60 protein-coding genes and 2 tRNA genes (2 of these 62 running past the window's edge) are annotated in these 56,507 nt (G+C 53.5%); 34 read left to right on the plus strand and 28 right to left on the minus strand.

Features of this window, described 5'->3' with window-relative positions:
- The 11 genes from npr to AC07U6_RS13695 all read right to left on the minus strand — a co-directional run.
- Positions 1–9, minus strand: partial view of a PTS phosphocarrier protein NPr gene (gene npr, locus AC07U6_RS13645; protein WP_105592915.1) — the 5' end (the start) only. 264 nt of this gene lie to the left of the window's left edge; 9 of the gene's 273 nt are visible here — the first part of the coding sequence; it begins with the start codon at positions 7–9; its stop codon lies beyond the left edge, outside the window.
- The gene (rapZ, locus tag AC07U6_RS13650) at positions 6–860 is read right to left on the minus strand and encodes an RNase adapter RapZ (protein WP_105592916.1); all 855 of its coding nucleotides are present in this window, start codon (positions 858–860) and stop codon (positions 6–8) included. Before rapZ ends, npr begins: the two co-directional genes overlap by 4 nt.
- Positions 861–921: 61 nt before the next feature.
- Positions 922–1,398 carry a PTS IIA-like nitrogen regulatory protein PtsN gene (gene ptsN / locus AC07U6_RS13655; RefSeq protein ID WP_105592917.1) on the minus strand — a complete coding sequence of 159 codons (477 nt, stop codon included), beginning with the start codon at positions 1,396–1,398 and terminating at the stop codon, positions 922–924.
- 171 nt (positions 1,399–1,569) lie between these two features.
- Positions 1,570–1,857, minus strand: a complete 288-nt coding sequence (hpf, locus tag AC07U6_RS13660) for a ribosome hibernation promoting factor (RefSeq protein ID WP_494761367.1) — start codon at positions 1,855–1,857, stop codon at positions 1,570–1,572.
- A 22-nt stretch (positions 1,858–1,879) separates the two neighbouring features.
- The gene (gene rpoN, locus AC07U6_RS13665) at positions 1,880–3,313 is read right to left on the minus strand and encodes an RNA polymerase factor sigma-54 (RefSeq protein ID WP_494761368.1); all 1,434 of its coding nucleotides are present in this window, start codon (positions 3,311–3,313) and stop codon (positions 1,880–1,882) included.
- Between the two features lie 45 nt (positions 3,314–3,358).
- Positions 3,359–4,084 carry an LPS export ABC transporter ATP-binding protein gene (lptB, locus tag AC07U6_RS13670; RefSeq protein WP_494761369.1) on the minus strand — a complete coding sequence of 242 codons (726 nt, stop codon included), beginning with the start codon at positions 4,082–4,084 and terminating at the stop codon, positions 3,359–3,361.
- Between the two features lie 5 nt (positions 4,085–4,089).
- Positions 4,090–4,638, minus strand: a complete 549-nt coding sequence (lptA, locus tag AC07U6_RS13675; RefSeq protein ID WP_494761370.1) for a lipopolysaccharide ABC transporter substrate-binding protein LptA — start codon at positions 4,636–4,638, stop codon at positions 4,090–4,092.
- Positions 4,610–5,185, minus strand: a complete 576-nt coding sequence (gene lptC / locus AC07U6_RS13680) for an LPS export ABC transporter periplasmic protein LptC (RefSeq protein ID WP_105592922.1) — start codon at positions 5,183–5,185, stop codon at positions 4,610–4,612. Before lptC ends, lptA begins: the two co-directional genes overlap by 29 nt.
- The gene (kdsC, locus tag AC07U6_RS13685) at positions 5,182–5,751 is read right to left on the minus strand and encodes a 3-deoxy-manno-octulosonate-8-phosphatase KdsC (protein ID WP_494761371.1); all 570 of its coding nucleotides are present in this window, start codon (positions 5,749–5,751) and stop codon (positions 5,182–5,184) included. Before kdsC ends, lptC begins: the two co-directional genes overlap by 4 nt.
- Before the next feature lie 17 nt (positions 5,752–5,768).
- Entirely contained in the window at positions 5,769–6,755 is a 987-nt protein-coding gene (kdsD, locus tag AC07U6_RS13690; protein ID WP_494761372.1) for an arabinose-5-phosphate isomerase KdsD, read from the minus strand.
- A 15-nt stretch (positions 6,756–6,770) separates the two neighbouring features.
- Positions 6,771–7,751, minus strand: a complete 981-nt coding sequence (locus AC07U6_RS13695; RefSeq protein WP_494761373.1) for a calcium/sodium antiporter — start codon at positions 7,749–7,751, stop codon at positions 6,771–6,773.
- Between the two features lie 227 nt (positions 7,752–7,978).
- Here AC07U6_RS13695 and mlaF point away from each other — a divergent pair, with 227 nt between their 5' ends.
- The 7 genes from mlaF to murA all read left to right on the plus strand — a co-directional run bounded on the left by mlaF (position 7,979) and on the right by murA (position 12,909).
- Positions 7,979–8,791, plus strand: coding sequence for a phospholipid ABC transporter ATP-binding protein MlaF (mlaF, locus tag AC07U6_RS13700; protein ID WP_105592926.1), 813 nt, complete (start codon positions 7,979–7,981; stop codon positions 8,789–8,791).
- 7 nt (positions 8,792–8,798) lie between these two features.
- On the plus strand, positions 8,799–9,581 hold the full coding sequence (gene mlaE, locus AC07U6_RS13705; protein WP_105592927.1) for a lipid asymmetry maintenance ABC transporter permease subunit MlaE: 783 nt from the start codon (positions 8,799–8,801) through the stop codon (positions 9,579–9,581).
- 4 nt (positions 9,582–9,585) lie between these two features.
- The gene (gene mlaD / locus AC07U6_RS13710) at positions 9,586–10,143 is read left to right on the plus strand and encodes an outer membrane lipid asymmetry maintenance protein MlaD (RefSeq protein ID WP_494761374.1); all 558 of its coding nucleotides are present in this window, start codon (positions 9,586–9,588) and stop codon (positions 10,141–10,143) included.
- Positions 10,143–10,778 (plus strand): phospholipid-binding protein MlaC, encoded by a 636-nt coding sequence (gene mlaC, locus AC07U6_RS13715; protein WP_494761375.1) that lies wholly within the window; start codon positions 10,143–10,145, stop codon positions 10,776–10,778. The genes mlaD and mlaC overlap by 1 nt, the downstream gene beginning before the upstream one ends.
- 5 nt (positions 10,779–10,783) lie before the next feature.
- Positions 10,784–11,083, plus strand: coding sequence for a lipid asymmetry maintenance protein MlaB (gene mlaB / locus AC07U6_RS13720; RefSeq protein WP_494761376.1), 300 nt, complete (start codon positions 10,784–10,786; stop codon positions 11,081–11,083).
- A 229-nt stretch (positions 11,084–11,312) separates the two neighbouring features.
- Positions 11,313–11,567 (plus strand): BolA family iron metabolism protein IbaG, encoded by a 255-nt coding sequence (gene ibaG / locus AC07U6_RS13725; protein WP_105593107.1) that lies wholly within the window; start codon positions 11,313–11,315, stop codon positions 11,565–11,567.
- 79 nt (positions 11,568–11,646) lie between these two features.
- On the plus strand, positions 11,647–12,909 hold the full coding sequence (murA, locus tag AC07U6_RS13730; protein WP_494761377.1) for a UDP-N-acetylglucosamine 1-carboxyvinyltransferase: 1,263 nt from the start codon (positions 11,647–11,649) through the stop codon (positions 12,907–12,909).
- Positions 12,910–12,959: 50 nt separating this feature from the next.
- Here murA and AC07U6_RS13735 read toward each other — a convergent pair whose 3' ends face one another.
- Positions 12,960–13,220, minus strand: a complete 261-nt coding sequence (locus AC07U6_RS13735; protein WP_494761378.1) for a helix-turn-helix domain-containing protein — start codon at positions 13,218–13,220, stop codon at positions 12,960–12,962.
- Between the two features lie 303 nt (positions 13,221–13,523).
- Positions 13,524–14,498 carry an octaprenyl diphosphate synthase gene (gene ispB / locus AC07U6_RS13740; RefSeq protein ID WP_494761379.1) on the minus strand — a complete coding sequence of 325 codons (975 nt, stop codon included), beginning with the start codon at positions 14,496–14,498 and terminating at the stop codon, positions 13,524–13,526.
- Positions 14,499–14,760: 262 nt separating this feature from the next.
- Here ispB and rplU point away from each other — a divergent pair, with 262 nt between their 5' ends.
- From rplU to cgtA, 3 genes are all read left to right on the plus strand, one after another.
- Positions 14,761–15,072, plus strand: coding sequence for a 50S ribosomal protein L21 (gene rplU, locus AC07U6_RS13745; RefSeq protein ID WP_004155106.1), 312 nt, complete (start codon positions 14,761–14,763; stop codon positions 15,070–15,072).
- 15 nt (positions 15,073–15,087) lie between these two features.
- Positions 15,088–15,345, plus strand: coding sequence for a 50S ribosomal protein L27 (gene rpmA / locus AC07U6_RS13750; RefSeq protein WP_017349604.1), 258 nt, complete (start codon positions 15,088–15,090; stop codon positions 15,343–15,345).
- 445 nt (positions 15,346–15,790) lie between these two features.
- Positions 15,791–16,957, plus strand: coding sequence for an Obg family GTPase CgtA (cgtA, locus tag AC07U6_RS13755; RefSeq protein WP_494761380.1), 1,167 nt, complete (start codon positions 15,791–15,793; stop codon positions 16,955–16,957).
- Positions 16,958–17,003: 46 nt separating this feature from the next.
- Here cgtA and AC07U6_RS13760 read toward each other — a convergent pair whose 3' ends face one another.
- From AC07U6_RS13760 to dacB, 8 genes are all read right to left on the minus strand, one after another.
- Entirely contained in the window at positions 17,004–17,417 is a 414-nt protein-coding gene (locus AC07U6_RS13760; RefSeq protein ID WP_494764420.1) for a hotdog fold thioesterase, read from the minus strand.
- A 7-nt stretch (positions 17,418–17,424) separates the two neighbouring features.
- Positions 17,425–18,183, minus strand: coding sequence for a 2,3-dihydro-2,3-dihydroxybenzoate dehydrogenase (gene dhbA / locus AC07U6_RS13765; protein WP_494761381.1), 759 nt, complete (start codon positions 18,181–18,183; stop codon positions 17,425–17,427).
- A complete protein-coding gene (locus AC07U6_RS13770; RefSeq protein WP_494761382.1) occupies positions 18,183–19,043 on the minus strand; it encodes an isochorismatase family protein in 861 nt (286 codons plus the stop codon). The genes dhbA and AC07U6_RS13770 overlap by 1 nt, the downstream gene beginning before the upstream one ends.
- Positions 19,044–19,058: 15 nt before the next feature.
- The gene (locus tag AC07U6_RS13775; protein ID WP_494761383.1) at positions 19,059–20,672 is read right to left on the minus strand and encodes a (2,3-dihydroxybenzoyl)adenylate synthase; all 1,614 of its coding nucleotides are present in this window, start codon (positions 20,670–20,672) and stop codon (positions 19,059–19,061) included.
- 9 nt (positions 20,673–20,681) lie between these two features.
- The gene (locus AC07U6_RS13780; protein WP_494761384.1) at positions 20,682–21,857 is read right to left on the minus strand and encodes an isochorismate synthase; all 1,176 of its coding nucleotides are present in this window, start codon (positions 21,855–21,857) and stop codon (positions 20,682–20,684) included.
- Positions 21,858–22,114: 257 nt separating this feature from the next.
- The gene (gene pmrB / locus AC07U6_RS13785) at positions 22,115–23,173 is read right to left on the minus strand and encodes a two-component system sensor histidine kinase PmrB (protein WP_494761385.1); all 1,059 of its coding nucleotides are present in this window, start codon (positions 23,171–23,173) and stop codon (positions 22,115–22,117) included.
- Positions 23,170–23,832 (minus strand): two-component system response regulator PmrA, encoded by a 663-nt coding sequence (gene pmrA, locus AC07U6_RS13790; RefSeq protein ID WP_494761386.1) that lies wholly within the window; start codon positions 23,830–23,832, stop codon positions 23,170–23,172. The genes pmrB and pmrA overlap by 4 nt, the downstream gene beginning before the upstream one ends.
- Positions 23,833–23,835: 3 nt before the next feature.
- Positions 23,836–25,269: a serine-type D-Ala-D-Ala carboxypeptidase gene (dacB, locus tag AC07U6_RS13795; RefSeq protein WP_494764421.1), complete on the minus strand. Its 1,434-nt coding sequence runs from the start codon at positions 25,267–25,269 to the stop codon at positions 23,836–23,838.
- A gap of 249 nt (positions 25,270–25,518) precedes the next feature.
- Here dacB and greA point away from each other — a divergent pair, with 249 nt between their 5' ends.
- On the plus strand, positions 25,519–26,001 hold the full coding sequence (greA, locus tag AC07U6_RS13800) for a transcription elongation factor GreA (protein ID WP_494761387.1): 483 nt from the start codon (positions 25,519–25,521) through the stop codon (positions 25,999–26,001).
- 143 nt (positions 26,002–26,144) lie between these two features.
- Here greA and yhbY read toward each other — a convergent pair whose 3' ends face one another.
- On the minus strand, positions 26,145–26,438 hold the full coding sequence (yhbY, locus tag AC07U6_RS13805; RefSeq protein ID WP_105592942.1) for a ribosome assembly RNA-binding protein YhbY: 294 nt from the start codon (positions 26,436–26,438) through the stop codon (positions 26,145–26,147).
- Positions 26,439–26,565: 127 nt separating this feature from the next.
- Between yhbY and rlmE the strand changes: the two genes are divergently transcribed.
- The 17 genes from rlmE (at position 26,566) to AC07U6_RS13890 (ending at position 44,751) form a co-directional block, all read left to right on the plus strand.
- On the plus strand, positions 26,566–27,195 hold the full coding sequence (gene rlmE, locus AC07U6_RS13810; protein ID WP_264546849.1) for a 23S rRNA (uridine(2552)-2'-O)-methyltransferase RlmE: 630 nt from the start codon (positions 26,566–26,568) through the stop codon (positions 27,193–27,195).
- Between the two features lie 113 nt (positions 27,196–27,308).
- Positions 27,309–29,207 (plus strand): ATP-dependent zinc metalloprotease FtsH, encoded by a 1,899-nt coding sequence (ftsH, locus tag AC07U6_RS13815; RefSeq protein WP_494761388.1) that lies wholly within the window; start codon positions 27,309–27,311, stop codon positions 29,205–29,207.
- A gap of 119 nt (positions 29,208–29,326) precedes the next feature.
- Complete coding sequence (gene folP, locus AC07U6_RS13820) at positions 29,327–30,163, plus strand: dihydropteroate synthase (RefSeq protein WP_494761389.1); 837 nt, start codon at positions 29,327–29,329, stop codon at positions 30,161–30,163.
- A gap of 4 nt (positions 30,164–30,167) precedes the next feature.
- The gene (gene glmM / locus AC07U6_RS13825) at positions 30,168–31,502 is read left to right on the plus strand and encodes a phosphoglucosamine mutase (RefSeq protein ID WP_494761390.1); all 1,335 of its coding nucleotides are present in this window, start codon (positions 30,168–30,170) and stop codon (positions 31,500–31,502) included.
- Between the two features lie 313 nt (positions 31,503–31,815).
- Positions 31,816–32,148 (plus strand): preprotein translocase subunit SecG, encoded by a 333-nt coding sequence (secG, locus tag AC07U6_RS13830; protein WP_105592949.1) that lies wholly within the window; start codon positions 31,816–31,818, stop codon positions 32,146–32,148.
- Between the two features lie 51 nt (positions 32,149–32,199).
- Positions 32,200–32,286: transfer RNA gene (locus AC07U6_RS13835), tRNA-Leu, on the plus strand.
- A 48-nt stretch (positions 32,287–32,334) separates the two neighbouring features.
- Positions 32,335–32,411: transfer RNA gene (locus AC07U6_RS13840), tRNA-Met, on the plus strand.
- Positions 32,412–32,624: 213 nt separating this feature from the next.
- Positions 32,625–33,077 (plus strand): ribosome maturation factor RimP, encoded by a 453-nt coding sequence (gene rimP, locus AC07U6_RS13845; protein ID WP_494761391.1) that lies wholly within the window; start codon positions 32,625–32,627, stop codon positions 33,075–33,077.
- 24 nt (positions 33,078–33,101) lie between these two features.
- Entirely contained in the window at positions 33,102–34,607 is a 1,506-nt protein-coding gene (gene nusA, locus AC07U6_RS13850; RefSeq protein ID WP_494761392.1) for a transcription termination factor NusA, read from the plus strand.
- Between the two features lie 24 nt (positions 34,608–34,631).
- Positions 34,632–37,325, plus strand: coding sequence for a translation initiation factor IF-2 (gene infB / locus AC07U6_RS13855; protein WP_494761393.1), 2,694 nt, complete (start codon positions 34,632–34,634; stop codon positions 37,323–37,325).
- Between the two features lie 124 nt (positions 37,326–37,449).
- Positions 37,450–37,863 carry a 30S ribosome-binding factor RbfA gene (rbfA, locus tag AC07U6_RS13860; protein ID WP_105592952.1) on the plus strand — a complete coding sequence of 138 codons (414 nt, stop codon included), beginning with the start codon at positions 37,450–37,452 and terminating at the stop codon, positions 37,861–37,863.
- Positions 37,863–38,807, plus strand: coding sequence for a tRNA pseudouridine(55) synthase TruB (truB, locus tag AC07U6_RS13865; protein WP_494761394.1), 945 nt, complete (start codon positions 37,863–37,865; stop codon positions 38,805–38,807). Before rbfA ends, truB begins: the two co-directional genes overlap by 1 nt.
- 165 nt (positions 38,808–38,972) lie before the next feature.
- Positions 38,973–39,242 (plus strand): 30S ribosomal protein S15, encoded by a 270-nt coding sequence (rpsO, locus tag AC07U6_RS13870; protein WP_105592954.1) that lies wholly within the window; start codon positions 38,973–38,975, stop codon positions 39,240–39,242.
- Positions 39,243–39,543: 301 nt separating this feature from the next.
- Positions 39,544–41,673: a polyribonucleotide nucleotidyltransferase gene (gene pnp / locus AC07U6_RS13875; protein WP_494764422.1), complete on the plus strand. Its 2,130-nt coding sequence runs from the start codon at positions 39,544–39,546 to the stop codon at positions 41,671–41,673.
- Positions 41,674–41,794: 121 nt separating this feature from the next.
- Positions 41,795–42,679, plus strand: a complete 885-nt coding sequence (nlpI, locus tag AC07U6_RS13880) for a lipoprotein NlpI (RefSeq protein WP_494761395.1) — start codon at positions 41,795–41,797, stop codon at positions 42,677–42,679.
- A 109-nt stretch (positions 42,680–42,788) separates the two neighbouring features.
- On the plus strand, positions 42,789–42,863 hold the full coding sequence (gene yrbN / locus AC07U6_RS13885) for a protein YrbN (RefSeq protein ID WP_370348261.1): 75 nt from the start codon (positions 42,789–42,791) through the stop codon (positions 42,861–42,863).
- Positions 42,856–44,751, plus strand: a complete 1,896-nt coding sequence (locus tag AC07U6_RS13890) for a DEAD/DEAH family ATP-dependent RNA helicase (protein ID WP_494761396.1) — start codon at positions 42,856–42,858, stop codon at positions 44,749–44,751. The genes yrbN and AC07U6_RS13890 overlap by 8 nt, the downstream gene beginning before the upstream one ends.
- Before the next feature lie 65 nt (positions 44,752–44,816).
- On the opposite strand, the gene AC07U6_RS13895 is transcribed toward AC07U6_RS13890, so the two are convergent.
- Complete coding sequence (locus AC07U6_RS13895; protein WP_494761397.1) at positions 44,817–45,824, minus strand: luciferase-like monooxygenase; 1,008 nt, start codon at positions 45,822–45,824, stop codon at positions 44,817–44,819.
- 282 nt (positions 45,825–46,106) lie between these two features.
- On the opposite strand from AC07U6_RS13895, the gene AC07U6_RS13900 reads away from it, so the two are divergent.
- From AC07U6_RS13900 to AC07U6_RS13910, 3 genes are read left to right on the plus strand one after another with little or no spacing between them, the layout of a single operon-like run.
- Positions 46,107–47,078, plus strand: coding sequence for an HlyD family secretion protein (locus AC07U6_RS13900; RefSeq protein ID WP_494761398.1), 972 nt, complete (start codon positions 46,107–46,109; stop codon positions 47,076–47,078).
- Positions 47,060–48,214 carry an ABC transporter permease gene (locus AC07U6_RS13905; protein WP_494761399.1) on the plus strand — a complete coding sequence of 385 codons (1,155 nt, stop codon included), beginning with the start codon at positions 47,060–47,062 and terminating at the stop codon, positions 48,212–48,214. The genes AC07U6_RS13900 and AC07U6_RS13905 overlap by 19 nt, the downstream gene beginning before the upstream one ends.
- Positions 48,211–49,332, plus strand: coding sequence for an ABC transporter permease (locus AC07U6_RS13910; RefSeq protein WP_494761400.1), 1,122 nt, complete (start codon positions 48,211–48,213; stop codon positions 49,330–49,332). The genes AC07U6_RS13905 and AC07U6_RS13910 overlap by 4 nt, the downstream gene beginning before the upstream one ends.
- Before the next feature lie 9 nt (positions 49,333–49,341).
- Here AC07U6_RS13910 and AC07U6_RS13915 read toward each other — a convergent pair whose 3' ends face one another.
- On the minus strand, positions 49,342–50,220 hold the full coding sequence (locus AC07U6_RS13915) for a U32 family peptidase (RefSeq protein ID WP_494761401.1): 879 nt from the start codon (positions 50,218–50,220) through the stop codon (positions 49,342–49,344).
- Positions 50,221–50,231: 11 nt separating this feature from the next.
- Entirely contained in the window at positions 50,232–51,227 is a 996-nt protein-coding gene (gene ubiU / locus AC07U6_RS13920) for a ubiquinone anaerobic biosynthesis protein UbiU (protein ID WP_494761402.1), read from the minus strand.
- 207 nt (positions 51,228–51,434) lie between these two features.
- Between ubiU and ubiT the strand changes: the two genes are divergently transcribed.
- Positions 51,435–51,959, plus strand: coding sequence for a ubiquinone anaerobic biosynthesis accessory factor UbiT (gene ubiT / locus AC07U6_RS13925; RefSeq protein WP_494764423.1), 525 nt, complete (start codon positions 51,435–51,437; stop codon positions 51,957–51,959).
- Complete coding sequence (locus AC07U6_RS13930; protein WP_494761403.1) at positions 51,953–52,456, plus strand: GNAT family N-acetyltransferase; 504 nt, start codon at positions 51,953–51,955, stop codon at positions 52,454–52,456. Before ubiT ends, AC07U6_RS13930 begins: the two co-directional genes overlap by 7 nt.
- Here AC07U6_RS13930 and AC07U6_RS13935 read toward each other — a convergent pair.
- From AC07U6_RS13935 to nrdD, 3 genes are all read right to left on the minus strand, one after another.
- Positions 52,443–52,745, minus strand: a complete 303-nt coding sequence (locus AC07U6_RS13935) for a GIY-YIG nuclease family protein (protein ID WP_494761404.1) — start codon at positions 52,743–52,745, stop codon at positions 52,443–52,445. The two genes, AC07U6_RS13930 and AC07U6_RS13935, sit on opposite strands and share 14 nt — an antisense overlap.
- 220 nt (positions 52,746–52,965) lie before the next feature.
- The gene (nrdG, locus tag AC07U6_RS13940; RefSeq protein WP_494761405.1) at positions 52,966–53,430 is read right to left on the minus strand and encodes an anaerobic ribonucleoside-triphosphate reductase-activating protein; all 465 of its coding nucleotides are present in this window, start codon (positions 53,428–53,430) and stop codon (positions 52,966–52,968) included.
- Positions 53,427–55,565, minus strand: coding sequence for an anaerobic ribonucleoside-triphosphate reductase (nrdD, locus tag AC07U6_RS13945; RefSeq protein ID WP_494761406.1), 2,139 nt, complete (start codon positions 55,563–55,565; stop codon positions 53,427–53,429). Before nrdD ends, nrdG begins: the two co-directional genes overlap by 4 nt.
- Before the next feature lie 364 nt (positions 55,566–55,929).
- On the opposite strand from nrdD, the gene AC07U6_RS13950 reads away from it, so the two are divergent.
- Positions 55,930–56,507: the start of a DEAD/DEAH box helicase gene (locus AC07U6_RS13950; protein ID WP_494761407.1), read on the plus strand. It continues 1,981 nt past the right edge of the window; the window shows 578 of its 2,559 coding nt (coding positions 1–578); its start codon is at positions 55,930–55,932; its stop codon lies beyond the right edge, outside the window.

A 56,507-nucleotide genomic window follows, 5' to 3' on the forward strand; every position in this document is an offset into this window, starting at 1 on the left:
AACGGTCATGATTTACGTTTTTCCAGCGTACGGTGACGGGACTGCACGTTTTTACCACGTGAACGGAAGTAGTCGGCTAATTGCTCAGCGATATATACCGAACGATGTTTTCCGCCGGTACAGCCAATAGCCACGGTCAGATAGCTGCGATTGTTGGTTTCCAGCATCGGCAGCCAGAGTTCAAGATAGCTGCGCGTCTGATAGATAAAATTATGCACTTCAGTATGGCGGTCGAGGAAGGCCGCTACCGGGCGATCGAGACCGGTCATCGGACGCAGTTTGGGGTCCCAGTGCGGGTTCGGTAAAAAGCGGACATCGAAGACATAATCAGCATCAATAGGAATGCCGTGCTTAAAACCGAATGACTCAAACACCATCGTCAGCTCGCGCTCGCGCTTGCCCAGCAGCCGTGTTCTCAGCATCTCGGCCAGCTCATGAACTGACATTTCCGAGGTGTCGATAATCAAGTCGGCACGGGAACGTAGCGGCTCCAGCAGGTCGCTTTCTTCATCGATGGCGCTTTCCAGTGACAGATTTTTGCTGGAAAGGGGGTGCAGGCGGCGGGTGTCGCTGTAGCGACGGATTAGCGTGTTGCGATCGGCATCCAGGAACAGAAGCTGCGGCGAAAAGCAGTCGGGCAGATTGTTAAGCGCAGTTTCGAAAACTTCGGGGGATTCCGGCATATTACGAACGTCAATACTGACCGCCGCAGACATATTGCGTTCAGAGAGCGAATTAGCAAGATCGGGAAGCAGTACCACGGGAAGGTTATCCACGCAGTAGAAGCCCATATCCTCCAGTGCGCGTAATGCCACGGATTTACCTGAACCGGAACGACCGCTGACGATCATCAGCACCATTAACTCTTCCCCCAATTTAACCTGTTACCACGGATGTCGTGGTGAATATACAACGGCTGGCTTAATCGTGATCTTCCGTGATGATCTCGTACAGCTCTTCATCGCTCTGGGCCGCGCGCAGACGCCGGCAAACTGTTTTATCTGCCAGACGTTTTGCTACCAGCGAAAGCGTATGCAGGTGAGTTTTACACTGGTCTGCCGGGACCAGCAGGGCGAACAACAGATCCACTGGCTGATTATCAATGGCGTCAAAGGCAATCGGCTGATCCAGGTGGATAAATACACCAACCGCACGCAGCGTATCTTCAAGTAATTTACCGTGCGGAATAGCGATTCCGTTACCGATACCCGTACTGCCCATTCTTTCACGCGTCAGAATTGCTTCGAAAATAGTCTGATGCGGAAGGTTTAGCTGTTTGGCCGCCAGTTCGCTGATAATTTCCAGCGCCCGTTTTTTACTCTGGCAATGTACACCATTACGGGTGCAGGACAGGTTCAGGACCGAGCCCAGTTCCAGTTTCAGATCGTTGTTCATCATAGTTTCACTTACGTGTTCACATCCGCATGGCGATAAACTTAGGCCGTTTTACTGGCCGTCGTTGCCCCCTGATTGATTAGCGGCCCGTACTCTTATAAAGATACGAGCCGCCGCTGACTTTAGCTTAACCCGATGTGGGATGCCGCAGAGACAATCAGCGCATGGTGAAATTTAGTGTTGTTTAAGCTTGTCTTTGTGTTTATTTAACTGGCGAGCCAGCTTATCTACCAGGCCGTCAATCGCCGCGTACATATCTTTTTCTTCTGCGGTTGCATGCAACTCCCCGCCGTTCACATGCAGCGTCGCATCTGCAATTTGAGTCACTTTTTCCACCTTCAAAACAATATAGACCTGGTTAATCCGGTCAAAATATTGTTCCAGTTTACCGAATTTCACTGTCACAAATTCGCGCATGGCTTCAGTAATTTCAACGTTTAGACCAGTGATATTGAGTTGCATGATGTCTTCCTTCTCAGTTCTTTCAGACCAGCTGTTTGCGCTGGTTTGATGGTGGGATGGATAAAGACTCTCGATATTTTGCCACAGTACGGCGCGCGACCATAATCCCCTGCTCAGAAAGCAGAGAGGTCAGCTTGCTATCGCTCAGCGGCTTGGCGGGATTTTCCGCCGAAATTAATTTTTTCACCAACGCACGAATAGCGGTAGAGGAGGCTTCACCTCCGCCTTCAGTACTCACGTGGCTTGAGAAAAAGTACTTCAGTTCAAATATACCGCGCGGACTGTGCAGATACTTCTGCGTTGTTACGCGCGATATCGTTGATTCATGCATATCGACTGCGCTGGCTATGTCTGCCAGTACCATCGGCCGCATATATTCCTCACCCTGTTCAAAAAATGCCTGCTGTTGATCGACAATACAGCGGGTCACTTTTAGCAGCGTGTCGTTACGGCTCTCAAGGCTTTTAATCAGCCATTTTGCTTCCTGCAAATTACTACGAATAAATTGTGAATCGCTGTCGTTGCGGGTTGAACCACCCAGTGCAGCATAGTGCTGATTGATTTTTAAACGCGGAACGCTATCGGCGTTCAGTTCAACCGTCCAGCGCGCACCGACTTTGCGTACCAGTACGTCAGGAATGACATATTCAGGTTCCTGTGTATTGATCGACTGTCCGGGACGCGGGTCGAGTGACTGAATCAGCTGTACGGCACCCTTCAGAACGTCTTCTTTTAGCTTAGTCAGACGCATCAGGCTGCGGAAATCATGATTTGCTAACAGATCGAGATGATCGCTGACGATCAGCCGCGCTTCTTTCAACAGGGTAAGATCGTCAGGGAACTGAGAAAGCTGAACCAGCAGGCAGTCGCGCAGATCGCGAGCACACACGCCCACCGGATCGAATCGCTGCACGCGCTTCAGCACCGCTTCTACCTCATCCAGGCTCAGATCTTCATTCCCCATACTATCGAGGATGTCGTCCAGCGAGATGGTTAGATAGCCGGTTTCATCCACGGCATCGACGATTGAGGTGGCGATCGCCCGATCGGAGTCGGTAAAAGGCGTTAACTCTACCTGCCACATCAGATAATCCTGAAGTGACTGGGTGGTTTCCCCCTGATAAACCGGCAGTTCGTCGTCGTGGTAGTCAGTGCCGGTGCCGGAAGGGGTACCCGCGGTGTAAATTTCATCCCAGGTGGCATCCAGCGGCAGCTCTTCAGGCATATCCTTCTGTTCAAGCGCTTCTCGAGTGTCCAGCGCTTCGGTTTCCTGATATTCGCGAGAGTCGATTTCCTCGTGAACATCGCTCTGCTCGAGCAACGGGTTGCTTTCCAGCGCCAGCTGAATTTCCTGCTGTAGTTCAAGCGTAGAGAGTTGCAGCAGTCGAATGGCCTGCTGTAACTGTGGCGTCATGGCAAGCTGTTGGCTCAGCCTGAGTTGTAAACCTTGCTTCATATTCAGGATAATAATTCCCTAAAAACAAACCTTATGGCCACCTTATCAGAGTCTGAACTCTTCGCCCAGGTAGACGCGTTTCACCTGCTCGTCGGCAAGGATTTCTTCTGGCGTACCGTGTGCGATAAGGTGCCCCTGGCTGACGATATAAGCGCGCTCACAAACCGCCAGCGTTTCACGAACGTTGTGGTCGGTAATCAGCACGCCAAGTCCGCTATCACGAAGATGCTCGATAATCTTTTTAATATCAATAACGGAAATAGGGTCAACCCCGGCAAAAGGTTCATCCAGCAGGATAAATTTGGGATTTGCAGCCAGGGCACGGGCAATTTCCACCCTGCGGCGTTCGCCACCGGAGAGTGCCTGACCGGGGCTGTCGCGTAGATGTTCGATGTGGAACTCGGCCATCAGCTCGTTGGCGCGATCTTCCCGTTGCTCGCTGGTCAGATCTTCACGAATTTGCAGGACCGCCATCAGATTATCGTAAACGCTCAGACGGCGGAAAATGGAGGCTTCCTGAGGGAGATAACCAATCCCCCGGCGCGCGCGCGCGTGCAGGGGCAGGATACTGATATCTTCATCATCAATCACAATTCGGCCAGCATCGCGCGGAACGATACCCACCACCATGTAAAAGGTGGTAGTTTTGCCGGCCCCGTTTGGTCCCAGTAGTCCGACAATCTCACCGGATTTTACTTCCAGACTGACGTCTTCAACCACGCGGCGGCCTTTGTAGGCCTTCGCCAGATTTTCCGCAATTAACGTTGCCATGTTAGTTAGTTACTCTTCTTCTGACCGTTAGACGGTGTGCTTTTATCCTGCAGCTGTGACGGTACAAGAACGGTCGTCACGCGTTTTCCGGTGCTGCCATAAGCCTGCATTTTCTGCTCTTTGACCAGATAAGTAATGCGATCGCCTTTGACATTACTGTCGAGCTGCTCCAGATAGGCATTACCGGTCAACTCAACAAAATCTTTCGCCAGTTCATAGCGCATTTTCTGTGCGTGCCCCTGAACCGGTTTGCCATTGTCCTGCATCTGATAGAAAGTTGCGGGATTGCCATAGGCATCAACGATAGTTTTATTGCTGTCGCCACCGGGACGAGTCACGACCACTTTATCGGCGGTGATCTTGATCGATCCCTGGGTGACGACCACTTTACCGGTAAACGTAGCCACGTTCCCCTGCATATCCAGAGCCTGATTCTCCGAGTCTACATTGACAGGTTTGTCAGAATCCCCGGTCAAGGCCAAAGCCGGAACGCTGGCAGCCAGAAGCAGAGATGCCGTCAGTAACTTAAGGTTGTTTTTCATTTTGAATTTCATAAGATGTTTTGACCTTTTCAATCAACTCGGCAGTTTTCTTCCGTAAATTTCCGCGCATCTTCATTCCCGTGGAGTTAAAGCTGCGGCCATATAGCGTAACTTGATCGTTTGAAGTGACATCCTGAGTTGTCAGGTTCACCAGCGCATTGTCGGTTGTAATTTTCTCCAACTGCGCATCTTTCGTCAGGCTTTTTACGACGACATTACCGTACAGAAACAGCATACGATCGTTAGTCAGTTTGGCTTTATCGGCGCTTACTGACCAGGTGGCCACTTTGTTTTCATCGTAAGTCGTCATCTTCGGGTTGTCGAACCAGCTGACGGCGTCTGTTGAAAAGTAAGTCACCTTGTCTGAAATCAGTCTGTAGCTCAGGCCACCCTCGGGGTTATAAACGACGGTATGTGAATTATCGCTCAGATAGGTGGGTTCGCTATCATTGTTGCTGACTGCTCCGTCACCGTTATCAGAATCCGCCAGATTCCAGCCAATCAAGATGATGGCAATCAGCGTCAGTAAAAGTGTAATCCAGCGTCTTGTTTTACTCATACAGACTGCCCTATGGCCTTATCAAACGTACCCTGAGAAATTAAGATCAGGTCACAAAGTTCCCGAACGGCTCCGCGTCCCCCCGCAATATGGGTCACGTAGTCAGCTTTAGGCAGCAGAACCGGATGCGCATCGGCGACGGCCACGCTCAGGCCAACCTGGGCCATAACCGGCCAGTCAATCAGGTCATCACCAATGTAGGCAACCTGGCTGGCATTCAGCGCTAGTTTATCCAGAAGTTCGCGGAAGGCCAAAGTCTTATCAGACTGCCCCTGGTAAAGATGGGTAATTCCCAGCGTGGTACAGCGATCTTCCAGCAGTTTTGCTTTGCGCCCGGTAATAATCGCCACCTCCACATCTGAAGTCAGCAGGCAGCGGATGCCGTAACCGTCTCGAACGTTAAATGCTTTCAGCTCTTCACCGTTGTTACCCTGATAGATCACGCCATCAGACATCACCCCATCCACATCGCAAATCAGCAGCTTAATTTGCTGTGCCTGCGCCATGACTTGCTGACTTACCGGGCCATAACAGGTGTCAACGAATGTGGCTGCTGGATTACTCATTCTCGTTTTATTCCTTATCAAACAACGCCGGCACGCAGCATGTCGTGCATATGTACCACGCCCAACAGATGGTCGCCGTCGGCCACCATCACGGAGGTAATGTTCTTGTTCTGCATCAGATTCAACGCATCTACCGCTAATGTATTGGGCCGGACGCGAATGCCACCACGGGTCATCACGCTGGCTATGCTGGCGTGCTGTATGTCGATGCCCATATCAAACACACGACGCAAGTCACCATCGGTAAAGATACCTTCGATTTTCATCAGATCGTCACAGATGACCGTCATGCCCATATTTTTGCGGGTAATTTCCAGTAGTGCATCGCGCAGCGAAGCATCACTGCGGATATGCGGCATCTCGTTACCAGAATGCATAATATCATCAACCCGCAGCAGCAACTTACGCCCTAACGCTCCGCCAGGATGTGACAGTGCGAAATCTTCTGCGGTAAAACCGCGTGCTTTAAGAAGAGCAACCGCTAAGGCATCACCCATTACCAGTGTAGCCGTGGTGCTGGTCGTTGGCGCGAGGCCCAGCGGGCAGGCTTCCTGCGGCACTTTAACACACAGATGAATATCGGCGGCACGCCCCATTGCGCTGTCAGGGCGGCTGGTCATGCAAATCAGGGAGACGTGCAGGCGTTTCAGCACCGGTATCAGGGCCAAAATTTCGGAGGATTCTCCAGAATTAGAGATGGCGATAACCACATCGTTGGGGCTGACCATCCCAAGGTCGCCATGGCTGGCTTCACCCGGATGGACAAAAAATGCAGGCGTCCCGGTGCTGGCAAGAGTGGCGGCGATTTTTTTGCCAATATGGCCTGATTTACCCATGCCCATGACGACCACTTTACCCAGGCAGCGAGAGATTAACGCGCAGGCCTGGCTAAAATCGCCGTTGATGTACTGATCGAGCTGTTCCAGTCCTTCGCGTTCGATCTGTAAAACCTCTTTTCCGGCTTTTATAAAGTCAAAATCAGTATCGGTAATGATATGCGCCATAGCTTTTTAGTCCTTTTACCAGAAAGTCACTGAGGGGAAACCATACAGCATGACCACCCAGAGGATAAATCCGCACAGCAGCAACGCGCCTGCAACCCGACCAATCCGGCGGTTGCGTTGCAAACAGATCAACGTAAACAGAGCGCTGACGCCCAGCATGACCCAGTAGTCTCGGGCAAACGCGCTGGCATCAAAACTGCCGGGATGAATCAGCGCCGGGATGCCCAGGACAATCACCATATTATAAATGTTAGACCCAATCAGGTTACCGATGGCGATATCATCTTCGCCTTTCAACGCTCCGGCGATCACCGTGGCCAGCTCCGGCAGGCTGGTGCCCACTGAAATAATCGTCAGTGCAATAACCAGTTCACTGATGCCGAAATAGTCGGCAATCACCGTGGCATTATCAATCACCATGCGGGTTGAAACCGGCAGTAAGAGCAGCGCAACGGCCAGCCACAGGAAAGCGACGGTGTTGCCGACGTCATCACGCGGTAGCTCGGCAAGCTGCTCGCGGGTCAGGGTGTCATTATTCTCACGTTCTGCACGGCGGGCGATCTTGATTGTGCACAGTAGCCAGCACGCGGCGATGGCAATCAGCCCCAGCCCGTCATTCCGGCTGAGATGGTTGTCAAAGAGTATGATGCCGCACAGCAGAGTCACCAGCAGCATCAGCGGCAGCTCGCGGCGTATCAGGTTGGAATGAACGGTTAGCGGATGCAGCAGTGCTCCACCGCCGAGGATGAGCAGGATATTGGTAATATTGGAGCCGATTGCTGTGCCAACGGCGATATCCATCTGTCCGTGCGTTGCCGCTGAAAACGAAACAATCAGTTCGGGGAGGGAAGTACCAATACCTACCACGGTCATCCCGATGATCAGCGGCGGGATACCCAGCGATCGGCATAAAATAGCGGCGCTAAACACCAGACGATCGGCTCCATAAACCAGTAAGGCTAAACCGATAATCAATAGTGCTATAGCTACGAGCATGAAATGTCCTTTTATCGGATATAATCGTCGGTTGCTGCATGTGACGAAGCGTTTCTGGTTACGTTTTTTTAATGCCCGTGATTTTGACGGTCTAAAGCTAAAAAGTAAAACTTATGCCAGCTTTCGCGAAGTGATTGCAGTAAGTTTCTGTAAAAGTGTCCAGTCCGGCGGTTAATGCGTTACCATCGGAAGTACATTTAGCGCCTGAATTGAGGATCGAGGTAATTATGGGCCAGACGGAAACGAATTTGGTAGATGTCCGGGACGTCTGTTTCTCCCGTGGTAACAGGCCTATTTTCGATAACATCTCGCTTACGGTGCCCAAAGGGAAAATTACCGCCATTATGGGACCCTCTGGCATTGGTAAAACAACGCTACTGCGTTTGATCGGCGGACAGATACCGCCAGACAGCGGTGAAATCTGGTTCAACGGTGAAAATATTCCTACACTTTCACGTTCCCGTTTGTATGCCGCCCGCAAAAAAATGAGCATGCTGTTCCAGTCCGGTGCATTGTTTACCGACCTGAGCGTTTTCGATAACGTTGCCTGGCCGCTGCGCGAGCACACTCAGCTGCCTGCGGCGTTGCTGCACAGTACGGTGATGATGAAGCTGGAAGCGGTGGGGCTGCGGGGGGCGGCAAATCTTAAGCCTTCCGAGCTGTCCGGTGGAATGGCGCGCCGTGCTGCGCTGGCGCGCGCCATTGCGCTTGAACCCGATCTGATTATGTTTGATGAGCCATTTGTTGGCCAGGACCCTATCACGATGGGCGTACTGGTAAAGCTTATCGACGAACTAAATCATTCGCTGGGTGTCACTTGCATTGTGGTTTCCCACGATGTGCCTGAAGTACTGAGTATTGCTGATTACGCGTATATCATTGCCGACCAGAAAGTGATCGCCCAGGGTACGGCACCTCAGCTGAGAGAGAATAATGATGCTCGCGTACGCCAGTTTATTGATGGCATTGCTGATGGGCCGGTGCCGTTTCGTTTCCCGGCGGGAGATTATCTTCACGATTTAGTCGGCTCAGGGAGTTAACATATTGATGTTTTTACGAGCGCTGGCGTCATTAGGACGTCAGGGAATTAATACCTGTGCCGCCTTTGGCCGTGCCGGATTGATGCTTTTCCATGCACTTATCGGCGTTCCCAGTTTTCGCAAGCATGCGCCGCTGTTGGTAAAGCAGCTTTATAGCGTTGGCGTATTATCGCTACTGATTATCGTGGTTTCCGGATTGTTCATTGGTATGGTGCTGGGCCTGCAAGGCTATCTGGTGCTGAATACCTATGGTGCCGAAACCAGTCTCGGGATGCTGGTGGCGCTCTCGCTGCTGCGCGAACTGGGGCCGGTGGTTACAGCGTTGCTGTTTGCCGGACGGGCCGGTTCAGCGCTGACCGCTGAGATTGGCCTGATGAAAGCCACGGAACAGCTCTCCAGCATGGAAATGATGGCGGTCGATCCGCTGCGGCGTATTGTCTCACCGCGTTTCTGGGCAGGGGCGATCAGTATGCCTCTGTTGACGCTGATTTTTGTCGCCGTGGGGATACTCGGCGGTGCGATGGTTGGCGTGAGCTGGAAGGGAATCGACAGTGGTTTCTTCTGGTCAGCGATGCAGAATGCGGTCGATGTGCGTACTGATATTATTAACTGCGTGATTAAGAGCCTCGTGTTTGCCATTACCGTGACCTGGATTGCGCTGTTTAACGGCTACGACGCCATTCCGACGTCTGAAGGGATTAGTCGGGCAACAACGCGTACCGTGGTACATGCCTCTCTGGCAGTACTCGGTCTGGATTTTGTGCTTACGGCACTGATGTTTGGGAATTGATTCGATGCAAACGAAAAAAAGCGAAATTTGGGTAGGTGCCTTCTTATTGTTAGCGCTTTGCGCGATCGTTTTTCTCTGTCTGCGCGTTGCCGACCTGAAGTCCCTCGGCAATGAACCGACCTGGAAACTCTATGCTACCTTTGACAATATTGGCGGCCTGAAACTCGGATCGCCGGTAAAAGTGGGTGGCGTAGTGATTGGCCGCGTAACGGATATCACGCTGGACCCGAAAAACTACTCGCCGCGCGTCACCATGGATATTGATGAAAAGTATAACAATATCCCGGATACCAGTTCACTGGCAGTACGTACATCAGGTTTACTGGGCGAACAGTTTCTGGCGATGAATATCGGCTTCGATGACCCGGAAATGGGTACAGCGACGCTGAAAGATGGCAGCACGCTGCAGGACACCAAGTCTGCAATGGTGCTGGAAGATCTGATCGGCCAGTTCCTGTATAAAAGTGGAAATGGCAACGATAAGAGCGCAGACAAAGCAGATGACAACGGTGCTGCTTCTGAGCAGCCGGCTGCGGCTAACACTTCAGGAGAGGATAAGTAATGTTTAAACGTTTACTGATGGTGGCAATGCTGATCGTTGCCCCGATTGCGGCTAACGCGGCGGCTGATAAAACTAACCCCTATTCGATGATGAATGAAGCGGCAGCAAAAACCTTCGATCGTTTGAAGGATGAGCAGCCCAGGATCAAGCAGGACCCCAACTATCTGCGTCAGGTTGTAAAAGAAGAACTGCTGCCGTATGTGCAGATAAAATATGCCGGTGCTTTGGTGCTGGGCCGCTATTACAAAGAGGCCACCCCGGCACAGCGAGAAGCTTATTTTAACGCTTTTGGTGACTATCTGGCGCAGGCCTATGGCCAGGCTCTGGCGCTTTATAACGGTCAGACATACCAAATTGCCCCCGAGCAGCCGCTGGGGAATGCTGACATCATTGCTATCCGCGTTACCATCATCGATAAAAATGGTCGCCCTCCGGTGCGTCTGGATTTCCAGTGGCGTAAAAACAGCCGCACTGGCGAATGGCAGGCATATGACATGATTGCCGAAGGGGTCAGTATGATCACCACCAAACAAAACGAGTGGAGTGACATTCTGCGACAGAGAGGCATCGATGGTTTGACCGAGCGTTTGAAATCCTACGCGCAACAGCCGATTACGCTGGACAAACAGCAGTGAGTAATATGACGGCAGATTTGCTGAGTTGGACAGTCGATTCTGGCCTGCTGCGTCTTAGCGGTGAGCTTGAGCGTGAAACCCTGCTGCCGCTATGGCAGCAGCGGGATCAATTAATGCAGCAGGCTGAGGTTATTGATGTATCCAGCCTGGATCGCGTTGATTCTGCCGGGCTGGCATTACTGGTTCATCTGCGGCAAATCGCTTTACAGCAAGGCAAAGTGCCTCATTTCACCGGTATCCCCGATAAACTCCGTTCTTTGATTACCCTGTATAATCTTCAGGAAATTATTGTCGATAATCGCTGATCCTGAGTACGGCGGTTTATGCCGCCGTGTTCTCGCGGAACATATTGAGTTCGTTGATCTTTGCTTTCTTTTTCGATCCCCCCGATTCCACCGGCCTAAGCGACGTATAGCGCTATTCATTCTCATTTAGCCTTTTTCTGATGATCCTGGCATTTATTGCTTGTTTAAGAGTAAGGCAGATTCCACTAATATGTGTGCCTGTTTATTATCAGGTGAATTTGAAAGCATCATGGAAAATAGTGAAATTCAGTCCGTACTTATGAGTGCGTTACCGCTGCAGGAAGTCCACGTCACCGGCGATGGCAGCCATTTTCAGGTGATTGCCGTAGGTGAGTTATTCGGTGAACTGAGCCGCGTGAAGAAGCAGCAGACGGTCTACGCACCCCTGATGGCCTACATTGCGGACAACCGTATTCACGCCGTTTCAATCAAGACTTACACTCCTGAAGAGTGGGCGCGTGACCGTAAGTTAAACGGTTTCTAAGCGGCAGCTGTCCACCACGCAATAATATGCGGGCGGGCTGAGCCGCAGATTTTTGGTCTGACAACAGAGAGCAGTTGCAATGGATAAATTTCGTGTGCAGGGTCCAACCCGGCTGAGTGGTGAAGTCACAATTTCCGGGGCCAAAAATGCTGCCCTGCCGATCCTGTTCGCTGCTTTGCTGGCTGAAGAACCGGTAGAGATTCAGAATGTCCCGAAACTGAAGGACATCGATACCACCATGAAGCTGCTCGGTCAGCTGGGTGTAAAGACCGAGCGTAACGGCTCGGTGCATATGGATGCCAGTCAGGTTGATGTTTACTGTGCACCATACGATCTGGTGAAAACCATGCGTGCCTCCATCTGGGCGCTGGGTCCGCTGGTGGCGCGTTTTGGCCAGGGTCAGGTATCGCTTCCCGGTGGTTGCGCGATTGGCGCGCGTCCGGTCGATCTGCATATCACCGGCCTGGAACAGCTGGGTGCTGAGATCAAGCTGGAAGAGGGCTACGTTAAGGCCTCGGTCGATGGTCGCCTGAAGGGCGCGCATATCGTCATGGATAAGGTCAGCGTGGGCGCCACGGTAACCATCATGAGTGCCGCAACGTTGGCAACCGGTACAACGATTATCGAAAACGCCGCGCGCGAGCCGGAAATCGTCGATACCGCCAACTTCCTCAATACGCTGGGTGCAAAAATTACCGGCGCGGGCAGCGATCGCATTACCATCGAGGGCGTTGAGCGCCTGGGCGGCGGCGTATATCGCGTGCTTCCCGATCGTATCGAAACCGGTACGTTCCTGGTGGCGGCTGCGATTTCCGGTGGTGCAGTGGTCTGCCGTGCGGCTCAGCCCGACACGCTGGATGCTGTGCTGGCCAAACTGCGTGAAGCGGGTGCCGATATTGAAGTGGGCGAGGACTGGATAAGCCTTGATATGCACGGCAAGCGTCCAAAAGCCGTGAACGTGCGCACCGCGCCGCATCCTGGATTCCCGACGGATATGCAGGCGCAGTTCAGCCTGCTGAATCTGGTAGCAGAGGGAACCGGAGTCATCACTGAGACCATTTTCGAAAACCGCTTTATGCACGTGCCGGAGCTGGTACGTATGGGCGCGCACGGTGAAATTGAGAGCAACACGCTGATTTGCCACGGTGTGGAAAAACTGTCGGGTGCTCAGGTGATGGCGACCGATCTGCGCGCATCAGCCAGCCTGGTTCTGGCTGGCTGTATTGCGGAAGGGACAACGATCGTCGATCGTATTTATCATATCGATCGCGGCTATGAGCATATTGAAGACAAACTGATGGCTCTGGGTGCCAATATCCAGCGGGTCAGCGGTGACGAATAAGCGTTGTCTGTAGTCTTTTAACAAGGGCCGGTCTCCAATACCGGCCCTTTTTATTTTCTGATCAGCTTTTTACGATCGATCAGCTGCCTTGTCTTCGGATCGTAATAGCGGCTGGGCCAGATCTCTGCAGGGTGTATCTCCAGGGCGTCGGCAATCAGCCATTCCCCCTTTGGCCACGGGCGACATAGCGTATTAGCCAGCGTTGATGAGCTTAAGCCTGCGCGGCGTGATTGTTCAGCGAGAGTGGTGCCTCTTTTACGCAGGGCGGCAATGATATCGGCAGGATGCCAGTCTTGAGAATTATAGGCCACGTGCTCTTTCTCCTTGTGCACTTGTGGAAACAACAGGAAATAATCTGCACAGGGAAAGTATTTTCCTGCGCATCCGTATTTACCGTATTAACCCTGACGATAGTAACGGAATTTATAGGAGCTTTATATCAACTTATTTCCTTTAATTTCCAGTAATTTTTATGCAAAGAGCCAGTTTTGCGTAGCTCTACGCAAAAGTGGAGACAAATGATGTAACGTTACATTGTGCAGTAATATCAGGGCAGACGGTGGGGGAAGGGCTAAGATGAATCATGAAAAGCGCGGATTTCCGCGCATTTTCAATCAGAATTCGCGTTGTACAGACATATGAGCCAGAGCTTCAAGTGCGCTGCGCCACGGAGATTCAGGTAGAACTTGCAGGGCGATAATGGCTTTGTCCGCTTCCTGCTCGGCAGCACGACGCGTCCATTCCAGCGAGCCGCATTGGTTCATGGTTTCCAGAACTGGTTCCAGTAAATGGCGTCCGTTACCTTCCTCAATAGCCTTACGGATCATGCTGGCCTGCTCAGGAGTACCGTTGCGCATGGCGTGCAGCAGTGGCAGCGTCGGTTTACCCTCGCTAAGATCGTCACCCACATTTTTACCAAGCGTTGCACCATCCGCGCTGTAATCCAGCAGATCGTCAATCAGCTGGAAAGCGGTGCCAATGTAGCGCCCGTAATCCTGTAGAGCCTGCTCCTGCTCTGTGTTGGCACCAGCGAGTATCCCGGAAGACTGCGCGGCGGCTTCAAACAAACGGGCAGTTTTGCTGTAAATCACCCGCATGTAGCTCTCTTCAGTGATGTCCGGATCGTTACAGTTCATCAACTGTAAAACCTCACCTTCGGCAATCACGTTCACCGCTTCAGACATCAGCGCCAGCACACGCAGCGAGCCGAGGCTGGTCATCATCTGGAAGGCGCGGGTATAAATAAAATCACCAACCAATACGCTGGCCGCATTACCAAATGCCGCATTGGCCGTTGCTTTACCCCGGCGCATATCCGATTCATCGACCACATCGTCGTGCAGCAGCGTTGCGGTGTGGATAAATTCGATCAGTGCCGCCACGGCGATGTGCTGCTTGCCGTCGTAATTATTGATAGCGCGTGCAGCAAGAACGGCGATCATTGGTCGGATACGTTTCCCACCGCCGCTAATAATGTAATGGCCCAGCTGATTGATAAGGGATACGTCCGAGTTCAGCTGGTCGAGTATTGTCGCGTTGACATCCGCCATATCCTGCGCGGTAAGTTCATTTATCTGTTCTAAGTTCATCAGTCTGTTCAGCTATCGCTCGCTCAGTTTGCTGGTATGATAAGCGCCTTTACGCGTGCCTGTGGCATGAAATGTATGACAGATTGTACTTGAAAAACACAGCGGTGAAAGCGTCCCATTCATGTTGCGTTTTTTTTCTGCAATACAGCGTAACTGGCACTTGTCATTGGCAGCGAAGTTGCGTAGAATTCGCGCCCTATTGTGAATATTTATAGCGCAGCCTGATAATCAAAAAAAGGCAAGCGCGGAAGCGGAGTTTTATATGTACGCGGTTTTCCAAAGTGGTGGTAAACAACACCGAGTAAGCGAAGGTCAGACCGTTCGCCTGGAAAAGCTGGACATCGCAACCGGCGAAACTATTGAGTTCGACCAGGTTCTGATGATTGCCAACGGCGAAGACGTTAAAATCGGCGCGCCTTTAGTTTCAGGTGGCGTGATCAAAGCGGAAATCGTTGCTCACGGTCGTGGCGACAAGATCAAGATTGTTAAGTTCCGTCGTCGTAAGCATTACCGTAAGCAGCAGGGTCACCGTCAGTGGTTCACTGATGTGAAGATCACTGGCATCAGCGCCTAAGAGGAGATCTGACAAATGGCACATAAAAAGGCTGGTGGCTCGACTCGTAACGGTCGTGACTCCAATGCAAAACGTCTGGGCGTAAAACGTTTCGGCGGCGAATCAGTTCTGGCAGGTAGCATCATCGTTCGTCAGCGTGGTACTAAATTCCACGCCGGTACTAACGTTGGCTGCGGTCGTGACCACACCCTGTTTGCAACTGCAGACGGCAAGGTCAAATTCGAAGTTAAAGGCCCGAACAACCGTAAATACATCAGCATCGTTGCTGAGTAAGGTTTTCGAGCCGCAGAGTGATTTTTAAGTCACTTCTTGCTGCGAAATTAAAAGCCCCGCATCTTAGTGCGGGGCTTTTTACATTCTGCCTGTTAGGAATGTTACTGCATCGACTGGCCTCGCAACAGATCCTGTTTTTGCTGTACACTTTATGTTCAGTGGTGTTGCTGCCGGTGACGGGTATTCCTTCCATTGGATGCTGGCATCGGTCAGTGAAAAAGAGACACTGACGTCTTTACGCTGATGTTTTCAGAATTATTATCGTCTGGCTGGTCCGAACTTTTTGCCATTTCGATCCTGAATTTTCAGGGCGCAATCGGAGTGACTGGTGTCCAGCCAGGTGCCATATTTTCCGCAATGGGTCATCGCTTATGGCCGCGGCGGAGCAATCCCGTTCCGGTGTAAAAGCATTGGGCCACGGGCGAATGAGTGACGGAGAAGTAAAATGAAGTTTGTTGATGAAGCGACGATCCTGGCAGTAGCAGGCGACGGCGGCAATGGCTGCGTCAGCTTCCGTCGTGAGAAATATATTCCTCGTGGTGGACCGGACGGCGGCGACGGCGGCGACGGCGGCGATGTTTACATGCAGGCCGACGAAAACCTGAATACTCTGATTGACTATCGTTTCGAAAAATCCTTCCGCGCTGAACGAGGTCAAAACGGCCAGAGCCGCGACTGTACCGGTAAACGCGGTAAAGATATCATTATTAAAGTTCCTGTCGGTACGCGTGTTATCGATCAGGGAACGGGTGAAACGCTTGGCGATATGACCCATCACCAGCAGCTGCTGATGGTCGCGAAGGGCGGTTGGCACGGGCTGGGTAACACCCGCTTTAAGTCATCCGTTAACCGTACTCCGCGCCAGAAAACAATGGGCACGCCGGGTGAGAAACGTGACCTGCAGCTGGAACTGATGCTGCTGGCAGACGTGGGTATGCTGGGCCTGCCTAACGCGGGTAAATCAACGTTTATTCGCGCGGTATCCGCTGCAAAACCAAAAGTTGCCGATTATCCCTTCACTACGCTGGTACCAAGCCTGGGTGTGGTGCGTATGGACAACGAGCAGAGCTTTGTGGTTGCCGATATTCCGGGTCTGATTGAAGGTGCCTCTGATGGTGCTGGGCTGGGTATTCGCTTCCTGAAGCACCTTGAGCGCTGTCGCGTTCTGCTGCACACCATCGATCTGGCGCCGATTGATGAAAGCGATCCGGTAGAAAACGCCCGCGTTATTCTGGGGGAGCTGGAAAAATACAGCGAGAAGCTTTTCCAGAAGCCGCGCTGGCTGGTGTTCAACAAGGTTGACCTGCTGGACAGCGAAGAAGCTGAAGCACGTGCTAAGGCGATTGCTGATGCGCTGGGCTGGACCGATAAGTACTACCTGATTTCTGCCGCGAACCGCGTCGGCGTTAATGCATTATGCTGGGACATTATGTCCTTTATGAATGCCAACCCGAAACAAGCCGAACTGGAAGCTAAGCAGCCAGAGAAAGTGGAGTTTATGTGGGACGACTACCATCGTCAGCAGCTGGAAGAAGCGCAGCCTGCCGTTGAAGAAGACGACGATTGGGATGATGAAGACGATGAAGGCGTTGAAATCATCTATCAACGCTAATCTTCGATGAAAACAGGGACGCCGCGGCGTCCCTGTTTATTTTCTATTAGCCGATAATGGCGGTGGTCAGGCGCGAAATGCAGCATAACCGATCGCGATCGTCAAAGATCTCAATCTGCCATACCTGACTGGTCGCTCCGACATTCAAGGCGCGGCAGACACCGCGTACCGTGCCGCTGAAAACGCCCCGCAGGTGGCTGGCGCTGATTTCTGTGCCTACCACGTTCTGCCCCGGCTGCGAGCAGAGCCAGCCCGCCATCGATCCCAGTGATTCAGCTAAAGCCACCGAGGCACCGCCGTGCAGCAGACCGAAAGGCTGATGCGTACGGGAATCCACCGGCATGATTGCTTCCAGACGATCTTCAGTCAGATGGGTGAAGCAAATCCCCAACCCGCCGATCATATTGCCTTCGGCCATCTGGTTCAGTACTCCCGTGTTGCTCTGACGCTTCCACCGGATCTGTTGACTACGCACCGAGCGTTGCCCCACCGTCAACCACGATATCCTGCATAATAATATGGCTGGCGCTGTCGGAAGCCAGGAACATCACCGCGCTGGCAATGTCATCAGGGCGGGCAATTTTACCCAGCGGGATGCCCAGCTTGTACTGCTGCGGATAGCCCGCAATCATCTGCTGTTCATCCGCCGGGGTTTGCCACAGGCTGCGCTGCATCGCGGTATCTGTTGAACCAGGCGAAACAATATTACAGCGCACGCCATAAGGTGCCATTTCCAGGGCGACGGTCATGCACAGACTGCGCAGCGCCGCTTTTGAGGCACCATAAGCCGACATGCCGATGCGCGGTGCATGGGCTGCGTTAGAAGCCACAGTGACTATCGCACCGGCACGCTGCTTACGAAACACAGGCAGAGTCTGCTGGAAAAGGTTAAATGCGCCGCCAGCGTTAACCGCCATGCAGGCCTGCCAGTCTGCAAAGGACAGTTCCTCGGTAGAACCGGTGCGTAAAATACCGGCAGCATTGACCAGTACGTCGAGATGTTGGGTATCGGAAAGTACTTTTTCGCAGACGCGTTTCACCTGCCATGGATCGGCGATATCGACGATCTCCCGCTGGAACGGGTAATCGCTCTGCGAGAAGTGTTTATCAAAGCCGACAACGGAAGCGCCAGAGGCAACAAAAGCCAGCGCGGTGTGGTAGCCGATACCCTGGCCTGCGCCGGTAACCCAGATCTGTTTACCGGTAAAATAGAAACGGGTGGACATTATGCCGGCTCCCGTGACAGGAACTTCCACCAGCCATTGATGCTGGGATCTTTGGCCAGAGAGATAAAATCGATATCGGGGTGGACCTGACGCCAGCGTGCGGCCAGCGCCATCATACGTACAGAATCAAGACCGTAGTCCACGAGATTATCGGCATCATCCAGATCTTCAGCATCGTCATCCAGCAGTGGCAGAACCAGTGCACGCAGCTGAGCCTGGGTGGTGGGTAGGGTTGCCGGCAGAAGTTCAGACGTCATCACGACTTTGCCGCTGCGCCCGGCGGTATAGTTCAGCGCCATCATATGTTCCTCGCGGCTGAAATCTGCCAGCGCGTCGGCAACCATAAACGGTTTAATATCGCGCATAAACGCATCGGTTGCGGTGGTCAGGCAGCCAATATGGGCGTACACGCCGCAGATAATCAGCTGATCCCGCCCGCTTTCGGTAAGGATCGATTCCAGTGGAGAGCGATGAAAGGCGCTGTAGCGCCACTTGACCAGTACCTGGTCCTGTTCATCCGGAGCCAGCGCGCTGACTACCCGCTGCTGAGCGGGATGTTTATTGAGACCCGGGCCCCACATATCATTCAGCAGCGCGCGATCCTGGTCGCTCTGCTGGTTGGGCTGGGCGGTGTAAAACACCGGGATGCCCTGAGATTTACAGAACTGACGCAGGCGGGCAATGTTCTCCACTACCTGATCGATCAACGGGCTGTTTTCTCCCCAAAAGTTGAGGAAATATTCCTGCATATCATGAATTAACAGCGCCGCACGTGCGGGGTTAAAATCCCACTTCACTTTGTTTACCGGCAGCTCTGCCTGCGTAGGCAGCAGATAGGACTGGAGTTTAGGAATAGCCATGGTCTCTCCTGAAAATTAGAGGCTCTGAGTATGGGCAAGCTGCTGGCGCAGGCGTTTTTTATCCACTTTGCCGACCGGTGTGAGGGGCAGCGAATCAACACATTCGATGCGATCCGGCAGCTTGAACTCCGCCACGCCCAGCTCACGCAGATGGCGACGAAGTGCCACCGGCTTTAGCACACCCTTTGCCACGATAAATGCACAGCTCTTCTCGCCCATCAGACTGTCTTCCATCGAAACCAGCGCGGCGTGGATCACCTGAGCGTGGCGGAGCAGCAGGTTTTCGATCTCCTCTGCCGCGATCTTTTCGCCACCGCGGTTGATCTGATCCTTTTCGCGCCCCTGAACGGTGATGTAGCCATCGGGAGCGATGGAGATCAGATCGCCTGAGCAGTAAAACCCCTGCCGATCGAAGCTGACGGCATTATGTTCAGGGCTGTTGTAGTAGCCGCGAAACGTGTAGGGGCCACGGGTCATCAGGCGGCCGGTCGTACCGGCAGGGAGCGGATTGCCGAACTCATCGGCTACCCAGACCTCGTCATCTTCAGAGATTGGTCGCCCCTGGGTGGTCAGAATATGCTGGCTGTCATCATCCAGACGGGTGTAGTTGACCAGCCCTTCGGCCATGCCGAACACCTGCTGTAGCCGGCAGCCGATTTCCGAGGGAATGCGAGCAGCAAGTGACTCACTCAGCCTGGCCCCGCCAACCTGCAGCAGGGTCAGGGAGGCCAGAGCGCGGTTGCTGCCCCATTCCTGGATAGCCTGTAGCCACAGGCTGACGGCTGGCGGGACCAGTGCGGCAACGTTGACCTGATGTTTTTCGATCAGCGGGAAGCAGAGGTTGGCGCTGGGATCGTTCGCCATCACCACGCATCCTCCGGCGTAAAAGACACCGAGTGCGCCCGGTGAGCTCATCGCATAGTTATGCGCGGCGGGCAGGGCGCAGAGATAGCGGGTACTGCTGTTAAACTGGCAAATCTCAACACTGCCACGAATGCTGTAGAAGTAATCATTGTGGGTTCGCGGAATAAGTTTCGGCGTACCCGTGCTGCCGCCGGAAAGCTGGAAGAAGGCCACTTCATCTGCCGCAGAGGGTGTTTCCGAGAAGGTCTCGACTGCCTCATCGGCCATCCCCGCCAGCGACATCGCCACGCCGTGTTCATTGCGCAAAGCGATGACGCTGAGTGTGGGAACAGCCTGTTTGAGCTGCAGTAGATAATCGTTACTGCTGAAAAGCGGATGCAGGCGGTCGGCAATCAGTAATGATGGCTGCAGCTGCGCAGCGTAGGCATCCAGCTCGTTACGCTGGTGACTGAAGAGCGCATTAACCGGTGCCACCCCGATTTTAAGCAGGGCGAAAAACACCATATAGAAATCCGCAACGTTGCCGAGCTGAACCAGCGCGGTATCACCGCTTTTCAGCCCGCGTCGCTGGAGCGCCGCCGCCAGTTGGTTTGACTGCTGTGCCAGCTGCCGATAGCTGTAATACCGATCGCCTTCGATAACGGCGACAGCGGTATTTTGAGCCTGACGTTGCAGAATATCCGTCATCGGAAGATCGAGCCAGTGACCTTTCGCGCGATAGCGTACGGCCAGCTCATCCGGCCAGCGAGTATAGGGAATAGTCATGATTTACCTTTAATTGAGGCCAAATGCACGCAGCATGGTATTCAGTTTGACGCCGGTTTCACGCCATTCGGATTCAGGTGTTGAATCAGGAACAATTCCCGCACCGGCAAACAGACGAACACGGTTTCCGGCAACTTTCCCGCAGCGGATAGTGACCACCCACTCACCGTTTCCGTGCTCATCGCACCAGCCAACGATGCCGCCGAATAAGTCACGCTCGAAGGGCTCCAGCTCGGCAATCAACTGCATGGCGCTGGCATGAGGATATCCGCTCAGCGCCGGGGTCGGATGCAGCAGGCAGGCCAGAGAAAGTGCATTTTCGGCCGCGTGGCTGACTTCACCCTCTATTGGGGTGCCAAGATGCCACAGCGTACCGGTGGTCAGCAGTTCCGGTTCTTCTGGGATGGCGAGGCGCTTGCTGCGTGATTGCAGTACGTCACGCAGAGCATCGATCACCAGCCGATGCTCATAGCGGTCTTTTCGCGAGTTCATCAGTTGCTGACCTGCCGCGCGGTCCTGTTCGCGATCGCTGTTCCGCTTTGCCGAGCCTGCCAGCGGGTGGGTGTAGTAGCGGCGATCGTGCATGCGCAGCAGCAGCTCCGGGCTGGCTCCCAGCAGGGAACCACCCTGTGCCAGAGGTACGTGAAAATTGTAGCTAGCGGGATTCTGCGCGATGAGCTGTTGCATCAGGCCAGCAATGTTGACCGGTTTCTCCGTCACGATGTCCATCAGGCGCGAGAGCACGACCTTATCCAGCTGAGATGAAGCCGTGGCTGCAATAGCTTCGCTGACCATTCGCATAAATTCAGGCTGCTCAGGCAGTGCATTACGCCGCAGAATGCCGTTATGTAATGAGCTCTGTGTCTGTACCTGCTGCTGGAAGCTGCTGCGGTCAAAAAAGTGGCTGATTTCAGGGATAAACAGAGCTGAAGGCTGGCGGACATCAAAAGGGATTGCACCCACCACGACCGGATGACGTATTCCCTGTCGTTTCGCTTCTGACAGGTGATGCCGGATATCGTGTTGAAAACGGCCCGTCAGCATCTCACCTTCATATGCCGGCGTGTTGATAGTGGTAAAGCAACCTTTCGCTGCGAGACTGCGCCAGGGAGACATAAAGAAAAAGCCACTGGCGGCAGCATCTGCGGCAAATTGCAGCGTGCTTTCTGAGGTTAACAATTCCATTCTACGTCCTTATTTAAATGATAAGCTAAGTAATAATTATTATCATTTGCTTTCATGGGAAGTAAGCTACGTTGAATGCTTTGAAGTGTCAATAAAGGTAAATTTATTTATTAAGCTCGTGCTCTTGAGGGAATAATCGCTTTTACACTATTTTTAGCATTTTTTCGTTGATCTGACAGGGTAATTGCAGGTAATCAGCCTGCAATGAGTTAGCGTTGCTAATTAAAATTCCAGAATGTTCTGTAAGAATAGCTGGCTCAGTTAAGCTGCTGCGGGAACCGGCATCTGGCATCGAGCCCACTTCTATCGCTACGATTTGTCAGGCTCAGCTGGCCGTGATGGAGTTGCACGATACGCTGAACGATATTCAGCCCCAGGCCGCTACCGCCAAACCGCTGATCCATTCGGCGGAACGCTTTCACCACTTCCTGAACCTCGCTGACATCAATGCCAGGACCTTCATCGCGCACGGTTACCATGCTACCGTTTTCACTGGATGTCAGTATCAGCGTGATACTGCTGCCCTGTGGACTGTAGCGTGAGGCGTTCTCCAGCAGATTACGCAACATCAGGCGCAGCAGCACGGCATCACCCTGTACGCGGCTGCCATGACTGGTATCCTCAATAACGAGCCGCTGCTGATTCAGGGACAGCATCTCTTCCATCTCCTGACGCAGCGGCTGGACCACTTCTTGCCAGTTCAAAGTTTGGTAGTGACCACTTACCATCATTTGTCCGGCTCGCGACAGCATCAGCAGCTGCTCGATGACATGCATCAGCTGATCGACCCGGGTGACCAGCATTGTACCCAGTGGGTTACCTTCTTGTTCCAGCAGCTCGAGGTGCAGCCGCAGGCCTGCCAGCGGGGTACGTAATTCATGGGCCGCATCTGCCGTAAACAGCCGCTCCTGTTGTAACGTATGGTCCAGACGTGCCAGTAGCTGATTTAGCGCGCCGGTAACCGCCACAATTTCATCCATATCTGAATGCAGCGGCAGGGGGCTCAGGTTATCCGCCGAACGTGAGGCCAGGCTGCTTTGCAGCGAGCGCAGAGGGCGAATTATCCAGCTGATTGCCCAGAAGGAGAGCAGGAGGGTAAAGCACACCATCACCAGCGACGGGAGCAGAAGCGAGGCTATCGCTTCGCGGATCTCATTTTCGACATGCTCATTGCGCGCATGGTTAGTCAGCGTTTCATTCACCAGAAAACTGATTTGCTCCCGGCTTTCGTGCCACAGCCAAAATGCACTCATCAGCTGACAGCTCAGCAGAATTAGCGCCAGCATAATCAATAAACGCCGCCGCATGCTGTTCATTCGCGCTCTTCTAAACGATAACCGACGCCGCGAACGGTTTTGATGCGATCTTTGCCAAGTTTGCGGCGAAGATTATGGATATGTACTTCAAGTGTGTTCGAACTGGTGTCGTCCTGCCAGCTGTATAGATCCTGCTGTAGCGTTTCGCGATGAACCGTCTGGCCCAGGCGCATCAGCAGGCGAGTCAGCAGGGCGAACTCCTTTGGCGTGACTTCAACGGGGAGATTCTCGACGGCCACCTGCTGAGATGTGAGATTTAACGTGATATCGCCGCGTACCAGCAGATTATCGCTGTGGCCCTGATAGCGGCGGATCAGCGCCCGAACGCGGGCTTTCAGTTCAGCCAGCGCAAACGGCTTTACCAGGTAGTCGTCGGCACCCGCATCCAGCCCTTCAACCCGATCTTCCAGCGCGTCACGTGCCGTCAGGATCAACACCGGCAAATCGTTCTGTTCTTTACGCCACTGGCGCAGCAGTTCGGTACCGTCACGATCGGGTAAACCGAGATCCAGCACGATCAGGCTGTACTGGCTGCTGCGCAGGAATGCGACCGCCTGGGTCGCATTTGCCGCGCAGTCCACCGCGTAACCTTCCCCGGTCATTGCCAGAGTCAGGCCTTTTTGTAGCAGTTCATCGTCCTCAACAATTAATATTTTCAATGATTAATTATTCCGGTAAACGTCCTTATACAGACGACTTTCAAAGCGAACCAGCGGGATGCGGCGCTGGCGTTGATCTTCCGGCGGCACGGCATAACCGGACAGGAACTGTACAAAGGCCACCCGCTGCCCGCTAGCGGTGGTCATAAATCCGGCCAGGTTATACACACCCTGCAATGAACCGGTTTTGGCTGAAACTTTGCCGTCAACGCCCGCTTCATGTAGCCCGCCGCGATAGCGCAGTGTGCCATCATAACCGGCCAGCGGCAGCATCGAGATGATATTGAGCTGCTGATCGTTCTGTGCGATATATTGCAGTACCTGCATCATGGTAGCAGGAGAAATCAGATCGTGGCGGGATAGCCCGGAACCGTCCACCTGAATACTATTGCCCAGATCGATACTGGCTTTCTGACGCAGGATTTGGCGCACCGCATCTGAACCCGCACGCCAGGTACCCGGTACGTTAAAGCGCTCATGGCCAATCGTACGGAATACGGTATCCGCAATCATGTTGTCTGACTTTTTCAGCATGATTTTCAGCAGGTCGCGAAGCGGCGCCGATTGAGTTTGTGCCAGCACGGTTCCGGGTTGGGTGACCAGAGTCTGGCGAACCAGATGTCCGCTGTAATCTATGCCGGCATTCTGCAGTTCAGATTTCAGAATTGCACCGGCGTAGCTCGCACCATCCTGGATAGCAAAAGCCAGTGGCAATGGCTCCGAGCGCTGGGTAAGGCAGCCGGTTAGCGTGAAGCGATTCAGTTCCCCTGGAACGATGTCCAGTTCACAATACTGTGCATCGGCCGAACCCCTGGCCAGCGTTCTGACTTCGCTGAACATATTGACCGGATACCAGGAGGCCACGCGAATAAAGGCTTTTTCCCCTGGGGTCGGTGAGCTGTAGAGTGAAACCGAGAAGCAGTTACGGTCTACGATTGCAGCGCCCGGCGGCGCACTGAAGCACTGGGTCATGTCATTCCACGGCCAGCCTGGTGCTTTATCGTGACTGGCAAAAACGGAAGTATCAATGACCAGATTGCCAGCGATATGTTCCACGCCCTGTTTTTTCAGGTTAGTGACCATATTACGCAGATCCTGGCGCGTTAACGTCGGATCGCCACCAAAACGAGCAACCAGATCGCCGCGCAGCGTGTTGCCGCTGATACTGCCCTTGCTTTCAAGCTGGGTGTTAAAGCGGTAATCAGGGCCAAGTTGCAGCATAGCGGCCAGTGCCGTAATCACCTTCATTGTGCTGGCGGGTATCGCCATCTGCTGGCTGTGATAGTCAATAGAGGGCGTTGTAGCCCCAATTTTTTGCACTACGAGCGCCAGGTTTGCACCGTCGGGAAGGTACTGGGTGTAGTCTTCGACGGGGGCTGCCTGTGCATGCAGCATAAAAGCGTAGCTAAGGCCGGTAACAATTCGTGAAAAGCGCATAATCTCGCGGTAACTGACAGGTGATGCTGTCATACTACGGTGCATTGCGGTGGAAAGTAAACGATGACCCCCAGGGAACTCTGGGGTAAAATGCGTATCAAATTGCAAAATAGATCCTGACCTGGAGTTTACTCCGGGTCAGGGTTCTTTTGTTTTAAATCAGTAGAAAGCGCCGCAGAACGCCTTTTCTGCATACCATCCGTCAGGACGACGACACTTTGAACAGGAAAGATTTTAAGAGGTATTGAGATGAATCAGATTCCGATGACGTTAAAAGGCGCAGAAAAATTGCGCGAAGAGCTGGAAGAGCTCAAAACTGTTAAACGCCCCAGGATTATTGCCTCAATTGCTGAAGCACGGGAGCACGGTGACCTGAAGGAAAATGCGGAATACCATGCTGCTCGCGAAGAGCAGGGATTCTGCGAGGGCCGTATCCAGGAAATTGAATCAAAGCTTTCTAATGCCCAGGTAATTGATGTCACAAAAATGGCTAACAACGCTAACGGCCGGGTGATTTTTGGTGCCACCGTTACCGTGTTAAATGTGGATAGCGATGAAGAGTCTACCTATCGTATTGTGGGTGATGACGAAGCGAACTTTAAGCTGAATCTGATCTCCATCAATTCACCAATGGCGCGTGGTCTGGTCGGTAAGGTTGTTGATGATGTTGCTATCATCAAAACGCCGGGCGGCGACGTGGAATATGAAGTGTTAAACGTCCAGTATCTCTGATATTGACTATCCTCATTATGGATGAGGGTTTTGTAAAGATAAGAAAAAGGCCGCACTGCGGCCTTTTATCGGAATGAGGAGCGTGGCACTTTCTCCTGACCTGAGTTTGTTCGGAAAGGCCGGTCAGCTGACCAGCCGCCCCCTCAGCGCGGAATGGAGATCTTGCGTTCCTTCGTTGGACGGTACAGCACCAGCGTCTTGCCGATTACCTGCACATTAACTGCACCGGTTTCGCGCACGATTGCTTCAACCACCAGGGTTTTCGTCTCACGGTCTTCAGTGGCGATTTTCACCTTGATGAGTTCATGGTGCTCCAGTGCATGTTCGATCTCGGCCAGCACTCCCTCGGTCAAGCCGTTGTTGCCCAGCATAACTACTGGCTTCAGCGGATGGGCCAGACCTTTCAGGTGCTGTTTTTGTTTGGTACTCAGATTCATCGTATTTTTTACTTACATTGGGATTGAAAACGGGTCATTCTACCGCCATCTCGAGTGTATCACCAAATCGGCTTCGCTGATTTGCGCGGTTATTTATCGCTTACGTTGAATCATAGTTGGAAATTGTATGACTGGTAAAAAGCGTTCGGCCAGTTCCAGCCGCTGGCTACAGGAACACTTTAGCGATAAATATGTGCTTCAGGCGCAGAAAAAAGGGTTGCGTTCGCGCGCCTGGTTTAAACTGGATGAAATACAGCAGGGTGACAAACTTTTCAAACCCGGTATGACCGTGGTTGACCTCGGTGCGGCTCCGGGCGGTTGGTCACAGTATGTGGTAACGCAGATTGGGTCAAAAGGTCGTGTTATTGCCTGTGATATTCTACCGATGGACCCCATTGTTGGCGTTGACTTTCTTCAGGGCGATTTTCGTGACGAAAGCGTACTGAAAACTCTGATGGAACGTGTGGGTGAGACTAAAGTTCAGGTTGTGATGTCGGATATGGCACCCAACATGACGGGTACACCTGCAGTTGATATTCCCCGGTCGATGTATTTATGTGAGCTTGCCCTGGATATGTGTCGTGACGTATTGGCACCCGGTGGCAGCTTTTTAGTAAAGGTGTTTCAGGGAGATGGTTTTGAAGAATACCTGCGGGAAATTCGCTCCCTGTTTACGAAAGTAAAAATTCGTAAGCCGGACGCTTCACGTTCTCGTTCGCGTGAAGTGTATATTGTAGCGACAGGGCGCAAACTGTAACCATCATCGCCGGATCAGCCGCAGTTTTGCAGCGATTCCAAGTGTGAAGGATATGTAGTACCCTACGCTGTCTGTTAACACAGTTGTAATAAGAGGTTAATCCCTTGAGTGACATGGCGAAAAACCTAATTCTCTGGTTAGTCATCGCAGTTGTGCTGATGTCTGTATTCCAGAGCTTTGGGCCCAGCGAGTCGAATGGCCGTAGGGTTGATTACTCAACCTTCCTGTCTGAAGTGAACCAGGATCAGGTCCGCGAGGCACGTATTAACGGGCGTGAAATTAACGTAACCAAAAAAGATAGTAATCGCTACACGACCTACATTCCTGTCAACGATCCCAAGTTACTCGATAACCTGTTGACTAAAAATGTGAAAGTAGTCGGCGAACCACCGGAAGAGCCGAGCCTGCTGGCATCGATTTTCATCTCCTGGTTCCCAATGCTGTTACTGATTGGTGTCTGGGTCTTCTTTATGCGGCAGATGCAGGGCGGCGGCGGTAAGGGCGCGATGTCCTTCGGCAAAAGCAAAGCGCGTATGCTGACAGAAGATCAGATTAAAACCACCTTTGCTGACGTTGCAGGCTGCGACGAAGCGAAAGAGGAAGTGGGCGAGCTGGTTGAATACCTGCGCGAGCCTAGCCGTTTCCAGAAGCTGGGCGGTAAAATTCCGAAAGGCGTACTGATGGTCGGCCCTCCGGGTACCGGTAAAACCCTGCTGGCGAAAGCGATTGCAGGCGAGGCGAAAGTACCTTTCTTCACTATCTCTGGCTCTGACTTTGTTGAAATGTTCGTTGGTGTGGGTGCATCCCGCGTACGCGATATGTTTGAACAAGCTAAGAAAGCCGCGCCGTGTATTATCTTTATCGATGAAATTGATGCGGTAGGCCGTCAGCGTGGTGCTGGTCTGGGCGGTGGTCACGATGAACGTGAACAGACGCTGAACCAGATGCTGGTTGAGATGGATGGTTTTGAAGGTAACGAAGGCATTATTGTTATTGCCGCTACCAACCGTCCTGATGTGCTTGACCCTGCGCTGCTGCGTCCGGGCCGCTTTGACCGTCAGGTTGTCGTCGGTTTACCGGATGTTCGTGGGCGCGAGCAGATCATGAAAGTGCATATGCGCCGTGTGCCGCTGGCACCAGATGTCGATGCGGCAATCATTGCCCGTGGTACTCCTGGTTTCTCCGGTGCAGACCTGGCTAACCTTGTTAACGAAGCGGCGTTGTTTGCTGCCCGCGGTAACAAGCGTGTGGTGTCGATGGTTGAGTTCGAAAAAGCGAAAGACAAAATCATGATGGGTGCAGAACGTCGCTCCATGGTGATGACTGAAGCTCAGAAAGAATCAACCGCTTACCATGAAGCAGGGCACGCCATTGTGGGTACGCTGGTTCCGGGTTATGACCCGGTGCACAAAGTCACTATCATTCCTCGTGGCAGAGCGCTGGGCGTAGCCTTCTTCCTGCCGGAAGGGGACGAAATCAGTGCCAACCGTCAGAAGCTGGAAAGCCGAATTTCCGTGGCCTACGGTGGACGTCTGGCGGAAGAGATTATCTACGGGCCGGACTACGTTTCTACCGGTGCATCGTCTGATATCAAAATGGCGACCAGCGTTGCGCGAAACATGGTTACTCAGTGGGGCTTCTCAGAAAAGCTGGGTCCGTTGCTTTATGCTGAAGAGGAAGGTGAAGTGTTCCTCGGCCGTTCAGTGGCTAAGGCTAAGCATATGTCCGACGAAACGGCACGTATCATCGATCAGGAAGTGAAAAAACTGATTGATACCAACTATGCTCGTGCTCGCCGCATTCTGGACGAAAATATGGACATTCTTCATGCGATGAAAGATGCGCTGATGAAGTATGAAACCATTGATGCACCTCAGATCAGCGATCTGATGGCGCGTCGTGAGGTTCGTCCGCCAGCGGGCTGGGAAGGCCCAGTTAATATTGAGAAAACTGTCACGCCTGAGGCACCACGTCCAAACGACGACATGCCAGGTTCAGACAAAATCGTGTGATAGGGCTCTGACGGAAACCTGATGGAACCCGCCAGATTGCAGCCAATATGCTGTTATAATGTGAACCCCGGCTATGGTCGGGGTTTTTTTATATCTACAATTACCGGAGACCGTTTGTTATGAAGCTGTACGCCAGAGATACCGTACTCGACCTCTCACATCCGCATGTGATGGGTATCCTGAACGTCACTCCCGATTCGTTTTCAGATGGCGGCAAGCATAACGAACTGAGCCATGCTCTGACCCACGCCAACGAGATGATCAATGCCGGCGCCACGATTATTGATGTCGGCGGAGAGTCTACCCGTCCCGGAGCCAAAGACGTCAGTGTGGAAGAGGAGCTGGAGCGCGTTATTCCAGTGGTAGAAGCGATTGCGCAGCGTTTTGAGGTGTGGATATCGGTGGATACCTCCAAACCCGAGGTTATCCGTGAATCTGCCCGCGTGGGGGCGCACATTATCAATGATATTCGTTCACTACAGGAACCGGGAGCGCTTGAAGCCGCTGCGGAAACCAGCCTGCCGGTATGCCTGATGCATATGCAGGGCGAACCGAAAACTATGCAGCAGTCACCGAACTATCAGAACATTCTGCGCGATGTTGATGACTTTTTCGTTCAGCATATTGCCCGATGCGAAGCCGCAGGGATAAAAAAATCGCAACTGCTGCTCGACCCGGGTTTTGGTTTCGGTAAGAATCTTTCCCATAATTATCAACTTCTGGCGCACCTGGCCGACTATCATCATTTTGGCCTGCCGCTATTAGTCGGCATGTCGCGTAAAAGTATGATTGGCCAGCTGCTGAACGTGGGGCCCGGGCAGCGCTTAACCGGCAGCATAGCCTGTGCGGTGATTGCTGCCATGCAGGGCGCTCATATTTTGCGCGTACACGATGTAAAAGAAACCGTAGAGGCGATGCGCGTCGTCGAAGCGACACAGTCAGCGAAGGAAGAATAACGTTATGAGCAACCGCAAGTATTTTGGTACCGATGGCATTCGCGGCAAAGTGGGTGAATATCCCATCACTCCAGATTTTGTGCTGAAACTTGGCTGGGCTGCCGGAAAGGTGCTGGCACGCCACGGCTCGAAGAAAATTATCATCGGGAAAGATACGCGTATCTCAGGCTATATGCTGGAGTCTGCGCTGGAAGCGGGTCTGGCCGCAGCCGGATTGTCAGCCGCGTTTACCGGGCCAATGCCGACTCCTGCGGTGGCCTACCTGACTCGCACATTCCGTGCCGAAGCGGGTATTGTTATCTCTGCCTCTCATAATCCGTTCGACGATAATGGCATTAAGTTCTTTTCCACTGAAGGCACCAAGCTGCCGGATGAAGTGGAAGAGGCGATTGAAGCCGAGATGGAAAAGCCGATCACCTGCGTTGAGTCTATCGAACTGGGGCGTGCCAGCCGTATTGTTGATGCCGCCGGGCGCTACATCGAGTTTTGCAAAGGGACATTCCCAAGCGAGTTAAGCCTTAACGGATTAAAAATTGTGGTGGATTGCGCGAATGGCGCTACTTATCACATTGCGCCTAATGTGTTGCGTGAACTGGGCGCGGACGTGATCTCGATTGGCGTTCAGCCTAACGGGATGAACATTAATAATGAGTGCGGTGCAACCGATCTGCGCCTGTTACAGGAACGTGTACTAGCTGAGAAAGCCGATCTGGGACTGGCTTACGACGGTGATGGCGACCGTATCATGATGGTTGATCATCTTGGCCAGAAGGTGGATGGCGATCAGATCCTCTATATTATCGCCCGTGAGGGTTTACGCCAGGGGCAGTTGCGCGGTGGTGTTGTCGGTACGTTGATGAGCAATATGGGCCTGGAACTGGCGCTTAAACAGCTTGGTATCCCGTTTGCCCGGGCGAAAGTGGGTGACCGATACGTACTGGAAAAGCTAAAGGAAAAAGGCTGGCGTCTTGGCGCTGAGAATTCAGGTCACGTAATCCTGCTTGATAAGACGACCACAGGCGACGGTGTGGTTGCAGGTTTGCAAGTACTAACTGCGATGGTGCGAAATCATATGACTCTGCACGATTTGTGTAGTGGAATGAAGCTGCTGCCGCAGATTCTGGTTAACGTTCGCTTCAGTGGCGAAAACGATCCGCTGGAAGATGCGCAGGTTAAAGCGGTAACCAGTGAAGTGGAAGCTGAACTGAAAGGACGTGGTCGCGTGCTACTGCGTAAATCCGGTACCGAACCGCTGATCCGCGTGATGGTGGAAGGTGAAGACGAAACGCAGGTTACCGCACTTGCCCATCGCATCGCCGATGTGGTGAAAGCCGTTTGATTCGGAGCGGGGTCGAACAGTCACTTCGGCCCCTGTTTCAGGGTGTTTTCTATCGCACTAAACGACGCTCTTTCTGTTCTTTGCCTGGTCATGTTTTGATGAAAAATCATTGATGAACAGTGCGTTTTCTCTCCATAAATTGATCTTTTGCCGCTTTTTTCTGCAATCAGTATGATGTAGTGAAATTGCCCTTGCACGGGAGAGCGCCTTTGGTTAGTATTCACACCCGCTTCTGATGGGTAGTGATTCACTATCGACTTAACTGGTTTGAAGCTTTTAATGCACATTTAACGTGCAAGGAAGAAGGTTGATTATGTACGAAGCTCTTTTAGTAGTTTTCCTTATTGTGGCAATCGGCCTTGTCGGTCTGATCATGCTGCAGCAAGGTAAAGGCGCTGATATGGGAGCATCATTTGGTGCAGGCGCTTCTGGTACACTGTTTGGTTCTAACGGTTCAGGTAACTTCATGACCCGTATGACTGCAGTGCTGGCAACCCTGTTCTTCATTATCAGCTTGATCTTGGGTAACCTTAATAGCAACAAAACCCAGAAAGGAAGCGAGTGGGAAAATCTGACTCAGCCAGCACAGTCTCAGCAGACTGCGCCAGCTAAACCGGCAGCGCCGGGCAGTGACATCCCGCAGTAAGACCTGAGTTACATTTCGACGCGATAGAAATAAAAAAATCGCAACTTTAGTGCCGTGGTGGTGGAATTGGTAGACACGCTACCTTGAGGTGGTAGTGCCCGCATGGGCTTACGGGTTCAAGTCCCGTCCTCGGTACCAAATCTCAGTTTTGCTTGCGATTTGTGCAAGTTTTGCGTAATATTCGGACGCGGGGTGGAGCAGCCTGGTAGCTCGTCGGGCTCATAACCCGAAGGTCGTCGGTTCAAATCCGGCCCCCGCAACCACTTTCCCTTAGAGTTCTTTTTCAAATATACTGTATGCACAGAACGGCGCGTTTACAGCGAATTTTGAAAAAAATTCTTTTGGATTGTGCCGAGCCGCAGCTATTGCGGTATACAGGGTCCAGTCGCATAAAGCCCCGAATTTTCGGGGTTTTTTGTTATCAGGAAACAGTAACACTGGGCTATAGGCCCTTTTTTTATGTCTTGGGGGTGGGATTGTCCACATTAGAGCAAAAATTAACAGAGCTGATTTCAGCACCGGTAGAAGCGCTTGGCTACGAACTGGTAGGTATTGAGTTTGTACGTGGCCGCACATCCACCCTGCGCATCTATATTGATAGTGAAGATGGCATCAATGTTGATGATTGCGCTGATGTGAGCGACCAGGTTAGCGCGGTGATGGACGTTGAAGATCCGATTACCGTGCCCTACAACCTTGAAGTCTCTTCACCTGGTCTTGACCGTCCAATGTTTACCGCAGAGCATTACGTACGTTTTACTGGTGAAGAAGTCAGCCTGGTTCTGCGTATGGCGGTACAGAACCGCCGCAAATGGCAGGGCATCATTAAATCTGTCGAAGGTGAAATGATTACTGTTGCCGTTGAGGGTAACGACGAAGTGTTCGCACTGAGCAACATCCAGAAGGCGAACCTGGTTCCCCACTTTTAAAAGTCCGGATTGAGGCATACCAGGATGAACAAAGAAATCTTAGCTGTTGTAGAAGCGGTCTCTAATGAGAAATCCCTCCCGCGCGAGAAGATTTTCGAAGCGCTGGAGAGCGCGCTGGCTACAGCCACCAAGAAAAAATACGAGCAGGAAATTGACGTTCGCGTCACCATCGATCGTAAAAGCGGCGATTTCGACACCTTTCGTCGTTGGCTGATCGTTAACGAAGTGACGCTGCCGACTCGTGAAATCACGCTGGAAGCAGCACGTTACGAAGATGAAGCGCTGGACCTCGGTGATTTCGTTGAAGATCAGATCGAATCCGTGACCTTCGACCGTATCACCACCCAGACCGCCAAGCAGGTTATCGTTCAGAAAGTTCGTGAAGCAGAGCGAGCAATGGTCGTGGATCAGTTCCGCGAGCAGGAAGGCGAGATCATCACCGGTGTGGTTAAGAAAGTTAACCGCGACAACATCTCCCTGGAAGTTCGGCCTACCGATGGCTCTAACACCAATGCTGAAGCCGTCATCATTCGTGAAGATATGCTGCCGCGCGAAAACTTCCGCCCGGGTGACCGCATTCGTGGTGTTCTGTATGCCGTGCGTCCAGAAGCCCGCGGTGCGCAGCTGTTCGTCAGCCGTTCCAAGCCGGAAATGCTGATTGAATTATTCCGCATTGAAGTGCCGGAAATCGCTGAAGAAGTTCTTGAAATTAAAGCCGCCGCGCGCGATCCAGGCTCCCGTGCCAAAATCGCTGTGAAAACTAACGATAAGCGTATCGACCCGGTCGGTGCCTGCGTTGGTATGCGCGGTGCGCGTGTTCAGGCGGTATCCAGCGAGCTGGGTGGCGAACGTATTGATATCGTACTGTGGGATGATAATCCAGCGCAGTTCGTGATCAACGCGATGGCTCCAGCGGATGTCGCCTCTATCGTAGTTGATGAAGATAATCACACCATGGATATTGCCGTTGAAGCCGGGAACCTGGCTCAGGCAATTGGCCGTAATGGCCAGAACGTGCGTCTGGCTTCACAGCTGAGTGGCTGGGAGCTGAACGTGATGACGGTCGACGACCTGCAAGCTAAGCATCAGGCCGAAGCACACGCTGCCATTGACGTCTTTACTAAACACCTCGATATCGATGAAGACTTCGCTACCGTTCTGGTAGAAGAAGGCTTCTCTTCTCTGGAAGAGCTGGCTTATGTGCCGATCAACGAGCTGTTGGAGATCGACGGCCTGGATGAAGAGACAGTAGAAGCGTTGCGCGACCGAGCTAAAAACGCGTTAACCACCCTGGCCCTTGCGAAAGAAGAGAGCCTGGGGGATGCCCAACCTGCGGAAGATTTACTGGGCCTGGAAGGTCTGGAACGTGAGCTGGCTTTCAAGCTGGCTGCGAAAGGCGTTCGTACGCTGGAAGATCTTGCCGAGCAGGGTGTTGATGACCTGTCAGATATTGATGGCCTGACCGATGAGCGGGCCGGTGAGCTGATTATGGCTGCACGTAATATTTGCTGGTTCGGCGACGACGCGTAATAAACTGTAGCAGGAAGGAACAGCATGACGACAGATGTAACCGTAAAATCACTGGCAGCAGAGATTCAGACACCGGTTGAACGCCTGGTACAGCAATTTGCTGATGCAGGGCTCCAAAAGTCTGAAACAGACTCTGTTACCCAGCAAGAAAAAGAAACTTTACTTACCCATCTGAATCGCGAACATGGCGGTGGATCTGGTAAGCTAACTCTGCAGCGTAAAACACGCAGCACCTTGAATATCCCGGGCACCGGGGGTAAAAGTAAATCGGTGCAAATTGAAGTCCGCAAAAAACGCACCTATGTAAAAGGCGATCCGGCTGAAGCTGAACAGGCTGAAGCAGAAGCGCAGGCACAGCGTGAAGCGGAAGAACTGGCTCGTCGCGAGGCTGAAGTAAAAGCCCAGCGCGAAGCTCAAGAGAAAGCGAAGCGTGAAGCCGAGGAGCAGGCCAAGCGTGAGGCAGCTGATAAAGCCAAACGTGAAGCAGCGGAAAGAGATAAAGTGAGCAATCAACATACCGATGAAATGACCCGGGCTTCACAGTCCGACAAAGCCCGCCGTGAAGCTGAATCAGCTGAACTGAAGCGTAAAGCCGAGGAAGAAGCGCGTCGCAAGATTGAAGAAGAAGCGAAGCGTGTAGCCGAAGAAGCGCGTAAAATGGCGGAAGAAAAAGGTGAAGAGTGGGCATCAGTCAAAGAGGAAGAAGACACCTCTGACTACCACGTCACAACATCCACTCACGCGCGTGCTGCAGAAGACGAAAACGATGCACAGGTTGAAGGTGACCGTCGTACTCGTGCGGCAGCGCGCCCAGCTAAAGCCCCGGTTCGTAAAAAGGGCAACAAACACGCTGAAGCCAAAACTGACCGTGAAGAAGCGCGTGCGCAGGTTCGTGGCGGTAAAGGTGGCAAGCGTAAGCCAAGCTCGCTGCAGCAGGGCTTTAATAAGCCGGCTCAGGTCGTAAACCGCGATGTGGTGATTGGCGAAACCATCACCGTTGCGGAACTGGCTAACAAGATGGCGGTGAAAGGCTCCCAGGTCATTAAAGTGATGATGAAGATGGGCGCTATGGCGACCATCAACCAGGTTATCGACCAGGAAACTGCACAACTGGTTGCGGAAGAAATGGGTCACAAAGTGACGCTGCGCCGCGAAAACGAGCTGGAAGAAGCGGTAATGAGCGACCGTGACACCGATGCCGTGCTGGAATCCCGAGCGCCGGTCGTGACCATCATGGGCCACGTTGACCACGGTAAAACCTCACTGCTGGACTATATCCGCTCCACGAAAGTCGCCTCTGGCGAAGCGGGCGGCATTACCCAGCACATCGGTGCATACCACGTTGAAACTGACAACGGTATGGTGACCTTCCTCGATACCCCGGGCCACGCCGCGTTTACCGCAATGCGTGCTCGTGGTGCTCAGGCTACCGATATCGTTATCCTGGTTGTTGCTGCTGATGATGGCGTGATGCCACAGACTATCGAAGCAATCCAGCACGCCAAAGCGGCGAAAGTGCCGGTTGTTGTTGCGGTGAACAAGTGCGATAAGCCAGAAGCCGATCCGGATCGCGTTAAGAACGAGCTGACCCAGTACGGAATTATTCCGGAAGAGTGGGGCGGTGAAAACATGTTCGTCAATGTATCTGCGAAAGCCGGTACCGGTATCGACGACCTGTTGAACGCTATCCTGCTGCAGGCTGAAGTTCTCGAACTGACCGCTGTGCGTCAGGGTATGGCGAGCGGCGTGGTTATCGAATCCTTCCTGGATAAAGGTCGTGGTCCGGTTGCTACCGTGCTGGTGCGTGAAGGTACCCTGAACAAAGGCGATATCGTACTGTGCGGCTTCGAGTACGGTCGTGTTCGTGCGATGCGCGATGAGCTGGGTCGTGAAGTTCTGACCGCCGGCCCATCGATCCCTGTTGAGATCCTCGGCCTGTCCGGTGTTCCTGCTGCGGGTGATGAAGCAACGGTTGTTCGTGACGAGAAGAAAGCGCGTGAAGTTGCGCTGTATCGTCAGGGCAAATTCCGTGAAGTTAAGCTGGCACGTCAGCAGAAATCTAAGCTGGAAAACATGTTTGCGAACATGACCGAAGGCGAAGTATCTGAACTGAACATCGTACTGAAAGCCGACGTACAGGGTTCTGTAGAAGCCATCGCTGACTCACTGATGAAACTTTCTACCGATGAAGTGAAAGTGAAAATCGTTGGTTCAGGCGTGGGCGGTATCACCGAAACCGACGCCACTCTGGCTGCAGCATCTAACGCTATCCTGGTTGGCTTCAACGTTCGTGCCGATGCTTCTGCTCGCCGCGTGATTGATTCTGAAAGTCTGGATCTGCGTTACTACTCCGTGATCTATAATCTGATCGACGAAGTGAAAGCAGCGATGAGCGGCATGCTGGCACCAGAGTACAAGCAGCAGATCATTGGTCTTGCAGCGGTGCGTGATGTGTTCAAATCACCGAAATTTGGTGCTATCGCGGGCTGTATGGTCACCGAAGGTAACATCAAGCGTCACAACCCAATCCGTGTACTGCGTGACAACGTGGTTATCTATGAAGGCGAGCTGGAATCCCTGCGCCGCTTCAAAGATGACGTTAACGAAGTTCGTAACGGCATGGAATGTGGTATCGGCGTGAAGAACTACAACGATGTTCGCGTTGGCGATATGATCGAAGTATTCGAAATTATCGAAATTCAGCGTACCATCGATTAATCGACTGGCAGATATCCGGTAGATTTCGCGTTGCAGCAGGGCAGTTAACGCAGCGGCGATGTGAAGATTGCAGGATATTATTTGGGAGGCTTCTGGCCTCCCAAATTATTTGGAGAGATAAATTATGGCGAAAGAATTTGGTCGCCCGCAGCGCGTTTCTCAAGAGCTACAAAAAGAGATCGCTATCATTCTGCAGCGCGAGATTAAAGATCCGCGTCTGGGTATGATGGTCACCGTTTCCGGCGTTGATGTTTCCCGCGACCTGGCCTACGCGAAAGTGTTCGTAACGTTCCTCAACGACAAAGACGAAGCGGCAATTAAAGCCGGCCTGCGTGCGCTGGGTGATGCGTCCGGCTATATCCGTACGCTGCTGGGCAAAGCAATGCGTCTGCGCATTGTGCCGGAACTGACCTTCTTCTATGACAACTCCCTTGTTGAAGGGATGCGCATGTCTAACCTGGTGACCAACGTAGTGAAAAAAGACGTTGAGCGCCGTGGTCCGGCAGAAGATGAGCAGGAAGAAGGTAAAGAAGATTAATGAGCCGTCCTCGCCGTCGCGGTCGCGATATCCACGGGGTGCTGTTGCTGGATAAGCCGCAGGGCTTATCCTCTAACGATGCCCTGCAAAAAGTGAAACGCCTCTACAACGCAAATCGTGCGGGTCATACCGGCGCGCTGGACCCTCTGGCGACGGGCATGCTGCCGATCTGCCTTGGGGAAGCCACCAAGTTTTCACAATACCTGCTTGATTCAGACAAGCGTTATCGCGTGATTGCCCGGCTGGGGCAGCGCACCGATACTTCAGATGCAGATGGCGTGGTAGTCAGTGAGCGCCCGGTAATTTTCACTGCGGAAGCACTGATGGCAGCGCTGGAAAGTTTCCGTGGTGAAACGCAGCAAATCCCGTCGATGTATTCTGCGCTAAAGTATCAGGGCCGCAAGCTGTATGAATATGCCCGCGAGGGGATAGAAGTCCCTCGTGAGTCTCGCAGCATCAATGTCTACGAACTGCTGTTCATTCGCCATGAAGGGAATGAGCTGGAGTTGGAAATTCACGTTTCCAAAGGTACCTATATTCGTACCATTATTGACGATCTTGGTGAGAAACTGGGCTGTGGCGCGCATGTTACCTATCTGCGTCGTTTGCAGGTTGCCACTTATCCGATTGCTAAGATGGTGACGCTGGAACAGTTGAATGCGCTGGCGGAAGAAGCGCATCGTAGCGAACAGCCGCCCGCGGCTCTGCTTGACGCTTTACTGATGCCGATGGACAGCCCGGCGGCGGAATACCCGGTGGTGAACCTGCTAAGTGAAGTGGCCGCCTGGTTTAAACAGGGTATGCCTGTTCGGGCGGCAGGCGCACCGAGTACAGGCCTGGTGCGCGTGACCGAAGGCGACGAACATAAGTTTATCGGCATGGCCGAAATCGCCGATGATGGACGAGTGGCTCCACGCCGCCTGGTTGTGGAACATTTCGACTAATTTACTCCGTTTGGTTCGGGCGGCAGACCTTGCTCCTGTTGCCGAAAAGATAACGGGTAAATTTGCGCTTGCGCATTGCGCGGAGTAGAATGGCGCGGCTTTACACTGGGTTGCTGAATTAGAGATCGGCGCCTGTACATTTACCTTATAATTTGGAGTTGTCTCATGTCTCTAAGTGTTGAAACTAAAGCGCAGATCGTTGCTGATTTCGGTCGTGGTACTAACGACAGCGGTTCTACTGAAGTGCAGGTTGCTCTGCTGACTGCGCAGATTAACCATCTGCAGGGTCACTTCTCTGAACACAAGAAAGACCACCACAGCCGTCGCGGTCTGCTGCGTATGGTTTCTCAGCGTCGTAAACTGCTGGACTACCTGAAGCGTAAAGACGTTTCTCGTTACACCAGCCTGATCGAGCGTCTGGGTCTGCGTCGCTAAGTCTTAAGGCTGTTCTGCCCGTTTTCAGAGCGATCTGATGACAAAATGGCAAACGTACAGCCTGGAACGAGTTTCGCTGGAAAGGGGCCTTTATGGCCCCTTTTTTCAAGCAATCGGCAGCAATTCCGGGCAAACTATTGTATTGTTGCTGAGTGTGATCTTCAGTTGCAGAGGTTCGCGCGGCTAATGAGAGGCTTTATCCCATTTGGGATTAGGGTTGTCATTAGTCGCGAGAATGCAAGGTGAAGATTAGTAATCCACGGCGGGATTAACCCCTGCCCAGATGTTTAAGGAACTAATTTTGCTGAACCCGATCGTAAAAAAATTCCAGTATGGTCAGCATACCGTCACCATTGAGACCGGTATGATGGCGCGCCAGGCAACGGCTGCCGTAATGGTAAGCATGGACGACACCGCAGTGTTCGTTACTGTTGTAGGCCAGAAAAAATCTAAGCCAGGCCAGGACTTCTTCCCACTGACCGTAAACTATCAGGAGCGTACTTACGCTGCTGGCCGTATCCCCGGCAGCTTCTTCCGTCGTGAAGGCCGCCCAAGCGAAGGCGAAACCCTGATTTCTCGCCTGATTGACCGCCCGATTCGTCCGCTGTTCCCTGAAGGCTTCGTTAACGAAGTGCAGGTTATTGCTACCGTGGTTTCCGTTAACCCACAGGTTAACCCGGACATCGTCGCAATGATCGGTGCTTCAGCAGCGCTGGCGCTGTCTGGCCTGCCGTTCAATGGTCCTATCGGTGCAGCGCGCGTCGGTTACCTTAACGACCAGTACGTACTGAACCCAACCAGCGATGAGCTGAAAGAAAGCAAGCTGGACCTGGTCGTTGCCGGTACTCAGGGCGCTGTACTGATGGTTGAATCAGAAGCCGAGCTGCTGAGCGAAGATCAGATGCTGGGTGCGGTCGTATTTGGCCACGACCAGCAGCAGATCGTGATTGAGAACATCAATGCGCTGGTAGCTGAAGCCGGAAAACCTCGCTGGGACTGGCAGCCAGAGCCTGTAAACGAAGCGTTACATGCACGTATTGCTGCCCTGGCTGAAGCGCGTCTGAGCGATGCTTACCGCATCACCGAAAAACAGGAGCGTTATGCTCAGGTTGACGTGATTAAATCAGAAGCTACCGCTGCACTGTTGGCCGAAGACGACAGCCTGGATGCTGGCGAAATCAGCGACATCCTGCACGCGCTGGAAAAAGATGTTGTTCGTAGCCGTATTCTGCGCGGTGAGCCACGTATCGATGGCCGTGAAAAAGACATGATCCGTGGTCTGGATGTGCGTACCGGCGTTCTGCCACGAACTCACGGTTCCGCACTGTTCACCCGTGGTGAAACTCAGGCGCTGGTAACCGCAACTCTGGGTACTGCACGTGATGCGCAGAACCTGGACGAGCTGATGGGTGAACGTACCGACAGCTTCCTGTTCCACTACAACTTCCCTCCGTACTCTGTTGGTGAAACCGGTATGGTGGGCTCACCGAAGCGTCGCGAAATCGGTCACGGTCGCCTGGCGAAACGTGGCGTGCTGGCCGTAATGCCAAAAGGCGATGCGTTCCCGTACACCGTACGTGTTGTGTCAGAAATCACTGAATCAAACGGCTCTTCTTCAATGGCTTCCGTTTGTGGTGCTTCTCTGGCGCTGATGGATGCAGGCGTGCCAATCAAAGCCGCCGTTGCGGGTATCGCAATGGGTCTGGTTAAAGATGAAAACAACTTCGTAGTTCTGTCTGACATTCTGGGTGACGAAGACCACCTGGGCGATATGGACTTTAAAGTTGCCGGTAGCCGCGAAGGTATCACCGCGCTGCAGATGGACATCAAAATCGAAGGCATCACCCGCGAGATCATGCAGGTTGCTCTGAACCAGGCTAAAGGTGCGCGTCTGCATATCCTGAGCGTGATGGAACAGGCTATCAGCACCCCGCGCGGCGATATCTCTCAGTTCGCACCGCGTATCCACACCATTAAGATCAGCGTTGATAAGATCAAAGACGTGATCGGTAAGGGTGGTTCTGTCATCCGTGCGCTGACCGAAGAAACCGGTACGACCATCGAAATCGAAGACGATGGTACGGTGAAGATTGCTGCAACCGACGGCGAAAAAGCGAAATTCGCAATTCGTCGCATTGAGGAAATCACCGCAGAGATCGAAGTTGGTCGCATCTACAACGGTAAAGTGACGCGTATCGTAGACTTCGGTGCCTTCGTGGCAATCGGCGGCGGTAAAGAAGGCCTGGTGCACATTTCTCAGATCGCTGACAAGCGCGTTGAGAAAGTAACCGACTATCTGCAGATGGGTCAGGAAGTACCGGTTAAGGTACTGGAAGTTGACCGTCAGGGGCGCGTGCGTCTGAGCATCAAAGAAGCCAGCGAACAGGCTCAGCCTGAAGCAGCAGCTCCTGCGGCACCAGAAGCAGAATAAAGCACTACCATTGAGCTCTCCGTCGCATGGCGGAGAGCTGTTTCATCGCAGGGTTGGACCCCTGTATGCGGCAGGCGGATGACAGGATGATCATCCCAATGTTTGTTTGTGGGAGTGGGAAATGAAGCCATTTTTGCGCTGGTGTTTCGTTGCAACAGCTTTAACGCTGGCAGGATGTAGCAACACCAATTGGCGTGAGAACGAAATTTTGGCAGTTCCGCTGCAGCCTACGCTGCAACAGGAAGTTATTCTTGCTCGCATGGAACAAATTCTTGCCAGTCGGTCTTTGACCGATGATGAACGCGCACAGCTGTTATATGAGCGCGGAGTGTTGTATGATAGTTTAGGTTTGAGAGCGCTGGCGCGGAATGACTTTTCTCAGGCGCTATCTATCAGACCGGATATGCCCGAAGTATTCAATTACTTAGGCATATATTTAACGCAGGCAGGCAACTTTGATGCTGCCTATGAAGCGTTTGATTCTGTACTTGAGCTTGATCCAACTTACAATTATGCGTACTTAAATCGCGGTATCGCCCTTTACTACGGCGGTAGATTTAAACTAGCGCAAGATGATCTGCAGGCGTTTTATCAAGGCGATCCTAACGATCCCTTCCGCAGCCTGTGGCTGTATCTCACTGAGCGTGAGATCGACACAGAACAGGCCAAAGTTTCGCTGAAGCAGCGTTACGACAAAGCGGTAAAGGACCAATGGGGATGGAATATTGTCGAGTTCTACCTGGGCGACATCAGCGAAAAAACGCTGAAGGAGCGCCTCCAGGCAGACGCAACGGATAACACTTCGCTCGCTGAACATCTCAGTGAAACCAACTTCTATTTAGGTAAGTACTACCTAAGTCTGGGGGAGAAGGACAACGCAGAAGCGTTGTTCAAGCTGACGGTCGCTAACAACGTTCATAACTTTGTTGAGCACCGATATGCATTGTTGGAGCTGGCGCTACTCGGCCAGACACAAGACGATTTATCAGAATCCGACCAGCAATAGCTGACGAACTTTTATTGCCTGAACTTTGAAAAGTCATCATCTTCGCGGATGAGGGCATTTCTGTTCGTCGAAACCACTAATTTGAGCCGGTTCACACTTTTTGATGAAAATGACTGAGAATTTTCACGACGAGTTATGTAGACTGGCCGCCGAAATCTACGAGGCACGTGTACTACATGACTGATATTCAAACCACTTTTTCTGACCTTGGCCTGAACGCTGACATCCTTGAATCACTGAACGGTATGGGCTACGTGAAGCCTTCCCCAATCCAGGCTGAGTGTATTCCTCACCTGCTGGCGGGCCGCGATGTTCTGGGTATGGCGCAGACCGGGAGTGGTAAAACTGCGGCATTCTCCCTGCCGCTGCTAAACAACATTGATCCAACTGTTAAAGCACCACAGATTCTGGTGCTGGCACCGACCCGCGAACTGGCGGTTCAGGTAGCTGAAGCTGTAACCGAATTCTCTAAACATATGCGTGGCATTAACGTTGTAGCCCTGTACGGCGGCCAGCGTTATGACGTGCAGCTACGCGCTCTGCGTCAGGGCCCTCAGGTTGTTGTCGGTACCCCAGGCCGTCTGCTGGACCACCTGAAGCGTGGCACTCTGGACCTGTCTAACCTGCGCGGTCTGGTACTGGACGAAGCTGATGAAATGCTGCGTATGGGCTTCATCGAAGACGTTGAAACCATCATGGCGCAGATCCCAGACGGTCATCAGACCGCGCTGTTCTCTGCAACCATGCCGGAAGCGATTCGCCGTATCACTAAACGCTTCATGAAAGATCCTCAGGAAGTGCGCATTCAGTCAAGCCTGACTACGCGTCCTGACATCAGCCAGAGCTACTGGACTGCCTATGGCCGTAAAACTGATGCGCTGACTCGCTTCCTGGAAGCTGAAGACTTCGACGCTGCAATCATCTTCGTGCGTACCAAAAACGCAACACTGGAAGTGGCTGAAGCGCTGGAGCGCAGCGGTTACAACAGCGCCGCGCTGAATGGTGACATGAACCAGGCACTGCGTGAGCAGACTCTGGAGCGTCTGAAAGATGGCCGTCTGGACATTCTGATCGCCACCGACGTTGCGGCCCGTGGTCTGGACGTTGAGCGCATCAGCCTGGTTGTAAACTACGATATCCCTATGGATGCCGAGTCTTACGTACACCGTATTGGTCGTACCGGCCGTGCTGGTCGTGCTGGCCGCGCACTGCTGTTCGTTGAGAACCGCGAGCGTCGTCTGCTGCGTAACATCGAACGCACCATGAAACTGACTATTCCTGAAGTGGATCTGCCTAACGCAGAACTGCTGGGTGAACGTCGTCTGGCTAAGTTCGCAGCAAAAGTACAGCAGCAGCTGGAAAGCAGCGACCTGGAACAGTACCGTGCACTGCTGGCTAAACTGCAGCCGGAAGAAGAGCTGGACATCGAAACGCTGGCTGCAGCACTGCTGAAAATGGCACAGGGCGAACGTCCTCTGATTGTGCCTGCTGATGCTCCACAGCGTCCACGTCGTGAATTCCGTGAGCGTGACGATCGTCGTGGTGACCGCTCAGAGCGTGGCCCACGTGAAGCACGCGGTGAGCGCGACGGTGACCGTCCGCGTCGTGAGCGTCGTGAAGTTGGCGATATGGAAGTGTACCGTATTGAAGTTGGCCGTGATGATGGTGTTGAAGTTCGTCATATCGTTGGCGCGATTGCTAACGAAGGCGATATCAGCAGCCGTTACATTGGTAACATCAAGCTGTTCGGCACCCACTCTACCATTGAGCTGCCGAAAGGCATGCCGGGCGAAGTGCTTCAGCACTTTACTCGTACGCGTATTCTGAATAAACCAATGAATATGCAGCTGATCGGCGATGCACAGCCACGCAGCGATCGTGGCGGTGAGCGTCGTCCAGGCGGCCCTGGCCGTGGTGGTTTCGGCGGTGGCGAGCGTCGTGAAGGCGGTCGTCGCTTCAGCAACGAGCGCAGCGGTGAACGTCGCCCAGGCGGCTTCAACCGTGACGGTGGCAACCGTGGCCCACGTCGCGAAGAAGGCGGCAGCGCGCCAGCCCGTCGTCGTGATGCATAATCACTGATGCCAAATAAAAAACCAGCCTGCGGGCTGGTTTTTTTATGTCTGCAATTCGTGAAAAATTACAACGAACTTTTCACCTGTATGGCCAACTCAAAGGAGTAGAGGCGTGCCTCGGGATCAAAAATCTGCCCATTAACCATAATTTCATCCGCCTGAGTCTCACGCATCAGGTTTGCCAGCCCCTGACGTACCTTCTCTTTATCTCCCACGATAGACATACTCAGCGCCTGCTGCACGCCGTACTGCTCGGAAGATGACCAAAAACTATCAATATTTTCCACCGGCGGCGGCAGGGGACCCGGTTGACCCCGGCGCAGGTTAATGAACTGCTGCTGCATTGAGGTAAACAGGAACCGTGCATCGCGCTCGCTGTCGGCGGCAACGATATTGATACACACCATGGCATAAGGCTGCGACAGACGTGCCGACGGTTTGAAGTTTTCACGGTACAGATGCAGCGCCTGCATCAGCATGTCCGGAGCAAAGTGCGAGGCAAACGCAAACGGCAGACCCAGCTGTGCCGCCAGCTGTGCACTGTAAAGGCTGGAGCCCAGCAGCCACACCGGAATGTTTAATCCCAGTCCCGGTACTGGCTGCACTGCTGGTGCATCGTTCCCGGCTGCATCGAACCAGCTAATCATCTCAGCCACATCGGCAGGAAAATTATCCACATGACCGCCCATGTGACGACGTAGCGCCATCATGGTGCGCTGATCGGAACCCGGCGCGCGGCCAAGACCCAAATCAATACGGCCAGGATACAGCGATTCCAGCGTGCCGAACTGTTCGGCAATCACCAGCGGGGAGTGGTTAGGCAGCATCACGCCACCTGAACCGAGCCGCAGGGTTTGCGTATTAGCCGCCAGATAGCCAATCAGCACCGACGTTGCCGCACTGGCAATTCCGGTCATGTTATGGTGCTCGGCCAGCCAGTAGCGGTGATAGCCCAGCTTCTCTGACTGCCTTGCCAGAGAGAGTGAGTTATGAAATGCCTCGCGCGGTGAAGCACCAAGCGGAATAGGGGCAAGGTCGAGTACCGAAAGCGGTACTGTTTTTTTCTCATACATAGATGCTCACTTATTCTCAGATTCTGAACCAGACATCTTTCAAGGCTACGACATATGTATGCCATGCGATTGTCCGTTTGCAGCACTTTGTAAAAGATTTAACCGCCCGCGATCTTCGTTCGGGCTTCTGTGAGTGCGTTATACCGCTAAAAGTGGTTTTACGGTAAGAAACCTTAAATCAGCGATCGTACATTCCTTCAATATGGACAATTTTTATGCAAAGGAAAGCGCAATGGCTGGTTGGCCATTTCCCCATTTATTGATTAAAACCGGGGAAATTTCATGAAGAAAACGGCATTTTTTACTCTTCTGCTGATTGTTCTGGCAGTCGCTTTGACTATTTTGATTCGCGCACACAGTCATCATTTGCTGTTACAGGGTGAAGTTGACGCCACGGAGGTTATTGTTTCTTCCAAAGCTCGTGGCCGCGTAGTCGAGAAACTCGTGCGTCGCGGTGATGATGTGGTTGTCGGGCAACCTCTTATCCAGCTTGAAGCTCCCGAACTTATTGCCCAGCTCAAAGCCGCTGAAGCGGCTCGTGAGCAGGCGCAGCAGATACTCAACCTCTCTCTTGACGGTACCCGTGAAGAGACGATCCGTAATTTACGCGCTCAGTTTGCACAGTCTCGTACCGACTATCTTAATGCCGAGGCAACCTGGCAACGTGACCTCTCCGTAGCAAAACAGGGATATATCTCCGCCCAGGACCTGGATAATGCACGCAGAAGCCGCGACAGCGCCCGGCAACAGATGCTGGCGGCACAGGCAAATCTCGATCAGGGCCTGCACGGCGACCGCGTTGAACAGCGTGCGGCCTATGCTGCCCAGCTGCATCAGGCGGAACAGGAGCTGCTGGAGATCAAGGCGCAAACCGATGAGCTGCTGGTTAAAGCACCCGTTGCAGGTGAGGTTGGCCCGATACCCGCTGAATGCGGTGAACTACTCAACGCGGGTAGCCCGCTGATAACGCTTCTCGAATTACCCACGGCGTGGTTTGTGTTTGATTTGCGCGAGGATATTCTTGCGCACGTGCGCAAAGGCGATAAAGTCCTGCTGCGTGTGCCGGCACTGAATAATCAAAAAATTGAGGCTGAAGTTCGCTATATCGCTCCGCTGGGTGATTACGCGACAAAACGCGCGACCCGTGCCACCGGCGACTTCGACCTGAAGACGTTTGAAGTTCGCCTGTATCCGTTAGCACCGGTAAAAGACTTACGTCAGGGAATGAGTGCGCTATGGCAATGGCAGGAATGAGTAGCAGGTTTTGGGCCTTCCGGCGTGCTTTTCGTCATGAGATTTTGGTTTCCTGGCGTGAACCCGTTGTTCACTGGCTTGGCTGGTGTTTTCCGCTGCTGCTATTTGCGCTTATCGCCAGTAATTTCTCTGCCGGAACATTGCTCGATCTGCCGGTCGTGGCCGTGGATAGCGATCACAGTGAGGTGTCGCATCAGCTGATTCGCGATCTGAATGCCGGTTCGCATGCCGAAGTCACTGTTGCCGAGGGTGGTTTACCGGATGCGCTGGAACGCCTTCGTCGTGCAGAAGATTATGCGGTGCTGATGATCCCCCCTTTTTTCGAGGCGGACCTGTTGGCAGGAAGACAGCCGCGTATCAGTCTTTATTACAACGCGCTGTTTTACGGTGCAGGATTTTATTCGACTCAGGATTTCAGCGGCCTGATGACCGATTTGAATAATCAGTATCGTCCCTGGCTGCTGGCGGCGAGTGGTCGCACGATGCCTGTCTTGCCAAATGTCAGCCTTGATTACGACAGCCTGTTCAATGCCAGTGCCAGCTATATCTACTACCAGCAGTTTGCGGCCGGTATTCACTTAGTTCAGCTATTCACCGTAACACTGACCATTTGGCTGCTGGCGAGGGCGCGCCCGCTAATTTATCAGCGACATTTTGCGGCTGCGATACTGGGTAAACTGTTTCCTTTCACGCTTTGTTACACCGCGCTGTTAATGACCGAAATCGCCCTGCTGGTGGGGATTTTCGATGCCAGGGTGGTTGGTCATCCATTTTATATGCTGGCCGTGGCATTTTTTTACGTCATGGCGGCGCAAAGCCTCGGGGTGATGCTGTTTACCTTTACCGGCAGCGCGATTACCGCCTACAGCATGATGGGGATTTTCGTCAGCCTTGCGCTGACCTTTTCCGGTATTGCGATGCCGGAGCTGTCGATGCCATGGCCGGCTCAAATGATATCCAATATTGAACCGCTGACGCATGCGCTCTACGCCATGTTTGATCTCTTCCTGCGGGATGTGCCGGGGAAACCGGTAACCAGCGTTTGTGCGCTGTTGATGATCTACCCGCTTATCGCTGCACTGCTGGTACGTAAGCGTCTCTATCAACGGCTGATTAAACCGGAGGTGGCGCAGTGACGCTTTGGTGGCAAACTTTTAGTTCCACGCTAATGCGTATGCTGCAAAAACCGATGTGGTTGATGCTGCTGCTTTCTCTGTGCGTGATGAGTACGGTGTACATGAATCGCAGCGTGTGGGACCTGCCGGTTGCGGTGATTGATATGGACCACAGTAAGGCCAGCCGATTAATTACCCGACAGCTGGATGCTACGCCGAAAGTAAACACGCAGATCTATGAGAACCTGCCGGATGCTCTGCGCGATCTGGGGCTACGTAAACTATTTGCGGTGGTCCTGATGCCACAGGACCTTGAGCAGAAAATGCTGTCAGGTAAACAGGTCAATATTCCGGTTTATGGTGATGCGACTAACCGACTGGCCAACGGCCAGATTGAGCTGGATGTGATAGCCGCCTATCAGCAGGTATTAGACCAGTACAGTGTGCAGCTGATGCAGCAGCAGGGCTTCAGTACCCGTGAGGCTGAGGTTATTCTGAGCCCCGTTATTGGACAAACGGTCGAGGTGTTTAACCCCGGGATCAGCTTTGCTGCTATTGTTTTTCCCGGCCTGCTGGTGATGTTACTGCAGCATTCGTTGCTGATTGCCGGGGTGCGGGTCAATATCACTCTGCGCAGCCAGGGGAAGCCGCCGTTGGCGGTGACGCTGGGAGCGCTGTCAGCGCTAATCCCTGTCTGGCTATTTTTATCGGTAGTGCTGTTTGGGCTGTGGCCCTGGGTGCTGGGATACCGGCAAACGGCCCCCCTGGCTGAGTTAGTGCTGCTGACGCTGCCGTTTCAGCTGGCGGTGCTGGGGCTGGCGAAGCTGTTGACCGAATGTATTCGTGAGGTGGAGCGCATCTACCTGTCGCTGTCGTTTATCACCACCCCGGTCTACTATCTTTCGGGCACTCTCTGGCCGGTACAATCAATGCCGGACTGGGTGCACACTATTTCCATGATGCTTCCCTCCACATGGGGGGCAAGAATGATTGCGGGAGTTAACCAGATGGGGCTACCGGTCGTGGAAGTCAGGGAATATGTCATTGTATTGCTGGCGATGGGCGCAGTTTACGCCACCGCGGGATTTCTGGTGGCAAAACTGCGCGAAAACGGCTGGCGGCTGCGTCCGCCGGGTTAAATACCGAGCTTATCCGATCAGTTCCAGCCCGGCCACACGCTGCCAGTAACCGTTGCAATCACCGCGTGCAGCCAGCGTTATCGGGCTGTGGCCGGTTTCATTGGCACGAAACTGGCCGACAATCTCCAGCGTATCGATGCCTGTTGGAGAGAGGCGCACCACGTCAACCAGCCCCTGCATTGAGGCCAGCTCATTACCGAGGTTGTAGCAGTATCCACTCATGGTCTGAATACCGTTGAGCACGAACACCTGCTGATCTTCCTGAGTATGCAGGCTGCGGCCCTGTGGATAGTTAATGCAGCAGGTCTGGCAGTCATCCTTACTGCGGTTTTCCGAACGGGCGGTAAAGCAGCGGGCAGAATAAGCGAGCGGCAGATAACCGTAACTCATCACCTCAACCTCGAACTTATCGCGGATGCCCAGCTCTTCACACTGTGCCAGCAGCTTGACCAGCCAGTCCCTTGAGAGTTCGACCGGCATACACCAGCGGGTCATCCCCATCTTGAGCAGCAGTTCCAGCGTGACGGCGTTATAGACATTCAACGCAGGCCCGGCCACGAAAGGCAGCCCGGCCTCACTGGCCAGCGTGACGGCACCGAAGTCGCTGGCCTCAATCATAAATTCGCCGTTATCCACATAGCGTTTCAGCTCGGTCAGCTCGGAGGGAGACTGCAGCAGCGCCAGCGTGCTCAGCACCACCTGTTTTCCTGCCGCTGCCAGCTCCCGGGCCATCGCCAGCCAGTCGTTGAATTTAGTCGCTCGCCGCTTGCTGCATACCGATTCGCCAAGGTAGATAATCTGCGCCTCGCTGCCCGCTGCCGCGCGATAGAAGTCCTGCAGCGCCTCATGCGGCCAGTACCAGAGCACCGGCCCCAGGGAATAATTCATTCTCGTTTCTCCTATTGCCACTGTCGGTGCCAGGCACCCAGCGTGGTCTGCGTACCTTCACTCAGCTCGGACAGCGCCGCCATCCACTGCGGCTGGGCGACAAAATTTTCCGGGGACGCTTTGCAGCGATCGATAGCCTGTCGCCAGATACGCGTCACCTGAGCCACATAGGCGGGGCTGCGCTGACGTCCTTCGATTTTGACCGAGGCGATATTGGTCGCCATCAACTCCGGCAGCAGCTCCAGCGTATTCAGGCTGGTGGGTTCCTCCAGCGCGTGATAGCGCTGACCGTCCAGCCTGTAGCGGCCTTTGCACAGGGTAGGATAGCCGGCATTTTCGCCGTTCTCGTAGCGATCGATCAGCACCTCATTCAGCCGCGACTCCAGCCCGTCAGCGGTCTGCTGCCAGCGAACAAAGCGGGCAGGGGAGCAGGCTCCAATGGTATTGGGCGACTCGCCGGTCAGGTAAGAAGAGAGGTAGCAACGGCCCTCGGCCATAATGCACAGGCTGCCGAAAGCGAACACCTCCAGCGGCACGTTGGTATCCCGTGCGAGCTGGCGAACCTGATGGATAGATAGCACGCGCGGCAGTACAACCCGAGCCACATCAAAGTTACGCTGATAGAAACGCACGGCTGCGGCATTGGTCGCTGAGGCCTGTACGGAGAGATGGCGTTCAATCTGCGGATAGCGCTCGGTGGCGTAGGCCAGCATGGCGATATCGGCGAGGATCAGCGCGTCGGCACCGGCATCGGCGGCCATGTCCACCGCTCGCTGCCAGCGGGTGTAGCCATCCGGATGAGCAAAGGTATTAATAGCCACGTGCAGCTTGCGTTTGTGTTGGTGAACGAAGCGTGATGCTTCCTCCAGGCGCTTATCGGTGAAGTTAAGGCCGGCAAAATGACGGGCGTTGGTTTCATCTTTCAGACCGATGTAGACCGCGTCAGCGCCGTTTTCAATGGCGGTTTTCAGTGCCGGAAGATTCCCGGCCGGGCACAGCAGTTCCATAAGGATCAATCCCATTAAACAAAAAGATCGATGATTCTAGAGAGGAAAGCAGCGACAAATTTTGATTTAAGGCATCGAATGGCGTATTGATGGGGGACGGATTCCCTGCTAAAAACCGTATAGTTCGCCCATTTTATTGATCCAGCCGCCTGACGCACTCTGCCATTGTGGCAAAATAGGCGAAATTTTTCGTAAGGAGTAATAATGGTGTTGAACCCGCTACGTACCCACTGCGTTCGTAAAGGGCCGCAGCTGCTGCGTTTCCCACTGCGATTCACCCCTTTTGCGCTGAAAAAGCCGCTGCTGCAGGGATTGTTACGCTGGCAGTTTCAGCAGGCGCTGGCAGAAGGTGAGCTGAATTTTCTTGAAAATCGCTGGCTGGGCATAGAAGTGAGCGATCTTGAGTTACGCTGGTCAGTTACGGTTGAAAACGGACAGCTGCGGGTTGCCGAGCGCAGTGACTGCGACGTCTGGTTTCGCGGCAACGCTAACGACCTGGTATTGATTGCGGCACGCAGGCAGGACCCCGACACGCTGTTCTTCCAGCGACGGCTGCATATTGAAGGCGATACCGAACTGGGGCTGGAAGTGAAGAATTTGATGGACGCAATCGATATTGAATCCATACCGAAGCCAATGCGCCTCGGGCTTATGCAACTGGCCGACTTTGTTGAGGCCGGACTAAAAGAGGACGCGACTTCCTCGCCGGATCGCGCAGGTGTGTCATGCTAATTCGTACCGAAATTGGTGTTGATGCGGCCAGCATCGACGTGTTGCTGCGCCGCAGTTTCCCGACGTCTGCTGAAGCGGAACTGGTGCAGCAGTTGCGCGAAGACGGGCTGCTGACGCTTGGCGTCGTTGCCACCGATGACGAAGGCCAGGTACTGGGCTATGCGGCCTTTAGTCCGGTCACGCTGAATGAAGAAGATCGGCAGTGGGTTGGCCTTGCTCCGCTGGCGGTTGACGAAAGTATCCGTGGTCAGGGTCTGGGCAAGCAGCTGGTTTATGAAGGCCTGGATACCCTAAATGAGTTCGGCTATGCCGCCGTTGTGGTATTAGGCGACGCGAACTTTTACACGCGGTTCGGCTTTGAAAGCGCCGCGCAGCACCAGCTGTACTGCCGCTGGCCAGATACGGAAACGGCGTTGCAGATCTATAAGCTGGCGGATGATGCTTTTGAAAGCGTAACGGGTGAAATTGGCTATTCAGCGCCGTTTAACCGTTTCTGAGCCGTTCAAGCCAGAGAGGCAAAGATTCAGGCTGATGGGTAATCAGCCTGATTTTTTCATTTTTTTTCAGCTGCTTGACCTGATATTCCAGCTTTGATGCCTGCGAACGATCGCCAGCTTCACAGTGAAACAGCAGCTCCAGTGGCCCTTTACCACGTAGCGCTTTCGCACCTTTACCGCTCTGATGCTGATCAAAACGTCGGTCTATATCGTTGGTGATGCCGGTATACAGCATCCCTTTCCCGGTGCGCAGGATGTAGAGTCGCCAGCTGGCGGCGGTTGTGCTCATGGTTAGTCTCAGAAAACGGCAGTCACTGCTACTGTAACGTAAAAATGCGCGAGCAGGGTGCCTGATTTGCCATAGCCGGATGCCGTATTCGTCATGCGGTCCCTGCCGCAGCGGAGAACGACGAGCTGATTCCAGCCTTGACTGTGCACCGCATTACGATCTGATTTCAAATTATCCCGCCGCACCGTTCCGCGCTCTGTTTTCTAATGACCGCGGCTCTTCAACGCAGCCGATGGATCACCTGATTGCTGCTGCCGCGCCAGAGCAGCGCCGGATCGCGCAGCTCCCGGACATACTTCCCATCAATCAGCACGTTCACCATCGCTACCACCTCTCGTTGACGTTCGCTCAGTTCTGCCATCCGATAGCCGGTCCACATCCAGATATCTTTTCCCGGGCAGTCGCGCCGCACGCGCCGCAGCAGCCGCCGAATATCAGCCAGATTAGCCGGATGTAATGGATCGCCGCCGGATAACGACAGCCCCTGGCGTGGGATGCGGCTGTCGTTGAGATCGGCGATCAGCCGCTCTTCCATCTCAATGGTAAAAGGCACACCGGAATTCACCCGCCAGGTACTCTGGTTATAGCAGCCGGGGCACTGATGTTCGCAGCCGGAGACAAACAGCGTGCAGCGTGTACCCGGTCCGTTAACGATATCGACCGGGTAATACTGATGGATATTCACCCCAGCTGCCCGGAGGCAAGATGTTTCACTCGCCGCTTAACTTCCTCCTGCTTACCGGCGTTAAACGGACGGGCATCCGGGCTGCCGAGATAGCCGCACACTCGCCGCGTGACCGATACCCGGCTACTGTCATGGTTGCCGCATTTCGGGCAGGTAAAACCTTTACTGGTACAGTCGAATTCCCCGGTAAACCCGCACTCGTAGCACTCATCAATCGGCGTATTGGTGCCGTAGTAGGGCACGTGTTGGTAGCTGTAGTCCCAGACGTCCTCCAGCGCTTTCAGGTTGTGCTGAATATTAGGATACTCGCCGTAGCAGATAAACCCGCCGTTGGCTAAAGGCGGATAGGCGGCTTCGAAGTCAATCTTATCGTAAGGATTCACCTTCTTCTCAACGTCCAGATGGAAACTGTTGGTGTAATAGCCTTTATCGGTCACGCCGGCGACCACGCCAAACTCGGCGGCATCAAGACGGCAGAAGCGATCGCAGAGGTTTTCACTTGGCGTACTGTACAGGCTGAATCCGTAGCCAGTTTCGTCTTTCCAGCGCTCCACTGCCTGGCGCAGGTGACTGACAATCGCCAGCCCGGTCTCCCGCAGACGGGCGTCATCGTACGGGTGAACCGCGCCGCCGCTCAGGGCGTTCAAGGTTTCATGAATTCCGATATAGCCGAGGGAAATCGACGCGCGGCCGTTTTTAAAAATACCGGCAACCGGTTCATCCGCCTGCAACCGCACGCCGCAGGCCCCTTCCATATACAGAATCGGTGCGACTCGCGCCTTGACGTTTTCCAGCCGGGCGATGCGCGTCATCAATGCCTTTTTAGCCAGCAGCAGCCGACGGTCCAGCAGTGCCCAAAAGCGTTTTTCGTCACCGTTCGCTTCCAGCGCGATGCGCGGCAGGTTCAGGCTGATCACGCCGATATTGTTGCGGCCATCGTGGATCTGCTCACCGTTTTCTTCATAAACCCCAAGGAAGCTGCGGCAGCCCATCGGCGTTTTAAAGGAACCGGTAACCTCAACCACCCGGTCGTAATTAAGAATATCGGGGTACATACGTTTGCTGGCACACTCCAGCGCCAGCTGCTTGATATCATAATTGGCCTCGCCGGGCAGGCGGTTCAGTCCGGCTTTGATAGCGAACACCAGCTTCGGAAACACGGCGGTTTTGTGATTTTTCCCGAGTCCGACAATGCGGTTGCGCAGAATTGACTGCTGGATCAGCCGGGCGGCCCAGCTCTCCCCCAGGCCAAAGCCGAAGGTAACAAACGGCGTCTGACCGTTGGCGGTATGCAGCGTGTTGACCTCATATTCAAGCGACTGAAAGGCGTCGTAGCACTCTTTCTCCGTCCGGCTTCGCGCGTAGGCTTCGGCGTCCGCAATCTGCCAGCTGAGTGCCACCTGGCGATGCTTTTCCAGGCTGGCCTCAACGTAGGGAGCCAGAACCTCATCAATACGGTTGATGGTGCTGCCGCCATAAATGTGGCTGGCGACCTGAGCAATAATCTGTGCGGTCACCGCGGTGGCGGTGGAGATTGATTTTGGCGGCTCGATCTCGGCATTACCCATTTTGAAGCCCTGGGTCAGCATGCCGCGCAGATCGATCAGCATACAGTTAAACATCGGGAAAAAAGGCGAGTAGTCGAGGTCATGATAGTGGATCTCGCCGCGCTCGTGGGCGCCGACCACATCCCGTGGCAGCAGGTGCTGGCGGGCATAATGTTTTGCCACAATCCCGGCCAGCAGATCGCGCTGAGTCGGGATCACTTTGCTGTCCTTGTTGGCGTTTTCATTCAGCAGCGCGGTGTTGCTTTGTTCAACCAGCCCGCGGATCTCGTGATTCAGCCGCCCGCGTAGCTCGCGAGCGACATCGCGATCGTGCCGATACTCAATATAGCAGCGCGCCAGCTGCGGATAGGCTCCGGCCATTAACCGATCCTCCACCGCCTTCTGGACTTCGGCAATATCAACCCGCTGTTGCCCGGCCAGTGCTGCACTGACCGGGCCGGCGACGGTGGCGCAATAATCCTTATCCTCAACCCGTGCCGCCTGAGCGGCAGCACGAATTGCCGCCTCAATACGTGCGGGATCAAAAGCCACGATGCAGCCGTCCCGTTTGATGACCTCAGTTACCACCGCCACTCTCCTGTGAAATCTATATATAGGTTGAAATTGGTATATTAAGCGCTATATGTAGTGCTTTGATCGTGTTTAAACGAGGTTTTGTTGACCTGAAACAAAGATTACGACGTGTGGGAGACAGGCCAGCGGTCTGGATGGATTGCTACAGATATTTCCAAAGGAGCAGGAAATCAGGACGCGGTGAAGAGGTAAAAATGACCCGCAGTGGATAAATACCTGAGCAGGCAAGCCGCATCAGCCTGCTTTTAGCCCACTGGCGTGCTGTCTCAGTTGCATTCCTACCCCTGGAATTAATATTATTGCCGGTTACCGTGAGGCAAAAGTTTATTTGCCCGATTCAACCAGGAATAACTGCAGGATGTCGTCCGTCACCTACAACGAAAATCAGGTCGTCCGCTGGCTGGGGGTGCGAACCGTTGCCCGTGCGCGCGATCTGGTCGCCAGCGTGCAGAATATTCAGTGGCAGAACCGGCTGCTGACCGGCGAAGTTGCCGGGCGAGCGGCAGAGCCCTACAGCGTACTGGTGCATTTCAGCCGTCCTCAGGGCAGACTGCAGGCCAACGGCGAATGCAGCTGCGCGGTAAAAAATAACTGTCGTCACGTTGCCGCGGTGATGATCGCCAATCTGCGCCCGCGGCAGACCGTGGAAAAAGCCGTACTGAACACCATCCACGCTGAGCCGATCCCCACGTTACAGCTTGAATCCCGGGCGAAGTTTATCAGCGGCTACGGCCACTACGGCCACCGGCAAAAACGGCTCGACTTCGCCTCGGTCAGCTTCGACTATGCCGGCGTGCGGGTCGATGCGGGGAGCCGTGCGCAAAGCTTCAGCGACCGCAAAGGGCAGCACTATCACGTTGCCCGCCATATTGAAGAAGAACAGAACTGGCTGGCGCAGATCCAACGTGCCGGGCTGCAAACCATCCCGGCGGGCCA

It is taken from the genome of Erwinia sp. GW821-FHT03D09 (assembly GCF_059420805.1).

Bases quoted from the DNA above. Each gene is read 5' to 3' on its own strand.
- rapZ (WP_105592916.1), bottom strand. From the start codon at position 860: ATGGTGCTGATGATCGTCAGCGGTCGTTCCGGTTCAGGTAAATCCGTG.
- ptsN (WP_105592917.1), bottom strand. From the start codon at position 1,398: ATGATGAACAACGATCTGAAACTGGAACTGGGCTCGGTCCTGAACCTG.
- hpf (WP_494761367.1), bottom strand. From the start codon at position 1,857: ATGCAACTCAATATCACTGGTCTAAACGTTGAAATTACTGAAGCCATG.
- rpoN (WP_494761368.1), bottom strand. From the start codon at position 3,313: ATGAAGCAAGGTTTACAACTCAGGCTGAGCCAACAGCTTGCCATGACG.
- lptB (WP_494761369.1), bottom strand. From the start codon at position 4,084: ATGGCAACGTTAATTGCGGAAAATCTGGCGAAGGCCTACAAAGGCCGC.
- lptA (WP_494761370.1), bottom strand. From the start codon at position 4,638: ATGAAATTCAAAATGAAAAACAACCTTAAGTTACTGACGGCATCTCTG.
- lptC (WP_105592922.1), bottom strand. From the start codon at position 5,185: ATGAGTAAAACAAGACGCTGGATTACACTTTTACTGACGCTGATTGCC.
- kdsC (WP_494761371.1), bottom strand. From the start codon at position 5,751: ATGAGTAATCCAGCAGCCACATTCGTTGACACCTGTTATGGCCCGGTA.
- kdsD (WP_494761372.1), bottom strand. From the start codon at position 6,755: ATGGCGCATATCATTACCGATACTGATTTTGACTTTATAAAAGCCGGA.
- AC07U6_RS13695 (WP_494761373.1), bottom strand. From the start codon at position 7,751: ATGCTCGTAGCTATAGCACTATTGATTATCGGTTTAGCCTTACTGGTT.
- mlaF (WP_105592926.1), top strand. From the start codon at position 7,979: ATGGGCCAGACGGAAACGAATTTGGTAGATGTCCGGGACGTCTGTTTC.
- mlaE (WP_105592927.1), top strand. From the start codon at position 8,799: ATGTTTTTACGAGCGCTGGCGTCATTAGGACGTCAGGGAATTAATACC.
- mlaD (WP_494761374.1), top strand. From the start codon at position 9,586: ATGCAAACGAAAAAAAGCGAAATTTGGGTAGGTGCCTTCTTATTGTTA.
- mlaC (WP_494761375.1), top strand. From the start codon at position 10,143: ATGTTTAAACGTTTACTGATGGTGGCAATGCTGATCGTTGCCCCGATT.
- mlaB (WP_494761376.1), top strand. From the start codon at position 10,784: ATGACGGCAGATTTGCTGAGTTGGACAGTCGATTCTGGCCTGCTGCGT.
- ibaG (WP_105593107.1), top strand. From the start codon at position 11,313: ATGGAAAATAGTGAAATTCAGTCCGTACTTATGAGTGCGTTACCGCTG.
- murA (WP_494761377.1), top strand. From the start codon at position 11,647: ATGGATAAATTTCGTGTGCAGGGTCCAACCCGGCTGAGTGGTGAAGTC.
- ispB (WP_494761379.1), bottom strand. From the start codon at position 14,498: ATGAACTTAGAACAGATAAATGAACTTACCGCGCAGGATATGGCGGAT.
- rplU (WP_004155106.1), top strand. From the start codon at position 14,761: ATGTACGCGGTTTTCCAAAGTGGTGGTAAACAACACCGAGTAAGCGAA.
- rpmA (WP_017349604.1), top strand. From the start codon at position 15,088: ATGGCACATAAAAAGGCTGGTGGCTCGACTCGTAACGGTCGTGACTCC.
- cgtA (WP_494761380.1), top strand. From the start codon at position 15,791: ATGAAGTTTGTTGATGAAGCGACGATCCTGGCAGTAGCAGGCGACGGC.
- dhbA (WP_494761381.1), bottom strand. From the start codon at position 18,183: ATGTCCACCCGTTTCTATTTTACCGGTAAACAGATCTGGGTTACCGGC.
- AC07U6_RS13770 (WP_494761382.1), bottom strand. From the start codon at position 19,043: ATGGCTATTCCTAAACTCCAGTCCTATCTGCTGCCTACGCAGGCAGAG.
- AC07U6_RS13775 (WP_494761383.1), bottom strand. From the start codon at position 20,672: ATGACTATTCCCTATACTCGCTGGCCGGATGAGCTGGCCGTACGCTAT.
- AC07U6_RS13780 (WP_494761384.1), bottom strand. From the start codon at position 21,857: ATGGAATTGTTAACCTCAGAAAGCACGCTGCAATTTGCCGCAGATGCT.
- pmrB (WP_494761385.1), bottom strand. From the start codon at position 23,173: ATGAACAGCATGCGGCGGCGTTTATTGATTATGCTGGCGCTAATTCTG.
- dacB (WP_494764421.1), bottom strand. From the start codon at position 25,269: ATGCGCTTTTCACGAATTGTTACCGGCCTTAGCTACGCTTTTATGCTG.
- greA (WP_494761387.1), top strand. From the start codon at position 25,519: ATGAATCAGATTCCGATGACGTTAAAAGGCGCAGAAAAATTGCGCGAA.
- yhbY (WP_105592942.1), bottom strand. From the start codon at position 26,438: ATGAATCTGAGTACCAAACAAAAACAGCACCTGAAAGGTCTGGCCCAT.
- rlmE (WP_264546849.1), top strand. From the start codon at position 26,566: ATGACTGGTAAAAAGCGTTCGGCCAGTTCCAGCCGCTGGCTACAGGAA.
- ftsH (WP_494761388.1), top strand. From the start codon at position 27,309: ATGGCGAAAAACCTAATTCTCTGGTTAGTCATCGCAGTTGTGCTGATG.
- folP (WP_494761389.1), top strand. From the start codon at position 29,327: ATGAAGCTGTACGCCAGAGATACCGTACTCGACCTCTCACATCCGCAT.
- glmM (WP_494761390.1), top strand. From the start codon at position 30,168: ATGAGCAACCGCAAGTATTTTGGTACCGATGGCATTCGCGGCAAAGTG.
- secG (WP_105592949.1), top strand. From the start codon at position 31,816: ATGTACGAAGCTCTTTTAGTAGTTTTCCTTATTGTGGCAATCGGCCTT.
- nusA (WP_494761392.1), top strand. From the start codon at position 33,102: ATGAACAAAGAAATCTTAGCTGTTGTAGAAGCGGTCTCTAATGAGAAA.
- infB (WP_494761393.1), top strand. From the start codon at position 34,632: ATGACGACAGATGTAACCGTAAAATCACTGGCAGCAGAGATTCAGACA.
- rbfA (WP_105592952.1), top strand. From the start codon at position 37,450: ATGGCGAAAGAATTTGGTCGCCCGCAGCGCGTTTCTCAAGAGCTACAA.
- truB (WP_494761394.1), top strand. From the start codon at position 37,863: ATGAGCCGTCCTCGCCGTCGCGGTCGCGATATCCACGGGGTGCTGTTG.
- rpsO (WP_105592954.1), top strand. From the start codon at position 38,973: ATGTCTCTAAGTGTTGAAACTAAAGCGCAGATCGTTGCTGATTTCGGT.
- nlpI (WP_494761395.1), top strand. From the start codon at position 41,795: ATGAAGCCATTTTTGCGCTGGTGTTTCGTTGCAACAGCTTTAACGCTG.
- AC07U6_RS13890 (WP_494761396.1), top strand. From the start codon at position 42,856: ATGACTGATATTCAAACCACTTTTTCTGACCTTGGCCTGAACGCTGAC.
- AC07U6_RS13895 (WP_494761397.1), bottom strand. From the start codon at position 45,824: ATGTATGAGAAAAAAACAGTACCGCTTTCGGTACTCGACCTTGCCCCT.
- AC07U6_RS13900 (WP_494761398.1), top strand. From the start codon at position 46,107: ATGAAGAAAACGGCATTTTTTACTCTTCTGCTGATTGTTCTGGCAGTC.
- AC07U6_RS13905 (WP_494761399.1), top strand. From the start codon at position 47,060: ATGGCAATGGCAGGAATGAGTAGCAGGTTTTGGGCCTTCCGGCGTGCT.
- AC07U6_RS13915 (WP_494761401.1), bottom strand. From the start codon at position 50,220: ATGAATTATTCCCTGGGGCCGGTGCTCTGGTACTGGCCGCATGAGGCG.
- ubiU (WP_494761402.1), bottom strand. From the start codon at position 51,227: ATGGAACTGCTGTGCCCGGCCGGGAATCTTCCGGCACTGAAAACCGCC.
- AC07U6_RS13930 (WP_494761403.1), top strand. From the start codon at position 51,953: ATGCTAATTCGTACCGAAATTGGTGTTGATGCGGCCAGCATCGACGTG.
- AC07U6_RS13935 (WP_494761404.1), bottom strand. From the start codon at position 52,745: ATGAGCACAACCGCCGCCAGCTGGCGACTCTACATCCTGCGCACCGGG.